This is a genomic window from Pseudomonas sp. AF03-9, from assembly GCF_020515815.1.
In the GTDB taxonomy this organism is placed as follows: domain Bacteria; phylum Pseudomonadota; class Gammaproteobacteria; order Pseudomonadales; family Pseudomonadaceae; genus Aquipseudomonas.
Map to the genome: position 1 here is coordinate 1 of NZ_JAHPJF010000019.1, position 57,382 is coordinate 57,382.

47 protein-coding genes and 2 pseudogenes (1 of these 49 cut by a window edge) are annotated in these 57,382 nt (G+C 60.8%); 31 read left to right on the forward strand and 18 right to left on the reverse strand.

Features of this window, described 5'->3' with window-relative positions:
* The 3 genes from LIY36_RS22180 to LIY36_RS22190 form a co-directional block, all read right to left on the reverse strand.
* Positions 1-1,371, reverse strand: a 1,371-nt coding sequence (locus LIY36_RS22180; protein ID WP_442962226.1) for a DUF6531 domain-containing protein, incomplete at its 3' end; no start/stop codon positions are given.
* Positions 1,372-1,469: 98 nt separating this feature from the next.
* Positions 1,470-4,553 (reverse strand): efflux RND transporter permease subunit, encoded by a 3,084-nt coding sequence (locus LIY36_RS22185; protein ID WP_226457168.1) that lies wholly within the window; start codon positions 4,551-4,553, stop codon positions 1,470-1,472.
* Between the two features lie 2 nt (positions 4,554-4,555).
* The gene (locus LIY36_RS22190; RefSeq protein WP_226457169.1) at positions 4,556-5,662 is read right to left on the reverse strand and encodes an efflux RND transporter periplasmic adaptor subunit; all 1,107 of its coding nucleotides are present in this window, start codon (positions 5,660-5,662) and stop codon (positions 4,556-4,558) included.
* A gap of 194 nt (positions 5,663-5,856) precedes the next feature.
* Between LIY36_RS22190 and LIY36_RS22195 the strand changes: the two genes are divergently transcribed.
* Together LIY36_RS22195 and LIY36_RS22200 are read left to right on the forward strand one after the other, a co-directional pair.
* Entirely contained in the window at positions 5,857-6,723 is an 867-nt protein-coding gene (locus tag LIY36_RS22195; protein WP_226457170.1) for a pirin family protein, read from the forward strand.
* 168 nt (positions 6,724-6,891) lie between these two features.
* Positions 6,892-8,337: a mechanosensitive ion channel family protein gene (locus LIY36_RS22200; protein WP_226457171.1), complete on the forward strand. Its 1,446-nt coding sequence runs from the start codon at positions 6,892-6,894 to the stop codon at positions 8,335-8,337.
* Positions 8,338-8,355: 18 nt separating this feature from the next.
* Here the strand turns inward: LIY36_RS22200 and LIY36_RS22205 are convergent, their stop codons facing one another.
* Positions 8,356-10,506 carry a TonB-dependent siderophore receptor gene (locus LIY36_RS22205; RefSeq protein WP_226457172.1) on the reverse strand — a complete coding sequence of 717 codons (2,151 nt, stop codon included), beginning with the start codon at positions 10,504-10,506 and terminating at the stop codon, positions 8,356-8,358.
* 193 nt (positions 10,507-10,699) lie between these two features.
* On the opposite strand from LIY36_RS22205, the gene LIY36_RS22210 reads away from it, so the two are divergent.
* Positions 10,700-11,479 carry an acetoin reductase gene (locus LIY36_RS22210; RefSeq protein WP_192299759.1) on the forward strand — a complete coding sequence of 260 codons (780 nt, stop codon included), beginning with the start codon at positions 10,700-10,702 and terminating at the stop codon, positions 11,477-11,479.
* Positions 11,480-11,546: 67 nt separating this feature from the next.
* On the opposite strand, the gene LIY36_RS22215 is transcribed toward LIY36_RS22210, so the two are convergent.
* Positions 11,547-13,397, reverse strand: coding sequence for a sigma-54-dependent Fis family transcriptional regulator (locus LIY36_RS22215; RefSeq protein WP_226457173.1), 1,851 nt, complete (start codon positions 13,395-13,397; stop codon positions 11,547-11,549).
* 299 nt (positions 13,398-13,696) lie between these two features.
* Between LIY36_RS22215 and LIY36_RS22220 the strand changes: the two genes are divergently transcribed.
* From LIY36_RS22220 to LIY36_RS22230, 3 genes are read left to right on the forward strand one after another with little or no spacing between them, the layout of a single operon-like run.
* The gene (locus LIY36_RS22220; protein ID WP_226457174.1) at positions 13,697-14,674 is read left to right on the forward strand and encodes a thiamine pyrophosphate-dependent dehydrogenase E1 component subunit alpha; all 978 of its coding nucleotides are present in this window, start codon (positions 13,697-13,699) and stop codon (positions 14,672-14,674) included.
* A gap of 26 nt (positions 14,675-14,700) precedes the next feature.
* The gene (locus LIY36_RS22225) at positions 14,701-15,720 is read left to right on the forward strand and encodes an alpha-ketoacid dehydrogenase subunit beta (protein WP_226457175.1); all 1,020 of its coding nucleotides are present in this window, start codon (positions 14,701-14,703) and stop codon (positions 15,718-15,720) included.
* Positions 15,717-16,820, forward strand: a complete 1,104-nt coding sequence (locus LIY36_RS22230) for an acetoin dehydrogenase dihydrolipoyllysine-residue acetyltransferase subunit (protein ID WP_226457176.1) — start codon at positions 15,717-15,719, stop codon at positions 16,818-16,820. Before LIY36_RS22225 ends, LIY36_RS22230 begins: the two co-directional genes overlap by 4 nt.
* A gap of 432 nt (positions 16,821-17,252) precedes the next feature.
* Here LIY36_RS22230 and LIY36_RS22235 read toward each other — a convergent pair whose 3' ends face one another.
* Positions 17,253-18,509, reverse strand: coding sequence for a hypothetical protein (locus LIY36_RS22235; RefSeq protein ID WP_226457177.1), 1,257 nt, complete (start codon positions 18,507-18,509; stop codon positions 17,253-17,255).
* A 365-nt stretch (positions 18,510-18,874) separates the two neighbouring features.
* Between LIY36_RS22235 and LIY36_RS22240 the strand changes: the two genes are divergently transcribed.
* Positions 18,875-19,285, forward strand: coding sequence for an SRPBCC family protein (locus LIY36_RS22240; RefSeq protein ID WP_226457178.1), 411 nt, complete (start codon positions 18,875-18,877; stop codon positions 19,283-19,285).
* Between the two features lie 136 nt (positions 19,286-19,421).
* On the opposite strand, the gene LIY36_RS22245 is transcribed toward LIY36_RS22240, so the two are convergent.
* Positions 19,422-20,813: a sensor histidine kinase gene (locus LIY36_RS22245; RefSeq protein ID WP_226457179.1), complete on the reverse strand. Its 1,392-nt coding sequence runs from the start codon at positions 20,811-20,813 to the stop codon at positions 19,422-19,424.
* Positions 20,791-21,474: a response regulator transcription factor gene (locus tag LIY36_RS22250; protein ID WP_010564812.1), complete on the reverse strand. Its 684-nt coding sequence runs from the start codon at positions 21,472-21,474 to the stop codon at positions 20,791-20,793. Before LIY36_RS22250 ends, LIY36_RS22245 begins: the two co-directional genes overlap by 23 nt.
* Before the next feature lie 412 nt (positions 21,475-21,886).
* Between LIY36_RS22250 and LIY36_RS22255 the strand changes: the two genes are divergently transcribed.
* The gene (locus LIY36_RS22255) at positions 21,887-22,771 is read left to right on the forward strand and encodes a hypothetical protein (RefSeq protein WP_226457180.1); all 885 of its coding nucleotides are present in this window, start codon (positions 21,887-21,889) and stop codon (positions 22,769-22,771) included.
* A gap of 99 nt (positions 22,772-22,870) precedes the next feature.
* On the opposite strand, the gene LIY36_RS22260 is transcribed toward LIY36_RS22255, so the two are convergent.
* Entirely contained in the window at positions 22,871-24,094 is a 1,224-nt protein-coding gene (locus LIY36_RS22260) for a multidrug effflux MFS transporter (RefSeq protein ID WP_226457181.1), read from the reverse strand.
* A 92-nt stretch (positions 24,095-24,186) separates the two neighbouring features.
* Here LIY36_RS22260 and pdxR point away from each other — a divergent pair, with 92 nt between their 5' ends.
* From pdxR to LIY36_RS22275, 3 genes and pseudogenes are all read left to right on the forward strand, one after another.
* The gene (pdxR, locus tag LIY36_RS22265; RefSeq protein ID WP_226457182.1) at positions 24,187-25,638 is read left to right on the forward strand and encodes a MocR-like pyridoxine biosynthesis transcription factor PdxR; all 1,452 of its coding nucleotides are present in this window, start codon (positions 24,187-24,189) and stop codon (positions 25,636-25,638) included.
* 282 nt (positions 25,639-25,920) lie between these two features.
* Positions 25,921-26,820, forward strand: a complete 900-nt coding sequence (locus LIY36_RS22270; protein ID WP_226457183.1) for a hypothetical protein — start codon at positions 25,921-25,923, stop codon at positions 26,818-26,820.
* A gap of 84 nt (positions 26,821-26,904) precedes the next feature.
* Positions 26,905-27,003, forward strand: a pseudogene (locus LIY36_RS22275) (MurR/RpiR family transcriptional regulator); the annotation flags it as partial.
* A 345-nt stretch (positions 27,004-27,348) separates the two neighbouring features.
* Here the strand turns inward: LIY36_RS22275 and LIY36_RS22280 are convergent.
* Positions 27,349-28,245 (reverse strand): hypothetical protein, encoded by an 897-nt coding sequence (locus LIY36_RS22280; protein WP_226457184.1) that lies wholly within the window; start codon positions 28,243-28,245, stop codon positions 27,349-27,351.
* Positions 28,246-28,741: 496 nt separating this feature from the next.
* Positions 28,742-29,041: pseudogene (locus LIY36_RS22285) on the reverse strand (hypothetical protein); the annotation flags it as partial.
* Between the two features lie 91 nt (positions 29,042-29,132).
* Here LIY36_RS22285 and LIY36_RS22290 point away from each other — a divergent pair.
* On the forward strand, positions 29,133-30,047 hold the full coding sequence (locus tag LIY36_RS22290; protein ID WP_226457185.1) for a hypothetical protein: 915 nt from the start codon (positions 29,133-29,135) through the stop codon (positions 30,045-30,047).
* 65 nt (positions 30,048-30,112) lie between these two features.
* Here the strand turns inward: LIY36_RS22290 and LIY36_RS22295 are convergent, their stop codons facing one another.
* The gene (locus LIY36_RS22295; RefSeq protein ID WP_192299745.1) at positions 30,113-31,009 is read right to left on the reverse strand and encodes a MurR/RpiR family transcriptional regulator; all 897 of its coding nucleotides are present in this window, start codon (positions 31,007-31,009) and stop codon (positions 30,113-30,115) included.
* Positions 31,010-31,293: 284 nt separating this feature from the next.
* Here LIY36_RS22295 and LIY36_RS22300 point away from each other — a divergent pair, with 284 nt between their 5' ends.
* The 12 genes from LIY36_RS22300 to LIY36_RS22355 all read left to right on the forward strand — a co-directional run bounded on the left by LIY36_RS22300 (position 31,294) and on the right by LIY36_RS22355 (position 45,763).
* Positions 31,294-33,231: a bifunctional 5-dehydro-2-deoxygluconokinase/5-dehydro-2-deoxyphosphogluconate aldolase gene (locus tag LIY36_RS22300; protein WP_226457186.1), complete on the forward strand. Its 1,938-nt coding sequence runs from the start codon at positions 31,294-31,296 to the stop codon at positions 33,229-33,231.
* Between the two features lie 169 nt (positions 33,232-33,400).
* Positions 33,401-34,294, forward strand: coding sequence for a myo-inosose-2 dehydratase (iolE, locus tag LIY36_RS22305; protein ID WP_226457187.1), 894 nt, complete (start codon positions 33,401-33,403; stop codon positions 34,292-34,294).
* A complete protein-coding gene (gene iolB / locus LIY36_RS22310; RefSeq protein ID WP_192299742.1) occupies positions 34,291-35,079 on the forward strand; it encodes a 5-deoxy-glucuronate isomerase in 789 nt (262 codons plus the stop codon). The genes iolE and iolB overlap by 4 nt, the downstream gene beginning before the upstream one ends.
* Positions 35,080-35,089: 10 nt before the next feature.
* Positions 35,090-37,021 carry a 3D-(3,5/4)-trihydroxycyclohexane-1,2-dione acylhydrolase (decyclizing) gene (gene iolD, locus LIY36_RS22315; protein WP_226457188.1) on the forward strand — a complete coding sequence of 644 codons (1,932 nt, stop codon included), beginning with the start codon at positions 35,090-35,092 and terminating at the stop codon, positions 37,019-37,021.
* A gap of 19 nt (positions 37,022-37,040) precedes the next feature.
* A complete protein-coding gene (locus tag LIY36_RS22320; protein ID WP_192299740.1) occupies positions 37,041-38,051 on the forward strand; it encodes a Gfo/Idh/MocA family protein in 1,011 nt (336 codons plus the stop codon).
* A 158-nt stretch (positions 38,052-38,209) separates the two neighbouring features.
* On the forward strand, positions 38,210-39,238 hold the full coding sequence (locus LIY36_RS22325; RefSeq protein ID WP_226457189.1) for a Gfo/Idh/MocA family protein: 1,029 nt from the start codon (positions 38,210-38,212) through the stop codon (positions 39,236-39,238).
* 128 nt (positions 39,239-39,366) lie between these two features.
* Positions 39,367-39,543: a hypothetical protein gene (locus tag LIY36_RS22330; protein ID WP_226457190.1), complete on the forward strand. Its 177-nt coding sequence runs from the start codon at positions 39,367-39,369 to the stop codon at positions 39,541-39,543.
* Positions 39,544-39,591: 48 nt separating this feature from the next.
* Complete coding sequence (locus LIY36_RS22335) at positions 39,592-40,521, forward strand: sugar ABC transporter substrate-binding protein (RefSeq protein ID WP_226457191.1); 930 nt, start codon at positions 39,592-39,594, stop codon at positions 40,519-40,521.
* 56 nt (positions 40,522-40,577) lie between these two features.
* Entirely contained in the window at positions 40,578-42,131 is a 1,554-nt protein-coding gene (locus LIY36_RS22340) for a sugar ABC transporter ATP-binding protein (protein ID WP_226457192.1), read from the forward strand.
* 27 nt (positions 42,132-42,158) lie between these two features.
* On the forward strand, positions 42,159-43,181 hold the full coding sequence (locus LIY36_RS22345; protein WP_192299736.1) for an ABC transporter permease: 1,023 nt from the start codon (positions 42,159-42,161) through the stop codon (positions 43,179-43,181).
* 412 nt (positions 43,182-43,593) lie between these two features.
* Positions 43,594-43,998, forward strand: coding sequence for a TraR/DksA family transcriptional regulator (locus tag LIY36_RS22350; protein WP_010564800.1), 405 nt, complete (start codon positions 43,594-43,596; stop codon positions 43,996-43,998).
* A 544-nt stretch (positions 43,999-44,542) separates the two neighbouring features.
* Complete coding sequence (locus tag LIY36_RS22355; protein ID WP_442962227.1) at positions 44,543-45,763, forward strand: methyl-accepting chemotaxis protein; 1,221 nt, start codon at positions 44,543-44,545, stop codon at positions 45,761-45,763.
* A gap of 28 nt (positions 45,764-45,791) precedes the next feature.
* On the opposite strand, the gene LIY36_RS22360 is transcribed toward LIY36_RS22355, so the two are convergent.
* Both LIY36_RS22360 and LIY36_RS22365 read right to left on the reverse strand, forming a co-directional pair.
* Positions 45,792-46,022, reverse strand: coding sequence for a hypothetical protein (locus LIY36_RS22360; RefSeq protein ID WP_226457194.1), 231 nt, complete (start codon positions 46,020-46,022; stop codon positions 45,792-45,794).
* A 111-nt stretch (positions 46,023-46,133) separates the two neighbouring features.
* Positions 46,134-46,403 (reverse strand): hypothetical protein, encoded by a 270-nt coding sequence (locus tag LIY36_RS22365; protein ID WP_226457195.1) that lies wholly within the window; start codon positions 46,401-46,403, stop codon positions 46,134-46,136.
* Between the two features lie 416 nt (positions 46,404-46,819).
* Here LIY36_RS22365 and LIY36_RS22370 point away from each other — a divergent pair, with 416 nt between their 5' ends.
* Together LIY36_RS22370 and LIY36_RS22375 are read left to right on the forward strand one after the other, a co-directional pair.
* Positions 46,820-47,269, forward strand: a complete 450-nt coding sequence (locus tag LIY36_RS22370; protein ID WP_064452050.1) for a hypothetical protein — start codon at positions 46,820-46,822, stop codon at positions 47,267-47,269.
* Positions 47,270-47,400: 131 nt separating this feature from the next.
* On the forward strand, positions 47,401-48,417 hold the full coding sequence (locus LIY36_RS22375) for an ABC transporter substrate-binding protein (protein ID WP_226457196.1): 1,017 nt from the start codon (positions 47,401-47,403) through the stop codon (positions 48,415-48,417).
* 47 nt (positions 48,418-48,464) lie between these two features.
* Here the strand turns inward: LIY36_RS22375 and LIY36_RS22380 are convergent, their stop codons facing one another.
* Positions 48,465-50,591, reverse strand: a complete 2,127-nt coding sequence (locus LIY36_RS22380) for a TonB-dependent receptor (RefSeq protein WP_226457197.1) — start codon at positions 50,589-50,591, stop codon at positions 48,465-48,467.
* 95 nt (positions 50,592-50,686) lie between these two features.
* Positions 50,687-51,076: a DUF2946 domain-containing protein gene (locus tag LIY36_RS22385; protein WP_226457198.1), complete on the reverse strand. Its 390-nt coding sequence runs from the start codon at positions 51,074-51,076 to the stop codon at positions 50,687-50,689.
* A gap of 93 nt (positions 51,077-51,169) precedes the next feature.
* Between LIY36_RS22385 and LIY36_RS22390 the strand changes: the two genes are divergently transcribed.
* The 3 genes from LIY36_RS22390 (at position 51,170) to LIY36_RS22400 (ending at position 54,663) form a co-directional block, all read left to right on the forward strand.
* Positions 51,170-51,607: a DUF3995 domain-containing protein gene (locus tag LIY36_RS22390; protein ID WP_192299729.1), complete on the forward strand. Its 438-nt coding sequence runs from the start codon at positions 51,170-51,172 to the stop codon at positions 51,605-51,607.
* A gap of 147 nt (positions 51,608-51,754) precedes the next feature.
* Positions 51,755-54,253, forward strand: a complete 2,499-nt coding sequence (locus LIY36_RS22395; RefSeq protein WP_226457199.1) for a TonB-dependent siderophore receptor — start codon at positions 51,755-51,757, stop codon at positions 54,251-54,253.
* Positions 54,254-54,333: 80 nt separating this feature from the next.
* Positions 54,334-54,663 (forward strand): hypothetical protein, encoded by a 330-nt coding sequence (locus LIY36_RS22400; protein WP_192299727.1) that lies wholly within the window; start codon positions 54,334-54,336, stop codon positions 54,661-54,663.
* A 5-nt stretch (positions 54,664-54,668) separates the two neighbouring features.
* Here LIY36_RS22400 and LIY36_RS22405 read toward each other — a convergent pair whose 3' ends face one another.
* The gene (locus LIY36_RS22405; protein WP_226457200.1) at positions 54,669-55,568 is read right to left on the reverse strand and encodes a LysR family transcriptional regulator; all 900 of its coding nucleotides are present in this window, start codon (positions 55,566-55,568) and stop codon (positions 54,669-54,671) included.
* 107 nt (positions 55,569-55,675) lie between these two features.
* Between LIY36_RS22405 and LIY36_RS22410 the strand changes: the two genes are divergently transcribed.
* Together LIY36_RS22410 and LIY36_RS22415 are read left to right on the forward strand one after the other, a co-directional pair.
* On the forward strand, positions 55,676-56,725 hold the full coding sequence (locus LIY36_RS22410) for an AbrB family transcriptional regulator (RefSeq protein WP_226457201.1): 1,050 nt from the start codon (positions 55,676-55,678) through the stop codon (positions 56,723-56,725).
* Positions 56,726-56,818: 93 nt separating this feature from the next.
* The gene (locus tag LIY36_RS22415; protein WP_226457202.1) at positions 56,819-57,079 is read left to right on the forward strand and encodes a hypothetical protein; all 261 of its coding nucleotides are present in this window, start codon (positions 56,819-56,821) and stop codon (positions 57,077-57,079) included.
* A gap of 277 nt (positions 57,080-57,356) precedes the next feature.
* Here LIY36_RS22415 and LIY36_RS22420 read toward each other — a convergent pair whose 3' ends face one another.
* On the reverse strand, positions 57,357-57,382 hold the final stretch of the coding sequence (locus LIY36_RS22420; protein ID WP_192299723.1) for a GGDEF domain-containing protein. 919 nt of this gene lie beyond the right edge of the window; the window shows 26 of its 945 coding nt (coding positions 920-945); its start codon lies beyond the right edge, outside the window; the stop codon is at positions 57,357-57,359.

Below are 57,382 nucleotides of genomic sequence, written 5' to 3' on the forward strand. Positions count from 1 at the left end.
AAGCCGCGTCCACTCGAACGACAACACCCCGTCCAGCACACCGTCGGTGAGGGTCAGCAACTCTTCGCCGGTGACCATCGACACCGGGCAGCCGTGGGTCGTGGTTTTATCCGCAGCCGCAGCGGCATCGCCGTTGGGGTTCTTGCCCGCGGCGGGCACATCATCGACAGGTTCTTGCCGCACCAACGTCGTGTGCTGCCTGGACTTGCTCCGCACCGCCGTCACCGGGTTGGAAACCAGCTCGGTCCCGGCCTTCAACTGCGCACTCGGCACCCCCGAAATCGGCGTCGCGGGACTGCCCAGCAACACCGGTTTGGCTGCTTCGACATGCGCCTCCAGCTTCGATCCTGCCAACTGCTTGGCCAAAAACTCCAGCCACTGGCGCGCCCGGCCAGACTTGACGTGCCCGAGTACCTGAACACCCAGGCGCACCACAACGCCCATCACACCGGCGACCCGGATCAGCAGCAGGGCGATGAGCACCTCGCTGGTGATTTCGCCCATCAGTTCGCTCATCTCTTGCGGCGGCAGCAGGCGCATCCAACTGACCATCGCCGACAGGTAGATGAACAGCAGCGGTTCATCGCTGAGCACCAGCAAACCCTTGGCAATGCGGTCTTGGCCCAGTGCCAGCAGGTCGTCGAGTTCGGTTTGGGAGAGGTAGTGCAGCAGTTTTTCGCTGTTGGGCTTGAGGTCGGCCAATAGCTCATACAGCTGTGGGATGTTGTCCCACAGGTTGTAAAGCGCCTTGCCCATGCCAGTCAGAAACGCCGTTTCTTCCAGCCGGCGGCGTGCAAGCGGGCTGGCATCCGTGTAGTCCTTCCACTGGGCTTCGAATGTGTTGGTCCACGCTTCGCGCAGGCGCGCTTCCAGGTCGAGGATCACGTCCTGGTAGGACGCATACAGCACCTTGAGGTGATCCTTGGAAATATTGGGGTAGAAACTGAGCCGATACTGCTGGTTACGCTCACACTCGGTGATTTCGAGGATACCGCTGGGGCCGATGGTCTTGTGAATCGGCTCGCCCAGTGGGCCGCCATTGGGGTCAACGCGTTGCAGCATCACCGGCGTGTTGCCGATGGGCACGAACCGTGTGCTCTGGAACAGGTGCACCAGGGTCAACGTGCCGTTGGCCGGGCATGTGGCGAGGGTGCTGCTGGGAATGATGGAGCGGTTGACTGGCGCAACCAGCGCCACTTCATCACCGACCTTGAACACCTGCTCGACCTCCAGCGCCGAAAAGCTCCAGAAGCTTTCAGCCCAGTCGTCAAAGGTGTTCAGGCATTTGCGAAAATCGTGTAGGACGGCCTCGACATCGACCGTCTTCGCATCCATTGGGGTCAGGGCCAGCCTGCCAATGGCCGGGTTCACGAAACGGCCCTTACAACATGAAACTCCATCTGCAATCCCTCGCACTGTGAAATCAGGCGAGGGACTCTGCAGAGGATTTCAGGGCAGGGGAGTAGAGCTTATCCGGCGCTAGCGTGGGACGTTTCGACAACTGGCGTCTTCTGTCGCCCCAGCACCAGGCTGCACAGCGCTGGCAGGAACAACAGCGTCAACAGGGTACCCACCAGCACCCCGCCGATCAGCACGTAGGCCAGGGACGACCAGAACACCGACAACGTCAGTGGGATAAACGCCAATGCCGCCGCCAGCGCGGTGAGGATCACTGGCCGTGCACGGCGTACCGTGGCTTCGACAATCGCCTCGCGGATCGCCATGCCATGTTGCTGGTTCTGGCGAATCTGGTCGGTGAAGATCAACGTGTTACGCATCAAAATCCCGCCAATCCCGATCAGCCCCAGAATCGCGTTGAACCCGAACGGCTGGTTGAACAGCAACAAGGTCGGCACCGCGCCAATCAAGCCCAGCGGTGCGGTGGCGAAGACCATGAACATCACGCCGAACGAGCGCACCTGGAACATGATCACGGTGAGGGTCAGCAGGATCATGATCGGGAACAGTGCGGCCAGGGCGACGTTGGCCTTGGCGCTTTCTTCCACCGGGCCACCGATGTCGATGTGGTAACCGGCAGGCAGTTGGGCGATCAACGGTTGCAGGTCTTTGTAAACGGCCATTTCCACGTCGGGCGGTTGTACGCCGTCGATGATGTCGGCGCGAACTTCGACAGTGGTGGTGCGGTTGCGGCGCTTGAGGATCGGCTCTTCCATCACCGCCTGGAAATGCCCGACCTGGGCCAGCGGCACGGCGGTGCCGGCGCTGTTGGTGAGCGTCATGTTGCTGAGGTTGCCAAGGTTTTCGCGCTGGCTGCCTTGGGCGCGGGCAACCACGGACACGGTGCGGTTGCCTTCGCGCACTTCGGTGATCGGGTTGCCGCTGAGCAGGGCGTTGAGCTGGGACTTGACCTCGTTGGGGGTGAAACCCAGCAGGCGCAGACGGTCTTGATCGAGCACCAGGCGGTAGCCACTGCTGCGCTCGCCCCAATCGAGGAAGGCGTCTTTAGTCAGCTTGTTGGCCGCGACGACTTTGCGCACGTCTTCGGACACGCTGCGCAGTACCTCCACGTTGGGACCGGAAACACGAAATACCACCGGGAACGGCACCGGCGGGCCAAACAGCAATTGCGTCACGCGAACGCGGGCGGAAGGGAATTCGCCTGCCGCAATTCGCTCGCGCATGCGTAGCTTCAAAGCATCGCGCGCGTGGGAATCCGCCGTCTGTACGATCAACTTGGCAAATGCCGCGTCAGGCAATTCCGGGTTCAGTGACAGAAAGAACCTTGGCGCACCGCCGCCCACGTAAGTGTCGACCAGGCGGGTTTGCGGTTCTTGCAACAGGGCTTTTTCCAGCTGCGCGGCCACCGCTTCAGTGCTTTTAAATGCGCTGCCGGGGGGCATGTACACCTCCAGGATCAGTTCGGAGCGGTCGGAGTTGGGGAAGAACTGCTTTTTCACCGCGCCCATGCCCAGCCCGCACAACACAAAGGCCGTCACCACCAGACCAGTGACCAGCCAGCGATGTCGTACGCAGCGTTCGACCAAATCGCGCAGCCGCTGGTAATAACGTCCGGCATAAATGGCGTCATGCCCGCCGGGTACCGGCGTGATGTTCGGCAGCAGTTTCACGCCCAGATAGGGGGTGAACACCACCGCCACCAGCCAGGATGAAATCAATGCAAAACCGACGATCCAGAAGATGTTGCCGGCGTATTCCCCGGCGCCGGAGCGGGCAAAACCCACGGGCAGAAAGCCGATGATCGTCACCAATGTACCGGTCAACATCGGCGCGGCGGTGGAGCTCCAGGCAAAGGTTGCGGCGTGGACCCGGTCGAATCCCTCTTCGAGTTTCACCACCATCATTTCGATGGCGATGATCGCGTCGTCCACCAGCAGGCCCAGGGAAATGATCAGCGCGCCAAGGGTGATGCGATCAAATTCGCGGCCGGTGAGCAGCATGATCACAAACACCACCGACAGGGTCAGCGGCACCGCGGCGGCCACCACCAGACCCACGCGAAAGCCCAGCGCCAGCAGGCTGATCAGCATCACCACCGCCAGGGCGACGAAGAATTTCAGCATGAATTCGTTGACCGCCAGGCTGATGTTTTTTGCCTGGTCGGAGACTTTCGCGAAGTTGACGCCCAAGGGCAGGTCTGCCTGGATTCTGGCTTCCTGGGCCTTGAGGCTCTTGTCCAGTTCCAGGCCGTTCCAGTGTTTTTCCATGATCACGCCGAGCATCAGCGCTGGGTCACCCTGGTGGCGGATGCGGTAGCTGGGCGGGTCTTCGTAGCCGCGGCTGACGGTGGCCACATCGGCGATGCGCAGCACGCGGCCGTTGACTTCCAGCGGCACGTTTTCGATCAGCGCCAGGCTGTCGAAGGCGCCGTCGATACGGATGTAGGCCCGCGCACCGGCGGTCTCGACAAACCCCGACGGCGCCACGGCGTTTTGCGCGGCCAGTGCGGTAAAAATCTGATCCGGCTTGATGCCCAGGGTTGCCAGGCGCTCGTAGGAAAACTCGACAAATACCCGCTGCGCTTGTTCGCCGAGAATATTGACCTTCTTCACCCCCGGCAGATTGAGCAAACCCTGGCGCAGTTCTTCAGCCATTTGCACCTGTTGCCGGTGGGGCAGGTGTTCGGCTTCCAGTGCGTACAAGGCGAAGTACACGTCGGAATATTCGTCGTTGAACAACGGGCCGATCACGCCCTTGGGCAGCTTCGCGGCTTCGTCGCTGAGCTTTTTGCGGGTTTGGTAGAAGAGGTCCTGGATCTCGCCCGGGCGGGTGGACTCTTTGAAGGTCATGCGCATTGACACAAAGCCCGGCTGGGCGATGGTCTCGACGCGGTCGTAGTAGTCGAGTTCCTGCAGGCGTTTTTCCAGGCGGTCGGCAACTTGTTCCTGCATTTCCGCGGCAGTGGCGCCGGGCCAGGCGGCGGTGATGGTCATGACTTTGACGGTAAACGACGGGTCTTCGGCGCGACCCAGTTTGCCGAACGAGAAGATCCCCGCGGCCAGAATCGCCAGGATCAGGAACAGCGTGACGGCCCGGTGTTTGACCGCCAGTTCGGAGAGGTTGATGCCGCGCATGCTCAGTGGTCCCTTTTGTGGTTGAGGGCCAGTGCCTGGGCGGGTAGCAGGCGCACCGCATCACCGCTGTGCAGCAGGTGGGCGCCGAGGGCGACGATGAGTTGGCCAGGGGCCACGCCGCTGTCGAGCAGGGCGTCTTCCTGGCCGAGACTGACAACGTTGACCGGGGCGAAGCTGACGCTGTCGTCCGCGCCGATCAGCCACACGCCGGTGCCTTGCCCGGCGTCGTGCAAGGCGCCGATGGGCACGCGGGTTTGCACGGCCTGGTCGTTGCCTTGCAGGCGCAGGGTGATCGTCGAGCCGAGGGCGAAACGATCGACGGTGCCATGCAGCACGTAGCGGGCGCGGTAGGTGCGGGTGGCCGGGTCGGCACTCGCGGACAGCTCGCGCAGGGTGGCGGTGACCGCCTGGTCCGGCGCGCCGAAGGGGAACGCCAGGGCGCGCTGGGAGGCTTGGTCACGCCTGTTTTCCGGCAGGTTGACGATGGCTTCACGGGCGCCGTCATGGGCCAGGCGTGCGACGATCTGACCTTCGGCGACCACTTGGCCGCGGTCGACCCGCACATCGGTGAGGATGCCGTCGCCATCGGCCTTGAGCACGGAGTAGGTGCGGCGGTTCTCGATCTGGCTGGCGTCGGATTGGGCCGACGCCAACTCGGCTTCGGCGACGCGCAGGTTGGTCGCCGCTTGGTCGAAGATCTGCCGCGACACCGCGCCAGTGGTGGCCAGGCGCTGGTAGCGGTTGGCATCGTCACGGCGTTGGCGCAGTTGGGCCTGGGCGGCGTTGACGCGGTTCCTGGCCGAGCGCAGGGCCAGATCGAAGTCGCCGATGTCCAGCACCAGCAGGGTGTCGCCACGGGACACGTGTTGGCCGGGATCGACTTTGCGCTCGATGACCTTGCCGCTGACCCGGAAGCCCAGGTCGCTTTCCGTCCGCGCCGCGACCACGCCGGTGTAGGCGCTTTGCTGAGTGCTGGCGGCTTCGACTTTGGCCGCGAGCACCGGACGGGGCTGGGGAACTTGGGCGGCAGTGTCGGCCTGGCTGTTGCAGCCGCTGAGCACGATCAGCAGGGCCAGGGCGGTGAGAGGGCGCAGGGGAGGAGAGTTCATGGCGGGCTCCGGGGGATTGTCGCTGTAAATTACGGACGTAATATTTCGACAAATATTATGCTCGAAATATTAATTGGTCCAGTCCTCTGTGGGAGTGGGGTTATCGTTCCGCCAGTAGGACAGTAAAGGTTGTTTTTGCCGTCTAGCGCTCAATTGCTACCGGATTTAAGGTGTATCCACTTTGGAGGAACACCATGAAAAAACTCATCGGCATCTACACCAGTCCACGCGGCCATTGGGTCGGCGACGGTTTTCCGGTGCGCACGCTGTTTTCCTACGACAACCTGGGCAAACACATCAGCCCATTCCTGTTACTGGACCACGCTGGCCCGGCGGATTTCACCCCGACCACTGAGCGTCGCGGCGTAGGCCAACACCCCCATCGCGGCTTCGAAACCGTGACCATCGTCTACGACGGCGAAGTCGAACACCGCGACTCCACCGGCGCCGGCGGCATCATCGGCCCGGGCGATGTGCAATGGATGACGGCCGCCAAAGGCATCATCCACGAAGAATTCCACTCCGAAGCCTTCGCCCGTAAAGGCGGCGCGCTGGAGATGGTGCAACTGTGGGTCAACCTGCCCGCCAAGGACAAAATGGCCGACGCGGGTTACCAGACCATCGTCGACACGGATATTCCGCTGCTGCCATTGGCGGATGACGCCGGGCAGCTGCGCTTGATCGCCGGGGAATTCGCCGGGGCCAAAGGCCCGGCGCGGACCTTTACGCCGATTGATGTGTGGGACTTGCGCCTCAATGCAGGTAAACCAGTGACCCTGGACCTGCACGTCGGGCGTAACAGCGCGCTGGTGATCCTGCGCGGTACGGTGCTGGTCAACGGCGAAAACGTCGCACGCCAGGGGCAGTTGGTATTGTTTGAGCGCGATGGCCGCCAAATCAGCCTGGAGGCCAATGACGATGCCAAGGTGTTGTTGCTCAGTGGAGAACCGATTGACGAACCGATCGTGGGGCATGGTCCGTTTGTGATGAATACTGAGCAGGAAATTCATCAGGCGTTTGAGGATTTCCACTCGGGTCGGTTTGGGCGGATGCACGATTAACCGCCCACCGCCAAACCCCTGTGGGAGCTGGCTTGCCTGCGATAGCATCACCTCGGTCCAGCAGATAAACCGAGGTGCTCGCATCGCAGGCAAGCCAGCTCCCACATTTCGTTTTCCAGCGTTGCCATTTCATGCGATCTTCTCGCCATTCGCCCTGGAGTCGCCTGGATGCCCTCATTTATCTCCGATCACCCCATGCTCTGTGCCCTGGGGCTGATCTTTATCGACATCGCCGTCTGGCGTCTTATCTCCGCCGACCTCGCCAACTGGAAGCTCGCCGCGCGGCTGGTGATTTTTGCGGTGTTCAGCGCCGTGCTGTTCAACGATGGCATGAACCCCATGCTGGTTGCGCCCTACGCCGACAACACCGCACTGCACATGGCCGCGACGGCCTTGCAGATCGGCTGGTGGCTGTTCGCGGCGCGTACGCTCACGGTGCTGCTTGGTGCGTTGATGATGCAGCGGGTCGGTCACACCGGGCGGTTGTTGCAGGATCTGCTCGGCGCGGTGATTTTCCTGATTGCGATCATCGCCGCTCTGGCCTACGTGCTCGACCTGCCGGTCAAGGGCGTGCTGGCCACTTCCGGTGCGGTGGCGATCATTGTCGGCCTGGCGCTGCAAAGTACTTTGAGCGACGTGTTTTCCGGGATCGTGCTCAATACCACCAAGCCCTACCAGCTGGATGACTGGATCTCCATCGACGGCACCGAGGGCCGTGTCACCGACATCGATTGGCGTGCCACGCGCCTGCAAACCTCCCAGGGCAGCCTGGCGGTGATCCCCAATTCCCTGGCGGCCAAGGCCAAGATCATCAACTTTTCGCGCCCGGCGGATATGTTCGGCCTGGCGGTCAGCCTGCAAGTCAGCCCCCATGCACGCCCGCAAACGGTGATCGAGGCCCTGGAGCGGGCGATGCAAGGCTGCCGACCGTTGCTGGCGAATCCGGCGCCCAGCGTGGCGTTCAAAACCAGCGGCAGCGCGGGCGTGGAGTATGAAATCAGCGGCTTTGTGCCGGCCATGAGCCTCAAGCGCGAGGTACGCAACCAGCTTTACGACCTGGCTTTCCGTCACCTGCAATCGGCGGGTGTGAGCCTGTTGTCCGCCACCGAAAGCAGCACGCCAGCCACTGCATCGGCGGCGCGGGCGCTGTTGGAGCGTTCGTCGATTTTCTCGACCCTGCGCCAGGAAGAAAAAGACACCTTCAGTCAGAACATGACCCTGCACACCTATCGCACCGGCGAGATGATTCTGGCGGCAGGGGAGGTCAGTGATCATCTGTTCATCATCGAGTCCGGCGTGGTCTCGGTGATGTTGACCAAGGGAGGCCACAAGTTCGAAGCCGGGCGCATGGGGCCGGGCGAGGCGATTGGTGAGGCGGGAATCCTGTCGGATCAGGCGGCGCTGGCGGACTTTTCGGCTAAGACCTTCTGCACCCTGTACCGCATCGAGAAGGAATACCTCAAGCCGTGCCTGGAGGCGCGGCATGACATCAGCGAGGCGATGAAAGCGCTGTTGGATTTCCGCCTGCACGCGGCGCAGGCCCTGACCCAGGAAACGCCCGTGGTGCCGGTGAAGAAGGGCTTCTTGCAGTGGCTGAAAAAGCGCGGGCTCTAGGCCCGCGCTCGCGTTCGATCAGAAGTTCACCGTGGCACTCAGGCGCGCGGTCAGTGGCGCGCCCTGGAACAGGTAGTCATCGCCCAGGTACTCGCCCGCATCACGCCAGTAGCGCTTGTCGAACAGGTTGTCGACGCTCAGGCGCAGCACCGTCTCATAGCCGTCTACCTTGGTGGTGTAGCGGCTGCCCACATTGACCACTGCGTAATCGCCGACTTCCACCGTGCCGTCGCGGTTGGCGGCCTTCTTCGCGCTGTACTGCACGCCGCCGAGCACCGCCAGGCCGTTGACCCACGGCAGCGCGTAGTCGGCGTACAGGCTGGCGCGCAGCTTGGGCACGTTGATCGCCTGGTGGCCCTCGTATTGCGCGGTGCCGCTGCCGGTGACCCGTGCACGGATCGCCGCCACGCTACTGGAAATCTGCAGGCGTTCGGTGGCCCAGCCATTGGCCGACAGCTCCAGCCCGGTGTTTTTCTGCTCGCCTTGTTGCACGTAGTTGAACGCGCCCGTGCCGTCCGGCTTGGCGTACTGGTAGGCCTGGCGGGTCTGGAACACGGCGGCGGCGAAGCTGATGCGGCGCCAGTCGTATTTCACCCCGGCTTCGAGCTGGCGTGAGGTGGTGGGGGCCAGGGTTTCGCCGTCGTTGATGGTGGTCCATGGCGCTTCACCGCCCAGGGACAGGCCCTTGCTGTAGCTGGTGTACAACGACAGGTTTTCCACCGGCTTGTAGATCAACGATGCCTGGGGCAGGAATTCGTATGTCTGGGTGTGGCGTTGCTGGTTGCCGAACTCATCAAACGCCTTTTCATCCAGGCGCACTTCGCGGCCTCCGAGGATGGTTTGCCATTGCTCGTTCAGACGAATGCGGTCGGTGACGAACAGGCCGTACTGGCGGCTGTCGAGGCGCCGGTGCTTGTCGTTCAGCGGTACGTCGGTGGGGGTGAAGGTCGGGGCATCCACATTGATGTTGGAGCTGCCGATGTATTCGTTCACTGACTTGCGCTTGTCGATCACCCGGCGAAAGGCGCTGGTGCCGAAGGTCAGTTCATGGCCCAGGCTGCCGGTGTCGAACAGCCCGGTCATGGCCGCCTGCACTTCGTCGTCACGGCGGGTGTCGTCGGGGCTGCGGTAGTCGTAGACGTCGTAGTCGCCGGTGGGGCCGAAGGTTGCGGTGCCGCAATCGGTCACGTAGAAGCAGCCGTAGGCAAACGAGCTGTAATCGTCAATCACCACCTTGCTGCGCGCCGCGCTGACGTTGCCTTTCCACTGATCACTGAAGCGGTACTCGAACTTGCCGTTGAGGTTCAGCGAATCGATCCCCACCGGCTTCGAGCCGCTCTGGTGCCCCAGCAGTTTTTTCGGCGAGGCGTCGTTCGGCACTTCAGTGCCGCCGAGCAACTGGTAGCCCGGCACCGAGCGCTGTTGCTTGTTCTGGTATTCGGCGTCCAGTTGCAGCACGGCGTCGGGGCTGATGTTCCAGTCGAAGGCCAGGGACAGGAAATCGCGCTGGCCATTGGCGTGTTCCACATAGGAATGCAGGTCTTCATGGGCGACGTTGGCACGCAGGCCGAATTGCTTGTCGCTGCCAAACCAGCCGCCGACGTCGGTGGCGATGTAGCCGCTGCCGCGATCATCGGTGGACACCGTCACCGAACGCACATCTTCCGGGCGCTTGGTCACGTAGTTGATCACGCCGCTGGGCTCGGAAATGCCGCTCTGCAAACCGGCCAGGCCCTTGAGCACCTCGACCTGCTGCTTGTTTTCCAGGGCAACGTTCTGCTCGCCGGTGATGGTGCGCCCGTTGATCTTGTAGCTGCTCGCCGCGTTCAGCGAGAAGCCGCGCACCACAAAGTTTTCGTAGTAGCCGATGGGGGCGTAGCTGTCGCCCACCGACGCGTCGTTGCGCAACACCTCACTGAGCAGGCGTGCTTGCTGGTCCTTGATCAACTGCGCGTTGATCACCGCGATCGACGCCGGCGTATCGAGCAGAGCGGCTTCGCTGAAGCCGCTGACCGACGCGGTTTCGCTGCGATAGCCGGTTTCATCCTGGCCCAGAACGTTCACCGCCGGCAGCTCCAGCTCGGCCGCGAGGCTGCTGCCGATGCCGCCACTGAGCAGCAGGCCGAGGGCGAAACGTGAAGTGACGACGGGACGAAAACGCAAAACCATGGGGGCAGGGCCTTAAAGCGCGGGGCGGGGGGCGCATAAGCTAGGCATAAGTGCACACTTTTACAAGGCTTCGAGAATGATTCGCGGCTTGAGACAACCCGTCTCAGCCCTCACGCCGATCCAGCTGGACCTCGACAGCGGGCGTGCACAGCTGCGATAGACAAGGCTTCTCTCACTGTTGCAGGAGATTGTCATGGGTATCGCTGGAAAAGTTGCGCTGGTCACCGGCGCCGGGCAGGGCATCGGCCGGGCCATTGCTCTGCGCCTGGCACAGGACGGGGCCGACATCGCCCTGGTGGACATCAACGGCGCCAAGCTCGAAGCCGTTGCCGCTGAAGTCGTGGGCCTGGGCCGCAAGGCGTCGGTATTCGTCGCCGACGTGTCCAAGCTTGAGCAAGTGGTGGCCGCGGTGGAGCACGCGCACCAGACCCTGGGAGGCTTTGACATCATCGTCAACAACGCTGGGGTGGCGCAGATTGATTCGCTGCTGGAGGTCAGCCCGGAGCAGGTCGAGCGCACCTTGGGCATCAACGTGCAGGGCGTGCTGTGGGGCATCCAGGCCGCCGGCAAGAAATTCAAGGCACTCAAGCAAAAGGGCAAGATCATCAATGCCTGTTCCATCGCAGGCCATGAAGGGTTCGCGCTGCTGGGCGTGTACTCGGCGACCAAGTTCGCGGTGCGTGCGCTGACTCAGGCGGCGGCCAAGGAACTGGCGAGCGCGGGGATTACCGTGAATGCGTATTGCCCCGGCGTAGTGGGCACGGACATGTGGGTGGAGATCGACAAGCGCATGGCGCAGATCACTGGCGCCGAAGTCGGGGCGACGTACAAGAAGTATGTGGATGGCATTGCATTGGGCCGGGCGCAAACGCCAGAGGATGTCGCGGGGTTGGTCTCCTACCTGGCTGGGCCGGACGCGGATTACATGACCGGCCAGGCGCCATTGATCGACGGCGGCCTGGTCTACCGCTAAGCCTCTAGGTGGGCTCGGTCTAATGTGGGAGCAGGCAAGCCAGCTCCCACATTTTGATCCCATTGTGTCAGGTGGTTTTGTTGGGCATGTCGATACCCAGCTGGTTGACTCGGCGATACAGGGTTGCCCTGGAGATCCCCAGCGCCTGCGCCGTCGGCAGCGGCTTCCAGCGATGGCGGATCAACGCATCGAGCACCAACTGGCGCTGCGGGCTGACGCTTTCTTCAACCCCCACCGCCACCTGTTCCCCACGCACTTCCACTGGCAGGTCCGTCACTTGCAGCGTGTCGCCGTCACACACCGCGCAGGCATACGCCAACACGTGCCGCAGTTGCCGCACATTGCCCGGCCAGGCGTAGCCCAGCAGTAACTCCAGCGCGGTGCTGGCGATACCCACAGGCTGCGCTTGCTGCTCCAGCAACCGATTGATCAACGCCAGCTTGTCGGTACGCTCACGCAAGGGCGGCAGGCAGAAACGCGCGCAGCCGAGGCGGAAGTACAGGTCTTCACGAAAGCGCCCCTCACTCACCAACCCCGCCAGGTCGCGGTGGCTGGCGCAGATCACCTGGATGTCCACCGCGCGGGTTTTCGCCGCGCCCAGTGGGGCCACTTCGCCTTCGGCCATCACCCGCAGCAGGCGCGTTTGCAGCGCCAGGGGCATGTCGCCGATTTCATCGAGGAACAAGGTGCCGCCGTCGGCCTGCACCAACAGCCCCGGCATGCCCTTGCTGGATGCGCCGGTGAAGGCCCCGGCGACGTAGCCAAACAGCTCGCTTTCAATCAGGTTCTCGGGAATCGCCGCGCAGTTCACCGCCACGAACGGCCCGTGACGCCGGGCGCTGCGTTCATGCAACTGGCGGGCGAACACCTCTTTGCCGGCGCCGGTTTCGCCTTGCACCAGCACCGGCAGGTTGCGGTCCTTGACCCGTACGGCCAGGCGCAGGTGTTCTTCCACGCGCGCATCGACCTGCGGGGCAATCGCTGCCCGTGTCGGTTTGCGCCGCGGCGCGTTGATGCGAACGTGCAGCGCGCCCGGTTCCCCCAGCAGCTGCAGTTGTTGGGTTGATTGCTCGCTGACGGCGCGCAATGCATCCAGGTCAAACACCTCGCCGATATGTTCCGGCACCTGGCCAAAGCGTCGCCGCAACGCCTGGCGCGCCTTGCTGTTCAAGGCGTGCAGGCGCCCGTCGCGGTCCCAGGCCAGCAACAGATCGGGCTGGCTGTCCACATACCCCGGCGTGCTGTGGGCTTGTAGCACCCAATGCTCGCGGGCGCTGTGCATGAAGAAGGCGTTTTCGATGGCCTCGGCACTTTGCGCCACCAACTGCCGCACCAGGTGCTGGCTGCGCCGGTCATCCGGGGATTTCAGCGCCGAGGCGTCCATGACCCCGAGCAGGTTGCCCTGGGGGTCGAAGATCGGCGCGGCGGAGCAAGTCAGGCCGATGAAGGCCGCGCGGAAGTGATCGCGCTTGTGCACCGTCACCGCCGCCTTGCTGGTCAGCACCGTGGCCACGCCGCAGGTGCCTTCTTCGGCTTCCGACCAGCAGGTGCCCAGATACAGGCCGGCCTTGCGGCAGTCGGTGCGGATCGAAGTGTCCACGCGGTGGTCGATGGTCTGGCCCTGGGCGTCGGTGAGCATCACGCAATAATCGGCCTGGCGCACACGGTGGTGCAGTTGGCCGACGGCTTCAGCGGCGATGCGCATGAACAGTTCGGCGCGCTCGCGGCATTCCTTGAGCAAGGGTTCACTGAGGATGCGTGGCCCCTGCAAGGAACCGGGGTCGAGGTGATGTTGTTCCATGGAGCGCCGCCACGAATCGAAGATCAGCGACGGCACCGGCGCCTCGGGCAGGCGGTCGGCATTGCGGACCACGCGACTGACGCAGTCGACGTGTTCCCTGGAGTTCGCGGCGAGCATAAGGCCTCCGGTTCTCGATCTTTGTTGTTATGCCCGCCATTAAGCGCGCATGCGTCGGGTCGGACAAGCGCGGCCTGACCAACAGCCCGGGATGAGACGCGGCGTCTCAGCAAGCCTGAGACGCGAGCTGCGCGGTGCAATCTGCCGTCTCATTCTGCGGTGGCTTGCCGCACCGCCACAACTGCTCTGGATCAAGGCTTTGCCAGGTTTTTTCGCGCCTTGGCACAGGCTGTGCTGAAGGCCCTGTAGCTGAATACCCTCAGCCTTTTGTGTGTCGAGACAACCTGGAGAACAACAAGATGTCCACTCACCTGTCCACCGATCAATTGCTGCATGCCTACACCGTGATGCGCACCATCCGTGATTTCGAAGAGCGCTTGCACGTGGAATTCGCCACCGGCGAGATCCCCGGTTTCGTGCACCTGTACGCCGGCCAGGAGGCCAGTGCCGCCGGGGTCATGGCCCACCTCAACGATGAAGATTGCATCGCCTCCAACCACCGTGGTCACGGTCACTGCATCGCCAAGGGCGTGGACGTGTTCGGCATGATGGCCGAGATCTACGGCAAGAAAACCGGCGTGTGCGGCGGCAAGGGCGGCTCCATGCACATTGCCGACCAGGAGAAGGGCATGCTCGGCGCCAACGGCATCGTCGGCGCGGGTGCGCCGCTGGCGGCCGGTGCCGCGCTGGCGTCCAAGCTCAAGGGTAGCCAGGGCGTGGCGGTGGCCTTTTTTGGCGACGGCGGCTCCAACGAGGGCGCGGTGTTCGAAGCGATGAACCTGGCCGCGATCATGAAGTTGCCATGCCTGTTCGTTGCCGAAAACAACGGTTATGCCGAGGCCACCGGTTCCGGTTGGTCGGTGGCGTGCAAGGACATCGCCGAGCGTGCCGTGGGCTTTGGCATGCCGGGGGTGATTGTCGATGGCAATGATTTTTTCGCCGTGCACGCCGCCCTCGGCGTTGCCGTCGAACGTGCGCGTAACGGCGAGGGGCCAACGTTGGTGGAAGTGAAACTAAGCCGCTTCTACGGCCACTTCGAAGGCGATGCGCAAACCTATCGCGGCCCCGATGAAGTGAAGAACCTGCGCGACACCGCCGACTGCCTGGCGCTGTTCCGCCAACGCTGCACCGCCGAGGGCTGGCTGGAAGCAGCGCAATTGGAGCGCATCGACGGCGAAGTCGCGCAACTGATCGAAGACGCCGTGCGTCGCGCCAAGTCCGACCCCAAGCCCCAGGCCGCCGACCTGCTCAGTGATGTCTACGTCGCCTACCGCTAATAACAATAATCCGTGGAGAGAATCTTATGGCTCGCAAAATCAGCTACCAGCAGGCAATCAACGAAGCCCTGGCCCAGGAAATGCGCCGTGACAAGAGCGTGTTCATCATCGGCCAGGACGTTTCCGGTGGCACCGGATCGCCCGGCGAACAAGACGCCTGGGGCGGTGTGCTCGGGGTGACCAAGGGCCTGTACCCGGAATTTCCCGAGCGCGTGCTGGACGCGCCGCTGTCCGAGGTCGGCTACGTTGGCATGGCGGTCGGCGCCGCCACCCGAGGCATGCGCCCGGTGTGCGAATTGATGTTCGTTGACTTTATCGGTTGCTGCCTCGACCAACTGCTCAACCAGGCGGCCAAATTCCGCTACATGTTCGGCGGCAAGACCACCACGCCGCTGGTGATCCGCGCCATGTACGGCGCCGGCCTGCGCGCGGCGGCCCAGCATTCGCAGATGCTCACCTCGATGTGGACGCACATCCCTGGCCTGAAGGTGGTGTGCCCGGCCACGCCGTATGACGCCAAGGGCATGTTGATCCAGGCAATCCGCGACAACGACCCGGTGATCTTCCTTGAGCACAAGATGCTCTACAGCCTGCAAGGTGAAGTCCCGGAAGAGCTCTACACCGTGCCCTTCGGCGAAGCCAACTTTGTACGCGAAGGCAAGGATGTCACCCTGGTGACCTACGGGCGCATGCTGCATGTCGCCCTGGAAGCCGCGACCAACCTGGCGCGCCAGGGCATCGACTGCGAAGTGCTGGACCTGCGCACCACCAGCCCGTTGGACGAAGACAGCATCCTCGAAAGCGTGGAAAAAACCGGGCGACTGGTGGTGATCGATGAGTCCAACCCACGCTGTTCCATCGCTACCGATATCAGCGCGTTGGTGGCGCAGCGCGCGTTTTCTTGCCTGCGTGCGCCGATTGAAATGGTCACCGCGCCACACACGCCGGTGCCGTTCTCCGATGCGCTGGAAGACCTGTACATCCCCAACGCCGCGAAGATCGAAGCCGCCGTGCTGAAGATCGCCGACAAGAGGAATGCCGCATGATCCATACCTTGACCATGCCCAAGTGGGGGCTGTCGATGACCGAGGGGCGTATCGACGTCTGGCTCAAGCAACCCGGCGACCGGGTAGAGAAGGGCGAGGAAGTGCTCGATGTGGAGACCGACAAGATTTCCAGCAGCGTCGAGGCGCCGTTCAGTGGCGTGTTGCGCCGGGTCCTGGCGCTGAGCGACGAGACCTTGCCGGTGGGCGCGTTGCTGGGGATTGTGGTGGACGGTGACGCCAGCGAAGCGGAGATCGACGCGGTGATCGACAGCTTCAATGCCGGGTTTGTGTCCAATGCGGCCGAGGCCGAAGCGTCGGGGCCGAGTGCGCAGAAGGTCGAGATCGGCGGGCGCCTGCTGCGTTATCTAGACCTGGGCGAGGGCGGCACGCCGCTGGTGCTGGTGCACGGTTTTGGCGGCGACTTGAACAACTGGTTGTTCAACCAACCGGCACTGGCCGCCGAGCGCCGGGTGATCGCCCTGGACTTACCGGGGCACGGAGAGTCGGGCAAGCAGTTGCACACAGGGGACGCCGAGGAGTTGAGCCAGGCCGTGCTCGACCTGCTCGATCATCTGCGGTTGGACCGCGTGCACCTGGCCGGGCATTCCATGGGCGGGTTGGTGTCACTGACGGTTGCCGACCGCGCGCCCGCACGCATTGCCTCGCTGGCGCTGATCGCCAGCGCTGGGTTAGGCACGGACATCAATGGTGAGTATCTGCAAGGCTTTGCCGAGGCGAACAATCGCAACGCGCTCAAGCCGCAACTGACTCAACTGTTCAGCGATCCCGCACTGGTGACGCGGCAGATGCTGGAGGACATGCTCAAGTTCAAGCGCCTGGAGGGTGTGGATCAGGCGTTGCGCCAACTCAACGGCGCGCTGTTTGACGGCGGGCGGCAGAAGGTGGACCTGCGCCATGTGGTCGGTCGCCAACCGAGCCTGGTGATCTGGGGCAGTGATGATGCAATCATCCCGGTGCGCCATGCACAGGGGCTGGAGGCGCAGGTGGAAGTGCTGCCGGGGCAGGGGCATATGGTGCAGTTGGAGGCGGCTGAACAGGTGAACCAGCTTATGGCGACCTTCCTCAAATCCCAAGCCTGACAACACTCTAAATGTGGGAGCAGGCAAGCCAGCTCCCACAGTTTTTGACCGTGTTTTAACCTTGGCGCCTTAGGGGTTCACTGGGATGGTGCGCTGAGATGCCACATTGTGGAGGGCGCATCAGGACACTTGGTCAGCCTTATGGCATACAGGACGATGGCAGCGTGAGATGAACCTCGATTCGTCTTGCTTCTTGGACGTAGGCGGCTGCAATCATACAGGGATTGGTTGCGGCTATGCACCAGTCCAGATAGGGGGTGGGGTCTATGTATCTGAACGCACTTTGCAAAGGACTGTTATCTCTCTCGAACGCCGATTCGCAGAAATATCCCGGGTGAAGCGGCACACCCTGCACCGATAACGCTACTCCTCCAAAGCAGATTGATGCTGCAAGGCACAGCTCACGCAAATTGCGTCTGCGAATAAATCTCTTCATGGCAACGTAGCTCCTACCGAATCGAAATTGAGCGCGGCATCGGTCGCGTATCCCACTACATAGGTGCCCGAAGGTGAAATGCTATTCAAATAGCTGGTCAGCCCAGGCGTCACCGGCGGTATAGCAACGGTTCCTCCCGAGGGAGTCCAAAAGCACCCGGTCTCGTATTGGCTGGCGTTCACGCAGTTCAAGGCTACGGTGTTGTTGTTGGCAAAACCCGCGGCACTGATCAGATTGTTACCTTGCAGCGGTTGGATGGACTGGACGGTGAAGGAGTTCGTAGGGTCTGGCCAGTAAAGAGGCTTCTCGAATCCAGTCGGGTCCTTGCCATACGCCAATACATGCCCAAGATCATTGATTGCCACGGCGTTGTTCAGTGCATTCAACGGCATCGTCAGGAGCGAAGGGGGGCTGCTTGGCGTGTTCCAGAATGCGGTTTGCCCTGTGTTCGAGGCCGTTCCCGGAAACACGCAGGTACCGACGAATTGGCCCTGATTATTCATGTCTACGGCAAAGCAGTAAGTGGCTCCTGCCGGTAATGCCGGTACAAGAAGGCTGTATCCTCCACCGCTCCACTTAGCAACCTTGATAACGGGCGGCCCGTCTGGTCCTGGGCAATTCAACAGAATAAGCGGGCGACCATCGAATAAGGTGTCGGTCAAATCAACTCCCGCGCAATTGTCGCCCCAGCCTGACACCCGTTCTGGTGTTGCGCTGCCAGCGGTGTAGGTCACCACCGTTGGGGCTCCGTTTGCGCTCAGGCTCCGCGCCACAACCACGCCGTTCTGATTTTGTGCGGTGGGCATCGTTTGTTTGTCAGCCGGGCGCAACAGCGGGAACAGCAAGGTTCCTGGCAGCGGGTTCATAGCTATTGGGGGCGCGGCTGGCGTAGCCGCGTTCCAAAAAACGGCGTAGAAGATACCGGCGTTGCTCGCGCAGGTGCCCACTATCGAACCATTGTTAGCGATAGCGGATACTTGGCAGGGTTTTCCTGTGGCCAATGGTGCCAGTTGTTGCTGGGGGCCTCCCAGTGTTGTCGAGTACCATGGTCCGGTGTTGGCACTGGGCGTGGTCGAACTGCAGCCACCCACGATCTGCCCACTGTCGTTGACTCCAACCGTCTCGCATTGCACTCCGGCGGCATGACCTGAACTGACGTAAGTCGCTGCATTGGCGATCACTCCGTGTCCGCACATCACTACGCCAACACTCAACACCATCGGTAGAATCCGTTGTCTGAACGAGCGTTGCATAATCCGTCCTTCCCTGGCTGAAAGAATCATCTACTGAGGGGAAACCCCGCAGTCCCTTCGACGCCAGTAAACGCCCGGATCGAAGGCGGCACAACTGTCACTTCTGACAGGTACAGGACGAGTTGCCACAAGGCTCGGTGAGTGCCTGGCGGAACCTCTCCACCCACCGCCACAGGTTCGCTTCGAAAACCCGCGAGCCAGCCCTGCAATCCTGCGGGCGACGAATGTGGGTGAAGTCGCCGATCGTGTGGCGTACATTGCTTCACGGTTTTTTTTGCGACAACCGGTGCCGCGTTGCGGGGCGACGGCGGTGGGGGCGTCAGCATGGCGATCTGAATTGTTTTCCATTTTCTGGAGTATTTATCGTGGCAACAGCGTCTTCTGTGATTGAAATCCCTGTATCGGCCGATCAGGTCTGGCAATTGGTCGGCGGCTTCAACAGCCTGCCGGACTGGTTGCCGTTGATCGTCAAGAGTGAGCCGAGTGAAGGCGGGCGTCTGCGTCACCTGACGACCGCCGACGGTGGCGTGATCGTGGAGCGTATGCAGACGTTTGATAACGTCGGGCGTACCTACAGCTACACCATCGAACAATCGCCGTTCCCGGTCAGTGCTTACCTGGCGACGTTGCAGGTTGAAGCCTTGACTGACGCGTCGGCCAAAGTCACCTGGTCGGGTGTGTTCACGCCGGTGGACGGTGTGACGGATGCCGAGGTGGAAGAGCTGTTTGCCGGTGTCTACAAGGGTGGGGTTGAGGCGCTGCGGGCGAACTTCTGACCTGATCTAGCTGGCGCTGCAAGTCCAATGTGGGAGCGGGCTTGCCCGCGATTGCGGTGGTTCAGTGAATATATCTTTGACTGACACACCGCTATCGCGGGCAAGCCCGCTCCCACAGGGTTTTGTGGTGCCCGGGTTACTCGGGCATGAGCTGCTGCCGGCACTCCAGCACCAACCGCGCACCGCCGCTTTCACTGCTGCCCACTTCCAACTTGAACCCGTGCAAGTTGATGATCGCCGCGACAATCGACAAGCCCAAGCCAAACCCGCCTTGCTGGTCATTTTCATCCACGCGATAGAAGCGCTGGAACACCGCGTTGCGTTCGGCAATCGGGATGCCGGGCCCGGAGTCGTGCACTTCGATGCGGGTGCTGCCGGCGTCGTTCAGCGCACGCAAGATCACTTCGCCGCCTGGCGGGGAGAACTTGATCGAGTTGCTCAGCAGGTTGGCCAGGGCCTCGAACAACAGGGCACGGTCGCCGGTGATCCACGGCAGCGACTCCGGCGTATCGAGCACCAGTTGCAGCTCGCCTTCTTCGGCCAGCGGCAGGTAGAAGTCATGCAGTTCGCGCAGCAGCGGCAGCGGGTCCATCACCAGGAAGCCCGAGCGGCGCTGGTGGTCTTCCAGCTCCGAGATGCGCAGCAAGCCGCGAAAGCGCGCCATCAGGGTGTCGGTTTCGGTGATCGCATCGTCCAGTTTTACCGCGTAGTTGGAGTCCTGTTCGGCCTCTTGGCGGATGCGATAAAGCTGCGCACGCAGGCGGGTCAGCGGGGTGCGCAGGTCGTGGGCGATGTTGTCGCACACGCCCTTGACCTCGTTCATCAGCTTTTCGATGCGGTCGAGCATGGCATTGACGATGGCGGCAAGCATGTCCAGTTCGTCACGCCGATTCGACAGCGGCAGGCGGTGGGTCAGGTCGCCGGCGACGATGGCCTCGGCGCTGGCCTGAATGCCGCGAATGCGCCGCAACGGGCGGCGGCGCAGCAGGTGCCAGCCGGCGGCACCGGGGATGATGGTCAACGACAGCGCCCATAGCAGCGCATGCCAGATGATCCGGGTCACGCCAAACAGCGAACCATTGGCGCGCACCAGCACCAGCCAGCGGCCGTCGTCGGTGTGGGTGGCGACGGCGTCGCAGCTGTCCTTGGGCAACTTGGGGTCGTTGGAGTCGACGCAGTTGGCCAGGGTGTGGATCTTGCCGTCCAGCGGCAGGTCGGGCGGCACGGCGCGGATCGGGCCACTGAGCGGGTTGAATTGCTCGTCGAACAGGCCGTAGGCGTCCACGCCCTTCATGTCGAAGGTCATGCTGGTGGTCAGCGCTTCCACCAGTTCCTCACCGTCGAAGCGCTGGAACAGGTGCTGGCGTTGCATCAGCGAGTGGCGCGACAAGTCGCTGAGGTAACCGGACACTTCGTAATACAGCACCCCCATGAGGATGCAACTCCAGGCCACGAACAGCGAGCTGTACAGCGCCAGCAAGCGGCTGCTGGACGAGCGCCAGCCCTTAGAGGGGTTCAGCAATGACATAACCGGAACCTCGTACCGTGCGGATCAGCGGCGTGAGGCCCGGTGGATCGATTTTCTTGCGCAGACGGCCGATGTGCACGTCGATCAGGTTGGTGCCGGGGTCGAAGTGATAGCCCCAGACTTCCTCGAAAATCATCATCCGCGAGAGGATCTGCCCGGTATTGCGCATCAGGAATTCGAGCAACTTGTATTCGGTGGGCAGCAGGCTCAACGGCTGGTCGGCGCGGCTGGCTTCGCGGCTGATCAGGTTCAGCTCCAGGTCGGCCACGCGCAGTGCGGTTTCGAATTCCTTGACCGTGCTCTTGCGTCGCAGCAGCACCTCGACGCGGGCGGCCATTTCATCGGAGGCGAAAGGTTTGGTCAGGTAGTCATCACCGCCGGCGCGCAAGCCGCGCACACGCTCGTCGACGTCGGAGAGGGCGCTGATCATCAGGATCGGCGTCGACACCCCGATGGTGCGCAGGGTGGTGACGATGGCCAGGCCATCGAGCTCCGGGAGCATACGGTCGAGGGTGATCAGGTCGTAATCGCCGCTCACGGCGCGGACCAGGCCTTCGCGGCCGTTATCTACCCAATCTACGTCCAGTCCATGGCTACTCAGCTCGGCAACGATCTCGCGGGCTGTTACGGCGTCATCCTCGATGGTCAAAATGCGGGTCATAGGATTACCTGGTGAGCGATTCACACTAGAAGTGCGGACATTTTGCCAAGAAATGCCTGAACGCTTCCTAAATTAAACTTCATGTTGGCGCAACCAACAGGTTTTTTACTGGCTGGCGCTGGTCAATGTGGGAGCGGGCTTGCTCGCGAAAGCGGTCTGCCAGCCAACACACTTGTTTCCGAAAGACCGCATTCGCGAGCAAGCCCGCTCCCACACAGACCGAGTTCGGCTGGAGGTTGCATAACGCCTGCCCGGAGGAGGCTGTTCTTGCAAGTTGCATGGTCCTAGGAAGTTCAAGTTATTTAACTTGTTGAATATATTAGGTATTTAATTTTCAGGCGGCTGGCATGGTGCCTGCACTGTCCCTCCCGAGACATGTAACACCATTTTTCCTGCCGGGAGCAAAACAACAATGATCACATCCTCATCCACGTTGCAAGAATCGAGCACGCGCTCCGGGGTTTCCTGGGGCGCGATCTTTGCCGGGGCCGCTGCTGCGGCGGCCTTGTCCCTGATCCTGGTACTGCTGGGCTTCGGCCTGGGCTTTTCGGCGGTATCGCCGTGGGCCGACAGCGGTATCAGTGCCAAGGGACTGGGCATTTCCACGATTATCTGGCTGGCCTTTACCCAGATCGTCGCGTCGGGCCTGGGCGGTTACATCGCCGGCCGGTTGCGTGTGAAGTGGGCCAATATGCATGGCGATGAGGTGTACTTTCGCGATACCGCCCATGGCTTCCTGTCCTGGGCCGTCGCCACTCTGGTGGCGGCAACCTTGATCGTCGGCTCCGTCAGCAGTGTCGTCGGCGGTGGCGTGAAAGCCGGTGCCAGCGTGGCCTCGGGCATGACCCAGGCGGTCGGTACGGCGGTGAAGGGCGACGACTTCGGCTATTACGTCGACAGCCTGTTCCGCGACAACCGCCCGGTTGCCGTCAGCGATGACGCGGCCCACGGCGTGGTAGCGCGCATCTTCGCCCGCACCCTGAGCAACGACGGCCAGCTCGCCGCCGAAGACCGTGCCTACCTGGCCCAGTTGATCAGCCAGCGCACCAACCTCAGCCAGGCGGACGCCGAGGCGCGTATCGACAAGGTCTATGGCGATGCCCGTAAAGCCGTCGAGGATGCCAAGCTCAAAGCCAAGCAGGCCGCTGATACTGCCGCCAAAGTCGCTGCCTACACGTCGCTGTGGACCTTCATTGCCCTGCTGATCGGCGCGTTCTTTGCCAGCTTCGCTGCCACCTACGGCGGTCGCCGTCGCGATGCCGTGGTGTACGTCGAAACCGAACACTTTGTCCGTTAATTCAAGGAGAACATCATGCGCTCATTACTGCTGTGGTTCCTCGGGGTGCCTATCCCGGTCATCATCCTGATTGCGATTTTCATGCACTAATCCTGAGCCTTACTCGCTCAAAATGTGGGAGCGGGCTTGCCCGCTCCCACATTGGGTTTTGCGCAGGGTCAGCCAACTGACCACCAGTAGTGCACTCGCCAAAGCGGTCATGATCACCAAGGGCTTGGATGTACCATCGGACAACATCCCCGTCGCCCAACTGCTCACCGCCGTCAACAACATCTGGGTAAAAAAGAACAATCCCGACGCCGTCCCGGCAATCGCGCCGTAAGGCTGCAACACCGCCAGCTGACAGGCTGGAATCACCATCCCCACCGACACCATTATCACCACCATCGGCGACACGATCGCTAGCCATTCGCCCGGCAACACGGTGGTCGCCGCCGCGAGCATCATGCTGCCCAGCACATTCAACGCGATGGCGCCTGCGATCAACCGGTCTGGTTCGAACCGTAGCACCAGCCGGCGAAACAGGTTCGCGCCGAGCATGTAGCCGCTGATGGTCGCCGCAAACACCAGGGCATAGGCCGTGGCAGACAGGCCGTAGCCCCGCTGCAACAACGCCGATGACTCTGCAATGAACGGGAAATATGTGCTGTACACGCAGCCGATGGCCAGGGAATAGCGCAGGAAATATCGGTCGCGCAGGAGTTGGCTGTAAATGCGCAACAGATTGCTCGGCGGCGCGGCGGCGACGGCTGGCGGACGGGTCTCGGGCAGGCGGCGATACACCACCAGGCACAGCACGGCGCCAATCACGGCCAGCAGCACAAACAAGCCGCGCCAATCGATGAAGGGCAGCATCAGGCTGCCCAGCACCGGTGCGGCCATCGGCGAGACGGCCATGGCCATGGAGATCAACCCCAGTAAGCGCGCCTGCTCGTGGCGGTCGAAGTAGTCACGCACGATCACGCGGCCGATCACCGTGGGGCAGCAACCGCCGAGGGCCTGGAACAGCCGGGCGATGATCAGCACCGTGAGGCTGTCGGCCAGGGCACAGGCCACGGTCGCGACGACATACAGCAGCAGCCCCGCCAGCAGCACCGGGCGGCGGCCGAAGTGGTCGGTGAGCGGGCCGGCCACCAGCAGGGAAATCGCCGAACCGAGGGTGTACAGGGTCAAGGTCAGTTGCAGTTGGCTGTCGCTGCTGTGGAAGTAGTCGGCCATGGCCGGCAGGGCAGGCAGGTGCATGTCCAGGGTGATGCGCGGCAGGGCGATCAGTACCGTCAGCAGCACCAGCCAGAAGCTGGTGGAAAGGGCGCGTTGGGTCATGGGAGGTTTCTTCGCAAGGGGGAGGACTAAAACTCTAGCGGCATTGTGGTTTAATCCTGAGAGCCACTTACGGCTGAACTGACTGGACCACTATGAGCCGCGGAAAAGCTGCACCTGCCCTGGACCTGCCGCGCCCCGACAGCCTGGACACCGGGAAACAGCAGGGCGCCTACGACGCCCTGCGCGCGGCGATCCTCAATCGGCAGTTGCCGGCCGGCAGCCGCTTGCCGTCCACCCGCAGCCTGGCGCAGCGTTGGCTGGTGTCCCGTGGCACATTGGAAGCGGCATTTGATCGGCTGCACAGCGAAGGCTATGTGCAGCGGCTGGCCGGCTCTGGCACGCGGGTGTGTGCGGTGATCCCGGAGCAATTTATTGCAGCCCCCGTGACGAGTGCCGCGCCGCGCCGCGAGGCGGTGCCCGATCAACCGGACGCCGGCGTGCAAAGCCATGTGCCCTTCGTTGCCCGGCGCCCGGATGCCAGCCTGTTTGACTTGAAGGCCTGGGCCCGCTGCATTTCCCGTGGCGTGCTGACGGCGGGCCCGGGCGTGCTCGAAGCGGCCCATCCCGCTGGCCTGCCTGAGTTGCGCGCACAGATCGCCGCCTACCTGCGCAGCTATCGCGGCATGCAGTGCGAGGCGGATGAAGTGGTTGTCACCAGCGGTATTCGCCATGCCCTCGACCTGATTGCCCGCACCGTGCTCAAACCGGGTGACACCGCGTGTGTGGAAGACCCCGGTTATCCGCCGGCGCGACGCTTGTTCGGTCTGTCGGGCGCGTATGTCCACGGCATTCCCGTTACCAACGACGGTCTCGACACCGACCAACTCCCTGATACGGCACGCCTGGCCTACGTCACGCCTGCCCATCAGGCGCCGCTGGGCATGACCCTGTCAGTCTCGCGGCGCCTGGCCCTGCTGGACTGGGCCGCCCGCGCCGATGCCTGGGTGGTCGAAGATGACTACGACAGCGAATACAACTACAACGCCGCGCCGCTGGCGGCACTCAAGTCCCTGGACAGTGGCGACCGGGTGATCTACTGCGGCAGCTTCAACAAGAACCTGTTCCCTGGGTTGCGGGTCGGCTTCATGGTGGTGCCCAAGCGACTGCGCCGCTCGCTGCTGCGCACGTTGCAACTCACCGGGCATTCGGTGGGGGCCACGGATCAGTTGGGGTTGGTGGAGTTTCTGCGCAGCGGCGCCTTTGTGCGGCATTTGCGTGCTTCACGCCAGGCGTATCAGGCGCGGCGCGATGCGCTGCTCGCGTGCCTGGTGGAGCATTGTACGGTCAGCGGCCAGCAGGCAGGGTTGCACTTTGTGTTGTGGTTGCCCACGGGTGTGCCGGAGGGCGTGTTTTGCACACGTGCTGCCGAGGCGGGTTTAACACTGCAACCGCTGGGCAAGTTCTGTCATGAAGCGGCATTGCCACCAGCGGTGATCATCGGCTACACCGCGTTGACGCTGGCGCAGATCCGTTTTCACGGCGATGCGTTAGCTCAACTGTTAAGAGGGGGTCAAGATTCACTTGGACCAGCTTGCGCGCCGTGATTGGCGGGATGTTAACGACATTCAAATTGTCATACCTATCAGGCCCTGGCCCTACGCCATGGCGCATCGCTGAGCTTGATCCCAGTACCGATGATCTACTGGGTTCGCGCACGGATTCTCGATCAGCTGCGCAATTTGTCATTCCAGCAGCGTACACCTGATGTGCCGCTGTAATACCTGTCAGGTTTCACAGTAGACACGTTTTACGGGGGGCTACTAGCATGGGCCGTAGGGTGATGTCCCCTACACAAAGGTAACTTACTGGCGGTAACGGAGGCGCAGATGACTCATTCAGCGAGTGTGACGAATAATCAAACCATCGGAACGGCAGAGGCGGATATACACAATATTGAAATTTTGCCTCCCACCTATAAGTTTAAAGATGATGGTACTAATACACGGATGTGGAGGCGTGATGGAAGAATTTATATAAGTGTTCGGCAAAGCCTTTCGCATATTGGTATGACGGGTCATTTTTTGACGTTTAGGTTTCGCGACTTAAATCCCGGGGAAACTAATGTAACGTTTGATTTTTCAAACCCGTCTGAGATTTTTTCCACCTACACAGTCAATAACCATCAATCCAGTAAACCCCACACGTTCGCCTCCGGAACGATGACGGTTTCGCTTGCCAGTAGCGGTGATCATTTGACGGCGACGTTTTCCGGCAAGGCCTACTCAGGATTGGGCAATGAGGTAACGATCACAGCTGGCGACTTGGACCTGAAAGGTTTTGAAGCAGTGCCGTCGAGTAGAATGACTCCGTCTGGATCAGTCGTCAGAGAAGGGTACATAGCGGGTTTTATCGATGGAGGCCCGGATAGTGTCTCTGATTTTATAGCCACTGATGTGGAGCGGATTTACGTGCCCCAGTGGGGTTCTCAGCCGGCCTACTGGCTAGTTCGCGGGTTTTGGGTTGCCGGGCAACCCGCTGTCACGCGCGTCATCGTTATCACACTCGTTGAGGGTCAGGACGATCCCGAATACGATTTATCCAGTGATGACAAAGCGAGTGTCAGTTATACCATTCACAGCCAGTCCCTTATTGGTTCGGCGTACACGGGTGTTTTGAAATTCAGTGCTCTCCCTGGAACGGGGGAAGCTCGAGGTTCCTTCGATTGCCGCATGCGTGGGAATGCCGCCACTGATTATCAAGTGATTGCAGAATTCTTAGTCCGGTAGTCATTTGGTTTTTATGGCAGCGGTGCTTAAGGATGCCGGGAGGTCGTCTCCCGTTGAATTAATCATCAAACCCAACTTGTTCATGCGACGTTGTGTTTGTGCCAGGCGTTGTTTATGGCGGTGGCGTACCGCTTGGAATTGAAGGTGGATGAGATTCACGAGCAGGTGGGATTCGAGAATTGATCGTCCTCAATCAATAAACGTCTGGCTTTGAATTTTCGTAGGAAAGCCAGGCTCATAAATCCGGTATACCTGGGTCGCATTGAAACCTGACCCCAACCTGGCCCATCCTTAAACATCGCGCTTAACGTAGTAATGACCAACCATCTGAGCAGGGTCCGAAAAGTCAAACGGCCGCGTCCCCCCCCTGAGCCATATCCGCAATTGCTAGCGCACAACAATCCGACGCAGCCCCATTGAAAAACGGCCATGATCATCAACTATTATAGGACCGAGGAGCCCACCCCATTGCAGACTTACTGCCATGAAGGATAACTCGGGGTGATCGGTAAAAGTATCAAACTGGCCTTATGAAATTTTAAACGTGAATTTTACCGAAAAATCCGGATAGCCAGCCCCGCTTAATGTGCAGTCAACCGTGCCTTCCGCTGTGCCGGTTTCGGGGCGCGTGACAAAATTGAGCATTCCACTGGAACTTTGGTCATAGTATGAATTGCTCCAGTTAAGGTAAGAAACATATACCTTGTCATTGGGAGATAAATCAAACGAACTGCCAGTTTGATCAGCGTCGAGTTTAATAGCGATAGAATTCACTGCGTGGGGAAAGGAGGCATTTTTCCATTGCCCGGTTATGGTCCACCGCGCCTTGTTTTCAGGCAAAGAAGTTTCCGGCCAGTACTTCAGTTCAACGTCAGTGGCCGTAAAGCTGGGATGAGGGAAGGGGCCACCTCCCACGCTGCCGTGCATAGTGCCTGTACCAAGAAGAGCGGCGCCTTGATAACCGAACGCTGAATCAGGCGTGATAAAACCCTTTAGACTTATCTGGCCAAAGGTAAAAACAGCGTGTTCCTCATTCCAATAAGCCACACCCTGAAAATTACCGTTTAAAGTGTCGATTGGATCAAGTGCAACGCTCAACGTGCCCTCTTCGAACCTAAATGTTTTATACACCCCACCCCGAGTAGCAGCGTAACGCGCCCTGACGTCGGTGGAGTTTGAAAGGTCATAAGTGGCCTGTCCGCCGGGCAGCATATCGGGAACCTCAATGTAAATACTATGGGACTCCAAGTGACCGCTTGAAAAGCGCTCAATAACAAATATGTTTATATTTTCATTGTCACGATACATGCTCACTTCCGCACCCGATTTAAACTTGAAATAAGGCGGAATACTATTGGGGCTGTGAACGTCCGCGGTGACTAGACCTATTGTCTGTCCTCCCTTTTGGTTCGTTGACTGCGTCATCTCATACGTCCTCTATCAGGTTAAACAATGATGTGTCGTCCACACGTCAGATCAACAATACCCCACAAAGAAAATCAAAAGACACTGTCAACATTGACAGGTATAAACCTATCGGTTATCTCGAGCGCCAGTTATAAGCCACCCTGCATACAAGTTCGCGTATCATTCAGCCCGGTTTTTTGGGTAGAACCGTATGATCACGCCGAGCGCCGCCGCCGACATCAACCCTTTCAGGCGCTGAACCCTTTGTTTCACTCGCGGCTGCCTGTGTCATATCAACACTTCGCTTATGAGAGACTTAAATCCGCAACTTCTGCTCGACTATAGGGACTGCGGAAACCTCTGAATACTGCTAACTATGAAAGGTATGAGAAGAAGATTTTTTACTACCCATTGAACTAACAAACCGTTGTACGTTGGATTTCGTGCACTTGGGAATGGCCGTTTGAATCACTGGTGATAACTCCAAGGCTGCGTGGCCCCCTCCGCACCCAAAGGCAGCGATGCAGCCCATGAACGCGCCCATCAGCAGGGTAATGAAGGTCCACAGCGAGGCATAGGCAGCCACCTTCGCAGCAGTATCCTCGGCCTGCTTGGCTTTGAGCTTGGCATCCTCAACGGCTTTACGGGCATCGCCATACACCTTGTCGATGCGCGCCTCGGCGTCCGCCTGGCCGGCCTGCACGCTGCCGCCAACGACACTGCTGACAGAACCGACGATCAGCGTTGCGGCCACCAACGTGGCAACGGCCCAGGCCAGGAAGCCATGGGCGGTATCGCGGAAATACACCTCATCATACCTGTCAGAGTTGACAGTAGGCACGCACGGACCTTGTTGATAGGTTGGAGATGAAACTCCAATGCTCCGGAACAGTGAGATTAATCCCATGAACCAGTCCAGCGTTGCTCAATCACTTGAAACTTCGGGCTTTGTCAAAGCTCAGGTTGAAAATCTTCAAGTCCCTCCGGGCAGTCACCATTTCGATTCGACCACCGGGCAAAATTTTTTATGGCAATCGGGTAATTCGTTCACCGTGCTAAGCCGTCAAGTGTTTCCAGCAGGGCTGTTTAGTGCCCACACGTTCTTCTTTGAATTCTCAGGCTTGATCCCCGGAGGAGGGAGTCGGGTATATGATTTTTCAGACTCGACGTCGGTGAAAGGTGATTACTCGGCCACTTATCTGGGTGAGCTGAAGATCTATACGTTCTATGAAGGCACCGTCACGGTAGACCTGGACAACAATAATCGTCTGAGGGGCAGTTTCACTGGCGTAAAAGGGCGGTGGAATAATGAGGTGATCGCGAGTGAGAACGGCACCTTGGATCTCGCCGGTTTGACAAGGTCGGTCGTGAGTCTTCCCTTCGGCGATCCATCCGTTCTAGGTGTGGGCCAGATGCATGGCAACTTTTCAGGCGGGCCCTTTCCGAGCCTGAGTTTCAGGTCCGATGAGGTGCAAATATCCCGGCTGGAGGGAGACCCAGATATTCCCCTTCCTCCCTACAGTTGGACAAAGGCCAGGCAATTTGATCAGGACCTACCGGTTTATAACACCCTTGTCGGCGTGTTCCTCTCCACGGATGCACTAGGCGATACATTTGATCTTGCGCAACCCGGCGGGGCGCGGATCGAGATTCATCGTATTGCAGACCGACTCTTCGCCCGAAGTATATCTGGGGTCCTGAGCTTTACCTCGCGCCCAGAAAACGATAGGTCAGCGGGTAGTTTCGACGCATCATTCGAGCTGTCTGACGGCACTCGCTTTTCCATGAAGACGCAATTCGATATCTATGATCCCAAATGACGTTCTTGCGCTGACTGCGGGGAGGTGCAATATCTTCTTGCAGTCAGGCTGCAGTATCGCCAGGGTCAATCGTCGAACCCAACCTGCTCATGAATCTCATCCACCTTCAACTCCAAGCGATACGCCACCGCAATAAACAACGCCTGGCACAAACACAACGTCGCGCTCAATGAGCGGAAGGCAAATGACGACCCCTCATTCACCAGCAGCACCGCGTTCGCCCGCTTGGCCAGAGGCGACAGGTTGCTGTCGGTGATGATCAACGTCTTGGCCTGATGGTGCTGGGCGATACGCAGGCAGTGCTGGGTCTCTTTGCCGTAGGGCGTGAAGCTGATGGCGATCACCAGGTCATTGGCGCGCACGCTGCGCATTTGCTCGCGGTAGCTGCCGCCCAGGCCCGAGATCAGGTGGATGCGCTTGTTGGTGTGCTGCAGGTTGTAGACTAGGTAATCGGCCACCGCGAACGAGCGGCGCACGCCGACCACGTAGATGTTGTCGGCATTCACCACCAGGTCCACGGCTTTTTCGAAGGCCGCGTCGTCCAGTTCCAGGCCCAGGCGCTCGATGCCGGACAAGGTCGCGTTGACGCACTCGCGCGCCAGGTCGCCGCCGCTGGCCTTCTGGGATTTGTTGGCGATCATGCTGCGGATGCGCTGCTGGTAGTTCTGCACCGGCGTGGTCTTGTGGGTGTAGGCCTCGCGGAACAACGCCTGCATCTCACTGAACCCGCTGAAGCCAAAACGCTGGGAAAACCGCACGATGGCTGAAGGGTGCACTTCGCATTCGCGGGCGATGTCGCTGATGCGGTCCACCATGATGCGGTCGCTCTGTTGGCTCATATAGCTGGCGATGCGCTTGAGCTGGCGCGGCAGGCTTTCGTATTCGTCGGTGATCAGCTGCAACAGGCGCTCGGCATTGATCGGAGGGCTGGCGAGAGCGTCTTGTGAAGGGGTCTCGGGCATGGGCAATCCTTCTGTCTTGTTCGTCTGTTGCGCTGATGGGTGGCGCAAGTCTACAGGGTAGGCGCAAAAAAATACCCCGGCATCACGGCCTGCGTGGCCTGCTGAAACGATGCACGGTGGCTGGCGTGCCCCTATGCTGACGTATTGGAAAAAATATTCCACTAAAAATAATTCTAGAATAAATATTGATTGATGCCAGCGGACGTTCTAGTCTGCACCCACCAAGAGCGTTTGCCGTCGCCACGGCGGCACAACGCAGGCTGATAAAAATAACAGGAGCCAGCATGGGCCAGACTCGTTTTGCCAGTGGGCGTCAATTGGATCTGATTTGCCTCGGGCGCCTGGGCGTCGACCTCTATGCGCAGCAAGTGGGTGCGCGGCTTGAGGACGTGTCCAGCTTTGCCAAATACCTCGGCGGTTCCTCCGCCAATATTGCGTTCGGCACCGCACGGCTTGGGCTCAAGTCAGCGATGTTGAGCCGGGTCGGGGATGACCATATGGGTCGCTTCCTCGTGGAGTCCCTGGCCCGTGAAGGTTGCGATGTCAGCGGCATCAAGGTCGACCCGGAACGTCTCACCGCGCTGGTGTTGCTCGGGCTCAAGGATCGCGAGACCTTCCCCCTGGTGTTCTACCGCGAAAACTGCGCCGACATGGCCCTGCGCGCCGAAGACATCAACGAAGCCTTTATCGCCTCCAGCAAAGCCTTGCTGATCACCGGCACGCATTTCTCCACCGACAGTGTGTACAAGGCCAGCATCCAGGCCCTGGATTACGCGGCCAAGCACAACGTCAAGCGTGTGCTCGACATCGACTACCGCCCGGTGCTGTGGGGCCTGGCGGGCAAGGCCGATGGCGAGACGCGGTTTGTTGCCGACCAGAATGTCAGCGCCCATGTGCAGAAAATCCTGCCGCGGTTCGACCTGATCGTCGGCACTGAAGAAGAATTCCTGATCGCCGGCGGCAGTGAAGATTTGCTCACTGCGCTGCGCCGAGTGCGTGAACTGACCCCGGCGACCCTGGTGGTCAAGCTTGGCCCGCAGGGCTGCACGGTGATCCACGGGGCGATCCCTGCGCACCTGGAAGACGGTGCGATCTACCCCGGCGTGCGCGTTGAAGTGCTCAATGTCCTCGGCGCCGGCGATGCGTTTATGTCGGGCTTTCTCAGCGGCTGGATCAATGACGCCAGCGACGAACGTTGCAGCCAGTTGGCCAACGCCTGCGGCGGCCTTGTGGTGTCGCGCCACGCCTGCGCCCCGGCCATGCCGACTCCGGCCGAACTCGAATACCTGTTCAACAGCCCGGTGCCGATTACCCGTCCCGACCAGGACGAAACCCTGCAACGCCTGCACCGCGTCACGGTGCCGCGCAAGGCCTGGAAGCAGTTGTTCATCTTTGCTTTCGATCACCGCTGGCAATTGGTCGACCTGGCGCAACGCGGCGGCCAGGACACCACGCGCATCAGTGCGATCAAGCAACTGTTTATCCAGGCCATCGAACGCGTGGAGCGCAAGCTCGCCGAGCAGGGCGTCGACGCCGATGTGGGCCTGTTGGCAGACCAACGTTTCGGCCAGGATGCGCTCAACGCCGCCAGCGGTCGCGGCTGGTGGATCGCGCGTCCGGTGGAAGTGCAGAACTCGCGGCCCCTGGCGCTGGAACACGGCCGTTCGCTCGGCAGCAACCTGATCGCCTGGCCCCAGGAACAAATCATCAAGTGCCTGGTGCAATACCACCCGGACGACGAACCGCTGCTGCGCCTGGAGCAGGAAGCGCAACTCAAGGCGGTGTATGACGCGTCCGTGGTCAGCGGCCATGAGCTGTTGCTGGAAGTCATCCCGCCCAAGGATCACCCGTCCACTTACCCGGACGTGCTGTATCGCAGCCTCAAGCGCTTGTACAACCTGGGCATCTACCCGGCGTGGTGGAAGATCGAGGCGCAATCGGCCGAGGACTGGAAACAGCTCGACGAACTGATCCAGGAACGCGACCCGTATTGCCGTGGGGTGGTGTTGCTGGGGCTGAATGCGTCGGCCGAATGCCTCGCCGATGGCTTCCGGCAGGCCAGCCAGAGCAGCACCTGCCGTGGTTTCGCCGTGGGCCGCACGATCTTCCAGGAGCCGAGCCGCGCGTGGCTGGCCGGGGATATTGATGATGAGACATTGATTCAGCGCGTCCAGGCGACCTTTGAGCAACTGATCAATGCCTGGCGCAGTGCCCGAACCTGAACCCAGTTCCAAATGTGGAATGCAATCAAATGTGGGAGCGGGCTTGCTCGCCAAAGCGGTGTATCAGTCACAGCATCTTTATCTGACACACCGCATTCGCGAGCAAGCCCGCTCCCACATAAAGCAAATCTCACCCGGCTTAAGTTAGATAAAAACAAAAGGTGCAGCCATGCCCGCAATCCGAATTGGCATCAACCCGATTTCCTGGAGCAACGACGACCTGCCGGCCCTCGGCGGTGAAACGCCCCTGAGCACCGCGCTGAGCGAAGGCAAGGAAATCGGCTACGAAGGTTTTGAACTCAACGGCAAATTCCCCAAGGACGCCAAGGGCGTCGGCGATGTGCTGCGCCCGTATGACCTGGCGCTGGTCTCCGGCTGGTACTCCAGCCGCCTGGCGCGGCGCTCTGTGGCAGAAGAAATCGAGGCCATCGCCGGGCACGTCGAGTTGCTCAAACAAAACGGCGCCACGGTGCTGGTGTACGGCGAAGTCGCCGATTCGATCCAGGGGTCACGTATCCGCTTGATCGAACGCCCGCGGTTCCACAGCGAACAAGCCTGGCAGGACTACGCCGACAAGCTCACTGAGCTGGCGCGTTTTACCCTGTCCCAGGGCGTGCGCCTGGCGTACCACCACCATATGGGGGCTTACGTTGAATCCCCGGAAGACATCGACCAGCTGATGCAACGCACCGGCCCGGAAGTCGGCCTGCTGTTCGATTCGGGCCATTGCTACATGGGGGGCGGCGAGCCGCTGGAAGTCCTGAAAAAACACATCGACCGTGTCTGCCACGTGCACTTCAAGGACGTGCGCAAGCCGGTGGTGCAACTGGCGCGCAACCAGATGTGGAGCTTCCCGGATTGCATCGTCAACGGCACCTTTACCGTGCCCGGCGATGGCGACATTGAGTTTGGCGAGCTGCTCGACGTGCTGCTGGCCGCCCGCTACGCAGGTTGGCTGGTGGTCGAAGCCGAGCAGGACCCGGCCGTCGCGCCCAGCTATATCTACGCGAAAAAGGGCTACGACACCCTGCGTGCGCTGCTCACCGAGAGGACAAAAGCATGAGCCTGTTGGTCAAGAGCCACAAACGCGGGCAAACCATGGTCGCCCTCGAAGACGGACGCCTGGAGTACGTGGGTTTCAAAGCCTACCGCTTGAGCCTGGGCGAAACCCTGCCGGTCAGTGCCGGGGACAAGGAGCTGTGCCTGGTGCTGCTCAGCGGCCGGGTGAATATCCAGGGCGAGGGCTTCAACTGGCAGAACCTCGGTGATCGCCAGTCGGTGTTTGAAGACAAATCGCCGTTCGCCGCCTACTTGCCACCCGGCACCGTGGCCCAGGTCACCGCGTTGAGCGATGTGCAGATTGCCGTGTGCGCCGCCCCCGGTGCCGAAGGTTACGAACCGCGCCTGATCCGCCCCGAACAGTGCAAGCGCAGTGTGCGTGGCAAGGGCGCCAACACCCGCTACGTGTGCGACATCCTGCCGGACAGCGAGCCGGCCCATTCGCTGCTGGTGGTGGAGGTGCGTACGCCGTCCGGGCATTCGTCGAGCTACCCGCCGCACAAGCACGACACCGACGACTTGCCGCACCAGAGCTTTCTGGAAGAGACCTATTACCACCAGATCAACCCGCCCCAGGGCTTTGTGTTCCAGCGCGTGTACACCGACGACCGCAGCATCGACCAGGCCATGGCCGTGGAAAACAGCGACTTGGTGGTGGTGCCCAAGGGGTATCACCCGGTCAGCGTGCCGTACGGCTACGAGTCCTATTACCTGAACGTGATGGCCGGCCCCAAGCGCGCCTGGCATTTCCACAACGACCCGCAGCACAGCTGGCTACTGGACCTTTAAGGGGCGCGACATGACCACAACCCGACTGACCATGGCCCAGGCCCTGGTGAAGTTCCTGGACAACCAATACATCGAAGTCGATGGCGTAGAGAGCAAGTTTGTCGCCGGTGTGTTCACCATTTTCGGCCACGGCAACGTGCTGGGCCTCGGCCAGGCGCTGGAGCAGGACAGCGGCGACCTGGTGGTGCACCAGGGCCGCAACGAGCAGGGCATGGCCCATGCCGCCATCGGTTTTGCCAAGCAGCACCTGCGGCGCAAGATCTACGCGTGCACCGCGTCGGTCGGCCCCGGCGCGGCGAATATGCTGACCGCCGCTGCCACTGCCACGGCCAACCGCATCCCGCTGCTGCTGTTGCCCGGCGATGTCTACGCCAGCCGCCAGCCTGACCCGGTGTTGCAACAGATCGAACAGTTCCATGACCTGAGCATCAGCACCAACGACGCGTTCCGTTCCGTGAGCAAATACTGGGACCGCATCAACCGCCCTGAGCAATTGATGACGGCGGCGATCCACGCCATGCGCGTGCTCACCGACCCCGCCGAAACCGGCGCGGTGACCCTGGCGCTGCCCCAGGATGTGCAGGCCGAAGCCTGGGACTATCCCGACTATTTCCTGCAAAAACGCGTGCACCGTATCGACCGTCGCCCGGCCACTGCGGCAATGATCGGCGATGCACTGGCCGCGTTCCGTGGCAAGCGCAAGCCGCTGATTATCTGCGGTGGCGGGGTCAAGTACTCCGGCGCGAATGCTGCGTTGCAGGCGTTCGCCGAGCGCTTCGGGATTCCCTTTGCCGAAACCCAGGCGGGCAAGAGTGCGGTGGTTTCCAGCCACCCGCTGAACGTCGGCGGCATTGGCGAAACCGGCTGCCTGGCGGCCAACCTGCTGGCACCGCAGGCCGACCTGATCATCGGCATCGGCACGCGTTATACCGACTTCACCACCTCGTCCAAATCGCTGTTCAAGCATGCCGATGTCAAGTTCCTCAACCTCAACATCAGCCCGTGCGATGTGTTGAAACTCGACGCGGTGCAAGTGCTGGGCGATGCGCAACTGGCCCTTGAAGCCTTGGCGGATGCGTTGGGCGATTACCGCAGCGGCTGGGGCGAACAGGTGCGCGAGGCCAAGGCGCAGCTCGACGCCGAAGTCGAGCGCGTGCATCAGGTGGAGTACAGCGGCGACGGCTTCGTGCCCGAAGTCGACGACCACCTCGACCGCGCCGTGCTGCGTGAATTCATCGAGCTGACCGGCTCGTGCCTGACCCAGAGCCGCGTGCTCGGTGTACTCAACCAGACCCTGGCCGACGACGCGATCATCGTCGCCGCTGCCGGCAGCCTGCCCGGCGACTTGCAACGCGCCTGGCGCAGCAAGGGCGTCAACACCTACCACGTCGAATATGGCTATTCGTGCATGGGCTACGAGATCAACGCCGCGCTGGGGGTGAAACTCGCCGAGCCAAGCAAGGAGGTGTATGCGTTGGTCGGCGACGGCTCCTACATGATGCTGCACTCGGAGCTGGCCACCTCGATCCAGGAGCGGCGCAAGATCAACGTGGTGCTGCTGGACAACATGGCCTTTGGTTGCATCAACAACTTGCAGATCGGCAATGGCATGGACAGCTTCGGCACCGAGTTCCGCTACCGCAACCCCGAGAGCGGCAAGCTCGACGGCGGCCTGGTGCCGGTGGACTTTGCCATGAGCGCGGCGGCCTATGGCTGCAAGACCTACAAGGTCAGCACCGTGGCGCAACTTGAAGCGGCGCTGGCCGATGCGCGTACGCAAACGGTGTCGACGCTGATCGACATCAAGGTGCTGCCAAAAACCATGGTGCACGGCTACCTGTCGTGGTGGCGGGTCGGCGTGGCGCAGGTATCGACCAGCGAACGCACGAATGCCGCGGCAAAGAAACTCAATGAACAGCTGGCGAAGGCCCGGCAGTACTAATAACAAGAGGAGTTTTTACATGTCGTTGAAGCTTGGAGTCATCGGTACTGGGGCCATTGGCCGGGACCATATCCGTCGTTGCAGCCAGACCCTGCTCAACAGCCAGGTGGTGGCGGTGACCGACATCAATCTCGAGCAGGCCGCCAAGGTGGTGGCCGATTTGAAGCTGGACGCCGAGGTGTACCCCGACGGCCACGCGCTGATCAACTCGCCGCAGGTCGAGGCGGTGCTTGTCACGTCCTGGGGCCCGAGCCACGAGGAATTCGTGCTCGCCGCCATCGCCGCTGGCAAGCCGGTGTTCTGCGAAAAACCCCTGGCAGTCACCGCTGCCGGCTGCCGCAAGATCGTCGACGCCGAAGTCGCCTACGGCAAGCGCCTGGTGCAAGTCGGGTTCATGCGTCCGTATGACGAAGGCTATCGCGCACTCAAGGCGGTGATCGACAGCGGCCAGATCGGCGAGCCACTGATGCTGCACTGCGCGCACCGCAACCCGACAGTGGGCGAGAACTACAAGACCGACATGGCGATCACCGACACCCTGATCCACGAGTTGGATGTGTTGCGCTGGTTGCTCAACGACGACTACGTGTCGGTGCAAGTGGTGTTCCCGCGCAAGTCGAGCAAGGCCCTCGCGCACCTGCGCGACCCGCAGATCGTGCTGCTGGAAACCGCCAAGGGCACGCGCATCGACGTGGAGGTGTTTGTGAACTGCCAATACGGCTACGACATCCAGTGCGAAGTGGTGGGGGAGACCGGCATTGCCAAGCTGCCGGAGCCGTCCCAGGTGCAGCTGCGCAGTGAAGCGAAGTTGTCCAATGCGATCCTGATGGACTGGAAGGATCGGTTTATCGGCGCTTATGACGTGGAGTTGCAGGCGTTTATCGACAGCGTGCGTGCCGGGCAGGTGGGAGGGCCGTCGGCGTGGGATGGCTTTGCGGCGGCTGTGGCGGCGGATGCGTGTATCGAAGCGCAGAGCAGTGAGCAGATTGTGAAAGTCAGCTTGCCTGATCGCCCGCACTTCTACGGCTAACCCCAACCCCAAAGGTGGAATGCAGTCAAAAATGTGGGAGCGGGCTTGCTCGCGAATGCGGTGTCTCAGATACAAAATTTTGGCTGACACACCGCATTCGCGAGCAAGCCCGCTCCCACATTTAAATTGGGCTTTCACTTTGAAAAAGGAGTGTCTGTATGCGAATCGGACTAGTCGGCTACGGCCACGGAGGGCGCTTTTTTCATGCGCCGCTGATTGCAACCTTGCCCGGCGCCACGTTTGTCGGCGTCGTCACACGCTCCCCCGAGCGCCGCCAGCAGTTGGCGAGTGATCATCCCGGCCTCAAGGCGTTTGACTCCATCGGCCAGATTGTCGAAGCCGGCGTCGACACCCTGGTCATCTCCACCACCCTCAAGGGCCGCCCGGCGCTGGTGCTGGAAGCCATCGAGCACGGGCTGACGGTGGTCAGCGACAAACCCTTCGCCGCCAACACCGAACAGGCCCAGGCGCTGATCACCGCCGCCGAGCGCCATGGGGTGAAGCTCAGCGTTTATCAGAACCGACGCTGGGACTCGGACTACCTGACCCTGCGCAAACTGATCGACGCCGGTGCCCTGGGCACCATTACCCGCTTTGAATCCCGCGTGGAACGCTACGCCCCCCACGCCGTCGGCAATGCCAGCGGCGGCGGTTGGTTGCGTGACCTTGGCAGCCATCTGGTGGACCAGGCGCTGCAACTGTTCGGCCCGGTGGACCGGGTGTTTGCGCAATTGCAGTTCAGCCACGAACACCCGACCGTCGATCACGGCTTCTTTGTGTCCCTGACCCATGCCAACGGGGTGATTTCCCATTTGTGGGGCAGTGCCCTGCAAAACAGCCAGGCCCCGCGTTTTCGCGTGAGTGGCACCCTCGGTTGCTACACCGTCGAAGGGCTGGACGGCCAGGAGGAGGCGCTGTTGGCCGGCAAATCGCCGAAGACCGAAGGCGAGCACTGGGGCGCCGAAGAACATCGGCGCTGGGGCTGGTTCGAACAAGGCGAGGAGCGCGAGCGGGTGCCAGCGGAGAAGGGCTGCTGGACGCAGTTCTATCGCCAGTTGCAACGTGCCGTGGACAGCCAGGAAGCACTGCCGGTGGACGTCTATGACGCGCTGGAAACCACCCGTATATTGGACGCCGCACGCCTTAGCGCGGGGCGTCAGCAGGTGGTTTCAACAAAAATAGAATAAAATTCTAAAACAGGTTGATATGGAAATTATTTTCCAATAAAGTCTTTTCCAGGTTGCATAAAGTACGTCTTGGGCTCGACCCCGACGACTCAACAAAAACAAGATCAAAAACAACCAGGTACCGTCAGATGAAAATCTTCAACGCTGTACTGCGAGTTTTACGCCCAGCCTCCATGCCACGCGGTCTGCCCCGCGCCCGGCCGTTCTACTTCTCTTTCCTCAATGTGTTGTGCGTCGAAAACCAAGGCGCGCTGGTGTGCTGCATTCCAGGTGCACCCGTCGTCCGGCTGCCTGCCGAGCTCTGATAAACGCAACGTCCAAAAAACCAACAAGAAAGTGGAGACAGACCGTTCATGAAGACCCCGATCCGTTTTACCGCGCTAGCCCTGTCGCTGTTGCTGGCCAGTGGTGCTGCTTCGGCTGCCGATCTCAAGATAGGTGTGAGTATGTCCGCCTTCGACGACACCTTTCTTACCTACCTGCGCGAAGACATGGACAAACAAGCCAAGTCCTACCCAAAGGGTGACGGCGTGCAACTGCAGTTTGAAGATGCCCGCGCCGATGTGGTGAAGCAACTTAGTCAGGTCGAGAACTTTATCAGCCAAAAAGTCGATGCAATCATCGTTAACCCGGTTGATACAGCCTCGACTGCGAACATTATCAAGGCTGCCACTGCGGCGAAAATCCCGCTGGTATTCGTCAACCGTCGCCCTGACAGCGCAACATTGGCCCCCGGCGTAGCGGCGGTAACCTCCGACGACGTCGAGGCGGGCAAGCTGCAAATGCAGTACATCGCGGAGAAGCTCGACGGCAAAGGCAATATTGTGATCCTGCTGGGTGACTTGGCGAATAACTCCACTTCCAACCGTACCAAAGGAGTGAAGGAAGTCCTGGCCAAATACCCTGGCATCAAGATCGAACAGGAGCAGACCGGGATATGGCTGCGTGACAAGGGCATGACCCTGGTCAACGATTGGCTGACCCAAGGGCGCGACTTCCAGGCGGTGCTCTCGAACAACGACGAGATGGCGATTGGTGCTTCCATGGCCCTGAAGTCGGCAGGTAAGAAAGGCGTGCTGATCGCCGGTGTCGATGGCACGCCGGATGGTTTGAATGCGATCACTAAGGGTGACATGACTGTGTCGGCTTTCCAGGATGCCAAGGGCCAAGCGGACAAGTCGGTTGAGACAGCGCGCAAGATGGCTAAGAACGAGCCTATCGAGCAGAACGTGGTGATCCCGTTCCAGCTGATCACCCCCGAAAACGTCAAAGACTTCAAATAACAACAATAAGCCAGCAGGGCAGCTGTGCGGTTGCCCTGCCGATGGAGTACCTCCCTATGCTTGCTCAAGCCACTCTCTCGCAGCCTCCCGGTATCCAGCCAGTAGAACTGGAAGAACCCTACCTGTTGGAAATCAGCAATATCAGCAAAGGCTTTCCCGGCGTCGTGGCCCTGGCCGATGTGCAACTGCGAGTGCGCCCGGGTACGGTGCTGGCGCTGATGGGCGAGAACGGTGCGGGCAAGTCGACGCTGATGAAAATCATCGCCGGCATCTACCAGCCCGACGCCGGGGAAATCCGCCTGCGCGGCAAGCCGATTGTGTTTGAAACCCCACTGGCGGCACAAAAGGCCGGGATCGCGATGATCCACCAGGAGCTCAACCTGATGCCGCACATGAGCATCGCCGAGAACATCTGGATCGGCCGCGAGCAGCTCAACGGCCTGCACATGGTCAACCACCGCGAAATGCACCGCTGCACCGCCGAGTTGCTGGCACGCCTGCGCATCAACCTGGACCCGGAAGAACACGTCGGTAACCTGAGTATCGCCGAGCGGCAGATGGTCGAGATTGCCAAGGCGGTGTCCTACGACTCCGACATCCTGATCATGGATGAACCGACTTCGGCCATTACCGACAAGGAAGTGGCCCACCTGTTTTCGATCATTGCCGACCTCAAGGCCCAGGGCAAAGGCATCGTCTACATCACGCACAAAATGAACGAAGTGTTTGCCATCGCCGACGAAGTGGCCGTGTTTCGCGACGGCCATTACATCGGCCTGCAACGCGCCGACAGCATGAACAGCGACAGCCTGATCTCGATGATGGTCGGCCGTGAGCTGAGCCAGTTGTTCCCGGTGCGCGAGACGCCCATCGGTGAGCTGCTGATGTCGGTGCGCGAGCTGAGTCTGGATGGCGTGTTCAAGGACGTTTCGTTCGACCTGCATGCCGGGGAAATCCTCGGCATCGCCGGGCTGATGGGCTCGGGCCGCACCAATGTGGCCGAAACCATTTTTGGCATCACCCCCAGCAGCAGCGGCCAGATCACCCTCGACGGCAAGGCGGTGCGCATTACCGACCCGCACATGGCGATCGAGAAGGGCTTTGCGCTGTTGACCGAGGACCGCAAGCTCAGCGGCCTGTTCCCGTGCCTGTCGGTGCTGGAGAACATGGAGATGGCCGTGCTGCCGCACTATAGCGGCAACGGTTTTATCCAGCAGAAAGCCCTGCGTGCGCTGTGCGAAGACATGTGCAAGAAGCTGCGGGTGAAAACCCCGTCCCTTGAACAGTGCATCGACACCTTGTCCGGTGGCAACCAGCAAAAAGCCTTGCTCGCGCGCTGGTTGATGACCAATCCACGCTTGCTGATCCTCGATGAGCCGACCCGTGGCATCGATGTGGGCGCCAAGGCCGAGATCTACCGTTTGATTTCCTTCCTCGCCAGCGAAGGCATGGCGGTGATCATGATCTCCTCGGAGCTGCCCGAAGTGCTGGGCATGAGCGACCGGGTGATGGTGATGCACGAGGGCGAACTGATGGGCACCCTGGATCGGTCCGAGGCGACCCAGGAAAAAGTCATGCAGCTGGCTTCCGGTATGACCGTAGTCCACTGACGTACAGAATAAAAAAGGTGATGGGTTATGAACGCAATAACGGATAACAAACCGGCCACTGTGCCGACCAAGACACGCCGGCGCATGCCGACCGAGCTGAGCATCTTCCTGGTGCTGATCGGTATCGGCCTGGTGTTTGAACTGTTCGGCTGGATCGTGCGTGACCAGAGCTTCCTGATGAACTCCCAGCGCCTGGTGCTGATGATCCTGCAAGTGTCGATCATTGGCCTGCTGGCGATTGGTGTGACCCAGGTGATCATTACCACGGGTATCGATCTGTCATCCGGTTCGGTGTTGGCGCTGTCGGCGATGATCGCCGCCAGTTTGGCGCAAACTTCAGACTTTTCGCGGGCAGTGTTTCCAAGTCTCACGGATTTGCCGGTGTGGATCCCGGTGGCAATGGGGCTGGGCGTAGGGCTGCTGGCGGGGGCGATCAACGGCAGCATCATCGCCGTGACCGGTATCCCGCCGTTCATTGCCACCCTGGGCATGATGGTGTCGGCCCGTGGGCTGGCGCGCTACTACACCGAAGGCCAGCCGGTGAGCATGCTCTCGGACTCGTACACGGCCATCGGCCATGGTGCGATGCCGGTGATCATCTTCCTGGTGGTTGCGGTGATCTTCCATATTGCCCTGCGTTACACCAAGTACGGCAAGTACACCTACGCCATCGGCGGCAACATGCAGGCGGCACGGACCTCGGGGATCAACGTCAAGCGGCATCTGGTCATCGTCTACAGCATCGCCGGCCTGCTGGCGGGCCTGGCCGGTGTGGTTGCCTCGGCACGTGCGGCCACGGGGCAGGCCGGGATGGGCATGTCCTATGAACTGGACGCGATTGCCGCCGCCGTGATCGGCGGCACCAGCCTGGCGGGCGGGGTAGGGCGCATTACCGGCACGGTGATCGGCGCGCTGATCCTGGGCGTGATGGCCAGCGGGTTTACTTTTGTCGGTGTGGATGCGTACATCCAGGACATCATCAAGGGGCTGATCATCGTGGTGGCCGTGGTGATCGACCAATACCGCAACAAGCGCAAGCTCAAACGCTGACCTGGATGCGGGGTTAAATGGGGGAGCGGGCTTGCTCGCGAAAGCGGTGTCTCAGTACAGAATGTACCGGCTGACACGCCGCTTTCGCGAGCAAGCCCGCTCCCACATGGGGTCTATCGCTGATCCGTTCCAACCGTTTGTCTTCTATATAGCTCCACAACACTGAATTTCTTGCTATAAACGCACTCCGATAACCAATCGCCAAGCCCGTCCTGGTGCTTTTAGGGGTTATCTCGGAAAAATTGCCTGTCTTTTCAGTTGCTGCGCCCTCAAGTCGGCCTTAGACTGCCGCCCCTCGTAAATTGAGTGCCGGGTGGCGCTTGAAATGGACGGCGCCCTTCCGAGACCTGCAGAGGTCGGCCGGAACGCTCCCTTATTCGCCTTAATGCACGTATTTTTTATAGAGAAATCAATGACAAAGGAAAAGTTGCTGGCCATGCCGGCGGATGACTACATGAATGCCGAACAGCACGCTTTTTTTGAGCAATTGCTGCAAGACATGAAAGTGGAACACCACGAGCGCATTGAACAGAACCGTATCGCCATTGAAAGCCTGGACACCCCGGCGGATCCGGCCGACGCCGCTTCGGTCGAAGAAGAGCGTACCTGGCTGGTGAACGCCATCGACCGCGACCAGCGCATGCTGCCGCAACTCGAACGCGCGTTGGAACGCATCAAGGAAGACTCCTTTGGCTGGTGTGACGACAGCGGCGAGCCTATCGGCCTCAAGCGCCTGCTGATCAGCCCGACCACCAAGTACTGCATCGAAGCGCAAGAGCGCCACGAGCAGATTGACAAGCACCAGCGCCAAGCCTGATGCGCTGAAGCTGGGGGGCGCGCCTGCGTCCCTCCAGGCGATACCCGTTACGCCCCGTCTATTGATCTGCTGCAACGCACCCCACTAAAGGCCCATGGATAATGGCCTGATAGTGGCGTCTAATGCAGTGACAATAATGACAAGCAGTGGGGTGACGAAGATGGCTGGAGACGGATCTCTGATGGGCGCAGCAGTACCACCGCAGACGGTGGTGCGCGGGCTGCCCGGTTGGCTGACGCCGCTCTTGCAGAGCACCGCCCTGGTGCTGGTCCTGCTGGGCCTGGCGTTTGCCGGCCTGTCGATATACCTCTGCCTGCCGCTGGCCTTGCTGGTGATCTGGCTGCCTCGCCTCAAATCCCGCACGCCTGCGGTCGCACCTTCCACGGACAGCGACGCCATCGGTGAGCTCACGCGTGACCTGTCCCACACCACCAGCCATAACGCGCTGTCTGCCGCCGGCGTGGCCTATGCGGTCAAGCAACTGGCTGCGCGCCTGCAATCGCAGTTAAGTGCGGCCAAGCAGATCGTCAGCAGCGCCGAAGTGATGATCGGCACGGAGCAGGTCACCTCACAGCTCAGCCGTCAGGCGCTCGGTGCAGCCAGCCAGGCCCATCAACGCAGCACCGAAGGGCGTGAGGTGTTGGCGCAGTCGATCACGCGCATGCATCAGCTCAGCGACCGGGCCAACGCCAGTCGCGAGTTGATCGAAGCGTTGAGCCAGCGCAGCGAGGAAATCCAGCGAGTGACGTTGGTGATTCAGTCCATCGCCAGCCAGACCAACCTGTTGGCCTTGAACGCGGCCATTGAAGCCGCGCGTGCCGGCGAGCACGGGCGCGGGTTTGCCGTGGTTGCCGATGAAGTGCGCGGGCTGGCCGGGCGGACCGCCACCGCGACCGATGAGGTCGGGGTGATGGTCGCCGATATTCAACAACGCACCGCCCAGGTGGTGGAGCAGATTCGCCAACTGTCGACCGACCTCAATACGGGTGTGGAGCAGGTCGAGCATGCCGGTGAACAGCTGTCGAGCATCGCCAGCCTGGCGGCGGATGTGGAAGGGCAGGTCAATGAGATCGCCCAGGGCACCGACACCAACCGTGCCCAGTTGGACAGCCTGTTCCATGCCGTGGAACAAATGCGCAGCGACCTGACCGTGAGTGACCAGCAAACCCGTCAGCTGGCCGACGCCGCCGTACAGATGGAAGGCCAGGCCGAAATCATCAGTGAGCGCTTGGCCGAGGTCGGGCTGGATGACTATCACCAGCGCGTCTACGACCTGGCCCGTGAAGGCGCCAGCCGCATTGCCGCGCAGTTCGAGGCCGATGTGGAGCAAAACCGCATCAGCCTGGATGACCTGTTCGACCGTAGTTACACGCTGATCCCGAATACCCATCCGAGTAAGTACCACACGCGGTTTGACGGTTATACCGATCAGGTGTTGCCGGGGATTCAGGAGGCGTTGTTGCCGCGTCACGAGGGGTTGGTCTTCGCTATTGCCTGCACTCCCCAGGGCTATGTGCCGACGCACAACAAGGCGTTTTCCCAGGCCTTGACCGGGGATGCCCAGGTGGATGCGGTGCAGAACCGCACCAAGCGCAAGTTTGACGACCGCACCGGGATTCGCTGTGGCAGCCACCAGCAAGCGGTGCTGCTACAGACGTATACCCGCGATACCGGCGAATTGATGCATGACTTGTCAGTGCCGATCATGGTCAAGGGCCGGCACTGGGGTGGGTTGCGGCTGGGCTACAGGCCGGAAGGCGTGTAGGCGCGGGGAGGGGGCCGTCGAGCGGGGTTCAGGAGGTCAATGCCCCTGAATCGACGGCAGTCTTGAGGGCCAGGGCGGATTCTTTGCCCGCGACGGCGGCAGCTTCTGCAGTCTTGAACCAGCGGTCCTTTTCCACCTGATGCGTGGTGACCGTTTTCAGCGGTGGCTTGGCGCGCATCACGATGACCGCCTGGAATTCTCCGTCTATTTCCCTCGCATCGCCATGGATGAAAAACTCGCCAATATCAAATTCCGTCACGTATAGCCTTCCCTTCAAGGTAACTGCACAGATGAGACCTGACCCGCAGAGGGGCAAACTTCAATCGACGGGCCAGTATGGCAGTTGTTGGTGGGTGGCGGCGCGGTAAAGTCATCCAGGTGACGAAACGAGGCCGCCCCGTTGCAGTGTGGCTTCCAGTTCCTTGGCCAGTTGGCAGGCCTTGATATGGTCGCTGCGAAACCCCAGCACACGGCCGCTGGTGATTTCGCGGATATGAAAGAAGTTACGCCCCGCCGGCACAACTTGGTAAAGAACTGAATTCGAGTACCCGTATAGGCCTTGCACGCAGTAGTATTGGCGCTCGTCATGCAGTGTCGAGCGAGTGTGGCAAGACGTAGCATCGTGTTGACGTCGTTGCATGGTCAGCTCCTGTCGATCGATTGTGTTGATGCAACTGCAGCGTTTCGGGTGGTTTTGACCCGTGTTGCTGTTTTAGTATTGTCGTCGGCGAACGATGTCTGGTTCCCCACCTGGGTATTTTGTTTAAGGTGGGCTGTCGGAAACCGCGTTTTTTATTTGGGTTATTCTCTGAAGCGGTGCGGTCTCTATTCTCGAGCCGTCAAACCTGTGATCTGCTGTGATACATGGTGTCCTCGCCCGAGGTTCATTGGGTACGTCTGTACCAGCCGTATGGCTCAGCAGCGGGATCTTCTTCAGTTTTTCAATGAATGTGTTGTGTGATCGTGCCGTAACGGCCGGATTTTTGTGCTGCCCGCTGTGGCGGTCAGCACTTCTTTTGATGTGGGGGCGTTTCCTTGGCAGTCAGTAATCTGGATATGCACGCGTTATTCGTGCTGGGTGATTTACGCGCAAAGTTGGTCAAGCAGTTTCAATCCCGTTTTGTTTACATCACTGAACAAACGCCGGAAGGTATTTACATCGCCGAAATCGATACCGAAACCGCATTGGTTGTCGATGACAAACCGCGCCTGGAACTCAAGGTCGGCGACCATTTTCGTGCGGCCGTGCTGCCCAGCCGTGAAGGCGGCAAGTTTGAATTGAAGTTCCGCGACATTAAGTTGACGGTATATGGCCTGGGCGATTACGCCTTTGTTTCGTCGGCTGAAGGCCAGGGTATCGTGTTCAAGGAAGGCCATAGCGTCATGCTGGTGTTTGCCGCCAATGAACAATTGCAGGAAGGCCTGACCAAAACCCTCAAGGCCGTGACCGGCAAGGCCGCCAAGTGGCGCAAGGGTGAGCTGGTGACCTTCAAGGCCAGCGAGTAGTTTGTAAACGCAATGTGTAATCCGTTTCTCCCGGAACCTCTACTACAGTTGAGTTGACTTAACTATTCAGAGGCTTCGCGCGTTGGCAGCAAAGCCGTCCGCTATGGCTGTTAAACATGAGGTGCGAAGGCATGAAAGGATTGAGATCGCTGTTGGCCGTGTCGCTGGCGACACTGGGCCTGTCAGTTGCAGCATTGCCGGTGTCGGCGGCCCAGGCGCCGATTCATTTCGCCGACCTGAACTGGGAGAGCGGCAGCCTGATCACCGAAGTACTTCGGGTTATCGTCGAGAAGGGCTATGACTTGCCTACCGACACCTTGCCCGGCACCACCATTACCCTGGAAACCGCACTGGCCAAGAACGACATCCAGGTGATTGGCGAAGAGTGGGCCGGTCGCAGCCCGGTGTGGGTCAAGGCCGAGGCCGAAGGCAAGGTGGTGGGCCTGGGCGATACGGTCAAGGGCGCCACCGAAGGCTGGTGGGTGCCGGAATACGTGGTCAAGGGCGACGCCGCCAAAGGCCTCAAGCCCGTGGCACCGGACCTCAAGCGCGTGCAGGACCTGGCGCGCTACAAGGACGTGTTCAAGGACCCGGAGTCTCCCGGCAAGGGGCGCTTCCTAAACAGCCCGATCGGCTGGACGTCCGAGGTGGTCAACGCACAGAAGCTCAAGGCCTACGGGCTCAGCGACAGCTACGTGAACTTCCGCAGTGGCTCAGGCGCGGCGCTGGACGCCGAGATTGCTTCGTCGATCCGCCGGGGCAAGCCGGTGCTGTTCTACTACTGGTCGCCGACGCCGTTGATGGGGCGCTACAAGTTGATCCAGTTGGAAGAACCGCCATTTGATGCCGAGGCATGGAAGACGCTGACGGATGCGGACAATCCCGAGCCGAAACCGACACGGTCGTTGGCGTCCAAGCTGAGTATTGGCGTGTCGACGCCGTTCCAGAAAGAGCATCCGCAGATTGCCGCGTTTTTCAGCAAGGTCGAGTTTCCCATCGGGCCACTCAATCAGGCGCTGGCAAAAATGAGCGAAAACCACACGCCTCCACGGGACGTGGCCCAGGCGTTCCTCAAGGAGCACCCTGAGGTGTGGAAGGCGTGGTTGACCGAAGAGGTGGCGCAGAAGGTCGAGGCAAGCCTGAAGTAAGTGTGGGAGGGGGCTGGCCCCCTCCCGTATTGGCCTGTGTTCCGGGCTCAGAACTGAGTGTTTACAGCCAGTTCGAAGGTCCTTGGCGACCCCAGGTAATACGCCGGTGACACATGGGCAAACTCGGCATACACCTCATTCGTCAGGTTGCGCACCCGCGCCGTCACCGAGGTGTGCTGATCCACCTTGTAGCGCAGGAACGTGCCGAACAACGTGTAGGCTGGCACTGTCTGGGTGTTGGCGTTATCCGCATAAACCTCGGCGACATACCGCGCGTCCACACCCCCTTGCCAGTCCTCGGCAATATCGTAGGTCAGCCACAGGTTGCCCACGCGCTTGGGGACGTTGGTCGGCGTATTGCCCTTGCGTGACACCACAGCACCGCTGGCGAGCTTCTCGTTGAACTCGTCGTATTCGGCGTCCACCCAGGCGAAATTGCCTTCGGCGAGCAGCCGTGGAGTGATGCGCATTGAACTGGCCAACTCAATGCCTTTGGACGACTGCGCACCCACCGGGATGCTGTTGGTCGGGTCCAGCGGGTCGGTGACGGCGAAGTCCTTGCGTTCGATCCTGTAGGCGGCAACGGTGGCCGCGCCACGTCCATCCATATAGTCGAACTTGCTGCCCACTTCCCATTGCTTGCCGGTCGACACATCGAACACCTGGGTCGTGGTGCTTGGCTGCTCGGCGGCGGTGCTGTATTGCACGTACACATTCGCTGACGGGATGAACTGGTAGGTCAGGCCGACGCGCCCGGTGAGCGGCTCCCAGCTGCGCTTGAAATGCCGTGGACTGGTGGCAGTCAGCGTGCCGTGGTTGGTCACGTCCAGGTTGATGGCGTCATAACGCAGGCCGGTGAGCAGCGACAATTTGTCGGTGAGGCCCAGGCGGTTTTCCACGAACAGCGCCTTGGTGGTGACCTCATTGGTCTTGTCTTTGTTGAAGCCGGGCCTGGTGCCGGGGATGGCATAAAAATGCCCGGGATCGAAGTTGTTCGGGTCGACCGCACTGTTGCCCGCCGCGCGCAGCGGGCTGTTGGTGGTGCTGTTGAGCTTGTACTCGAAACCGCCAGACCAGGTGGTGGAAAGGCCGAAGACGCTGGCGTCGTGGCGCAACTCGAACTGGTTGCCCTGCTGCTCGCCCTGATGGCGCACCTGATAGGCGGTCGAGCGGTTTACCGCGCTGTTATCGGCGTTGTACTGATAGGTCTCCAGGTTGCGGTAATCGCGCTGGCTGTCGAGGTGATAAAGGGTGTTTTTCAGCGTGGTGCTGTCGTTGAGCCGGTAGTCGATGATCGAGCGCAGCCACACCGTGCGTTGCTCGTAACGTCCGTCGGCGACGTTGTAGTTGTTGAAGCGGTTGTGCTTGTCGATCTTCAACTCGCCGGCCTTGGGGTTGAGCACCGGAGTGCCCCAGTAGGGACTGTCCTCATGTTCGTCCTGGTATTCCACCGCCAGGGTGTGGGACAGGTCCGGCGTGAGGTCACTGAGCAGGGAAAACGCCATGCTCCAGGCGTCCCGTTTATCACGGTCGATGTAGCTGTGGTTGGTGTTGCGGCTTACATCCAGGCGCGCGTAGTGCTGCACCTCACTGCCTGGCTCGGTTAGGGCGTGGTTGAGGCCCAGGGCCATGCCAGCGGTGTCGTAGCTGCCGTAGCTGAGCTGGCCTTGCGCGGCCTGTTCTTCCCGGCCGGCGAGCTTGGTCACGTAATTGAGCGAGCCGCCCACGGAGCCGGCGCCGTTGATCAGCGAGGAGGGGCCGCCGACCAGTTCCACGCGGTCATAGATCCAGGCATCCACCGGGCGTGCCAGGCCGGTGGCGACGTTGATGCCGTTGAACATCTGGGTGATCTGGCTGCTGGTAAATCCACGATAAGAGACAAACCCGCCAAACCCCGGCGGTGCACTGGCATTGACGCCGGGCAGGGTGTTGGCCGCATCGCGGAACGTCTTGGCACCGTGGCGTTCGATGTCGTTGCGCTTGGCGATGGCCACCGATGCTGGAGTTTCCCGGACGCTCAGCCCGAGCCGCGAGGCCATGCCGCTGGATTGATCCAGGGTCAGGCCGGGGTCGGCGCTTGGTTCGCCAGTGATGGTGGTCGGTGCCAGCTCGACGGCCCAGGCGCAGAAGGGCAGGCAGCCGAACAGGCCCGCCAACAGGGGTAAATGTTTCATGGTTGAATCCTGAAAAACTTGGCTTGAAAACAATGCACGACTGTCCGTCACCCCTTGGGGATGCGGTGGTCAGTGCTGATCAGATAGCGAAGGTGTCAGGCAACAGCGGGCGGCGCGCGGGGATGCGCCGTGGGCCAGGTAAAGCGGGCAGGGATGTCAGCGGCGAGTACCACGGCCGGTGGTGGCGCGTGGGGTTGTGGCAACACCGCCACATTCAGGCTGGAATTGAGCGCCGGGCCCATGCCTCCACTGGAACACAGCGGGCAACCGAACGCCTTGGACAGCGTCGGCAGGCTCTCATCCGTGGAGTTGGCAGGCGTGGGCGCCTGGGTGCGCGGGTCTACCGTGCAGAACTGGCCGCCGATGCCGTTGAGTTGCATCCCGACCATCTGCCCGTGACCGATACTGCAGGCGAACACATTGAACAGGACGCAGCAATAGAGCATCCAGGCAATGAGCGAGCGGTCGGTGCGGGCGAATTTCATGGGGCGGCACTTTACCATCAGCCACCGACGAAATACCTGCAAAAAAACGCAGGGCGACTATCCTTGTTCGCACATTTTCAGGGAGAGCCAGCCATGAGCTTTGTCATTGCACGATGGATCGTCGGTATTTTCACGGGTATCAGTATGGTGCACCTGTACTGGGCGGCGGGTGGCAAACTCGGGTTCCAGGCCGCCATTCCCGAGCTGCCCGGCGAATTCGCCAGCGGGCCGCGACCGGCTTTCATACCGTCGGCACTGATGACATTCCTCGTAGCGATGGGCCTGGTGGCGATTGCCTTGCTCGTGTGCCTGCGCGCCGGTTTGTACTTTTCCGCGGTGTCCCATGGCGCGTTGCAATGGGGCATCAGTGCGATAGCGCTGGTCATGTTTGCCCGGGCGATTGGGGACTCGGAGCTGGTGGGTTTTTTCAAAAAGGTCGGCGGGTCGCGGTTTGCCAGGTTGGATACCTATGTTTATTCGCCGTTGTGTCTGGTGTTGGGGCTGGGGTTGTTGGTCGTTGCGTGGGGGTGATCGCGCTGTGTGGGGGTGAAAGGCCACGCAAAAAGTCGATCCAAGCGCTTGCGGCAGCACCCGGCGAATAAAAACGCCTCTCATTCTTGCCCGATTTGCCGAGCTGCCCGTCATGGTTAATAGAACCTCTATTACCCAGGACCTCCCATGTCGCTTGCTCGTCCCTTGCACCCACTGGCCCTGTCAGTGGCGATGGCTTTTGCCGCTATGCCGCTGCTGAATACCCCGTCCGCCTTTGCCGCAGACAGCCGCAGCAGCGTGCGCAGCTTCTCGATTCCCGCCAGTGATTTGAGCCAGGCGCTCAACAACTTGGCCGAGCAGGCAGGCCTGGTGCTGGCGTTCGATGCGGGCTTGACCCGTGGTAAACGCAGCGCTGCGTTGAGCGGGCAGTACGACACTGAGGTGGCGCTGACCCGATTGCTCGCTGGCAGTGGCTTGCAGGCGCTGAAGATCGCCAATGACCGCTATCGCCTGGAGGCCCTCCCCGATAACAGCGGGGCGGTGGAGTTGCAGGCCACCACGATCAGCGGCGGCTATCAGGCCCAGAGCCCCGTGGGGCCGGTGGCGGGTTATGTGGCCACCCGCAGCCTGTCCGGCACCAAGACCGACACCGCCGTGATCGAAACCCCGCAGTCGATCTCCATCGTCACCAAAGACCAGATGCGCGCGCAAAACGCCGAGAGCCTCAACCAGATCCTGCGCTACAGCGCCGCGGTGGTCCCGGAGAGCCGTGGCGCTACGGCTTCGCGGCTGGACCAGTTGACGATCCGGGGTTTCTCGCCGGCCACCTACCTCGACGGCTTGCGCATGCCCTCCAGCCGTGACGCTTCGCCGCAAAAGGACGCCTTCGACCTGGAGCGCGTGGAAGTGCTGCGCGGCCCGGCGTCGGTGCTGTACGGGCAGGGCACACCCAGCGGGGTGATCAACATGGTCAGCAAGCGCCCGCTCGACACGCCGTTTCATGAGGTCGGTGTGGAATATGGCACCTTCAACAAGAAGCGCACCACCTTCGATCTGAGCGGCCCGATTGATGATCAGGGCGTGTATTCCTACCGTGTGGCCGGGCTTTTCGACGACGCCGACGGGCAGGTGGAACACACCGAAACGCGTCGCCAGTCGCTGTCGACGGCCTTTACCTGGCGCCCGGACGACGCCACCTCGCTGACCCTGCTGGGGCACTTCCAGAAGGACCCCAAGGGCGCGTCCTACGGCTCGGTGCCCGCCTGGGGCTCGGTGTTGCGCAGCCCCACCGGGCGCAAGATCGATGTGGATTTCTATGACGGCGAAAAAGACTTCGAGAAAAGCGATCGCGAGTACTACTCCATCGGCTACGCCTTCGAACATCACTTCAACGATGTGTGGACCGTGCGCCAGAACGCCCGTTACCTGCGCAGCGAGGGCCGCTACCGTAGTCTCTACAGCAACAACCTGCTGAGCGATTACCGCACCATGCAGCGCGCCACCATCGCCAGTGACGTCAACCTGGACGCCTACACCCTCGACAACCAGGCCCAGGCCAGATTCGACACTGGCCCGCTGCAACACACCTTGTTGATGGGCGTCGATTACCAGAACACCAGCACCGACACCCTGCAAGGCTCGTCCCGTGTCGGTGCCGGGCCGACCCAGGATATTTTCGACCCGGTGTATGGCCGTCCGGTCGCGACCCCGGCCTACACCACCGACGGTACCTCCCGCAGCGAGCAGACCGGCGTTTATCTGCAAGAGCAAATGAAGTGGGACAACTGGGTGCTGCTGCTGGGCGGCCGCTATGACTGGGCCAGTACCGACAGCACTACCAAAACCCTGAGAAGCGGCGCCAAGAGCCAGTCGTCCCTGGACAGCAAGGCGTTCACCGGCCGCATTGGCCTGGTCTACCTGTTCGACAACGGCCTGGCACCCTATGCCAGTTATTCGGAGTCCTTCAGCCCGCAGTCGGGTACCGGCTACGGCGGTTCGGTGTTCAAACCGACCGAGGGCAAGCAGTATGAAGTCGGGATCAAATACCAGCCGCCGGGCAGCAACAGCTTTATCACCGCCGCGATCTTCGACCTGCGCCAGACCAATGTACTGACCACCGACCCGGACCCCACGCACCTGTGTGGCAGTGGCCGCTGCCAGAGCCAGGACGGCGAAGTGCAATCCCGTGGCTTTGAGCTGGAAGGCAAGGCCAGCCTCAACGATAACCTGGACATCAGCGCGGCATATGCCTACCTGGATAACCGCATCAGCCAATCCAACAACACCGTGCAATACACGCCCGTCACCGACATCGGTGTAGGCCCGGCCCTACCGGCCAAAGGCACCAGCACCTACGGTGTGCCACGCCATACCGCGTCGGCGTGGGCGGATTACACCTTCCGCGACGGCCACCTCAAGGGCTTCGGCGTCGGGGCAGGGGCGCGTTATGTCGGCTCGTCCTGGGGCGACACGGCCAACACCCTGAAAGTCCCGGGCTACACCTTGTTCGACGCGGCGGTGCACTACGACATCCCGAACCTCGCCAACCTCAAGGACAACCTGCGCCTGGCGCTCAACGCCACCAACCTGGCGAATAAGGAGTACGTCGCCTCGTGCTATTCCTACTCGTGGTGCTGGTATGGCTCACAGCGCACGGTACAGGCGAGTGCGACTTATCAGTGGTGATAAGGCAATTTAATGGCCCCTCTGTAACCAAATCCTCGCCAGAATCGCTTTTATTTTCAGGTGGTTAGGTGGGGATGCAAATGCGCACTGTTGGAATCATGCTTGTCGCCTGCTCGTTGGCCGGCGGCGCGGCTGCCGTGCAGGCCCGGGAGCTGCGTGAAGGTGACAAGTACATGTGCAGTTGGGGCGCGGGCACGGCCGCCAGGGCCCAGGAGTTGAAGCTCTCGGGTGTGTCGTTGTATGCGGCGCGGCAGAAAATCCAGACCCTCAAATTCAACAAGTCGTGGATGCGCATGATGGCCATGGGCATCACCGAGCAGACCTACGACAGTCGCTCCCGGCTCAAGCCAGAAGCGATTCGCCAAAGTTTCTATCAGGATTGCGTGCGCTACAAAGTGGCGCGCAAATGACCGGCTCAGTGCGACAGCGGTGAGCTGACGTCTTCCTGGAAATACACCTTCGCCGTTTCAATAAACCGTCGATTGGCCTGGGACAGGTATTCGCTGCCTCTCCAGCACAGGTTGAAGTGCATGAACTGCGCGGGTTCGAACGACACCCCGGCCACGCCCGGTTCCTGTTGTTGCACCGAGCGCAGCAGGGTGGAAACCCCCATGCCATTGCGGGTGGCGGCAATGACCAGCGGCACGAAGTTGCTTTCCAGGGCGATGTTGAAGCGCACGCGGGCAGCGTCGCAAAAGGCGTCGAGCAAGTGCCGTTGCAGGAAGGTATTGTCGAACACCAGCAACTGCTCGCCACGCAAACCCTCGGCCGTGACCGACGCCGCGCTCGCCAATGGATGCTGCTCATGCATGCACAGCACCATCTCATCGCTGCCCAGCAAGACCGACTCCCAGTCCGGGTCGACGCGACGTGACTCCAGCAACGCTACATCAATATCCCGCGTTGCCAGGCGTGCGCTGATGTCATCGGCGCTGCCTTCCACCACATGCATGGCGATGCCGGGGTAGTGCGCGCGAAATTGCATCAGCAACTCCGGGATATGCCGGATGCCGTACATCGGCGGGATGCCGACGCGGATTTCACCGCTGTGCAATTGCGTCAGGTCCTGCAACTCGCGGCGGGCCCCGGCCAAGCCTTGCAGGCAGGCTTCAGCGCGGGTGAGGAACAGTTGGCCTTCCGCCGTGACACTGATCTGCCGTGTGGCGCGGTTGAACAGCGCCACCCCCAGCTCATCTTCCAGGCGGCTGACTGCCATGCTCAGCGCCGGTTGCGCCACATGCAACGCCTGCGCGGCCTTGGTAAAACTGCCTTGGCGGGCGATCTCGACGCAGTATTCCAGGGCTTTCAGATTCATCGGCTCTCGCATAAAAATGTGTGATGTTGATGTTCACAAATGGATATTTTTTGTGATGAGCGCGAGTCTATAACCTGTCGGCACACTTCTCCATGCCGGATCTCAACATGACCTTCAACCTTCGCCAGTATTGGCTTGTCACCCTGATCGCGGGCACCTTGGGCGGCAGTTTTGCGCAGTGGCTCGGCTGGCCGCTGCCCTGGGTGATAGGTGCTTTGCTGGCTGTGCTGATCGGCCGCTGCGGCGGCGCGAGGATGGCGCAAATTCCCCATGGGCGCCAAGCGGGCCAGTTGATTGTCGCGGTGGCGATTGGCTGTTATTTCACGCTGCCGGTGATGCAGCAGGTGGCGGCGCACCTGGGGCTGATTGTCACGGCGGTGCTGTTGACGCTGGTGCTGGCATTGGGCTCGGTGTGGCTGCTGAACCGCTCTGGCGTCGCCTTCGGCACGGCGTTCTTCGCGCTGATGCCGGCCAACTCTACGGAGATGGTTCACCTCGGTCGTCAGCGCCAGGCGGACACCAGCTTTATCGCCGCCGCCCATAGTCTAAGGCTGCTGCTGATCCTGCTGGCCGTGCCTGCGCTGGCCAGCCTTGGCCTGGCTCATCCTGTGATGGCTGCGCCATTGCCGGTGATCTGGCCCTGGTTGATCTTTCTGCTGGCTATGAGCCTGTTGGCCGCTATCGGCTTCAAGCGCTGCAACCTGCCCAACCCTTGGACATTCGGTCCGTTCCTGATCTGTGCGGTGGGGGTAGGGTGTAACAATTTGTCGATGAGCATGCCCGGTTGGCTCAGTGGTGTCGGCCAGTTGCTGATCGGGTGTGCGCTGGGCGCCGCCTTCGAGCGGGATTTTTTCCGCCGCGCACCGGGGTTTCTCGTCAAGGTGCTAGCGTTGTTGATTGGCTCGCTGGTTGCGACCGCAGCCGCCGCGTGGGCGTTGGGCACGTGGCTGCAGATGCCATGGTTGTCGCTGGCCCTGGGCATGATGCCCGGCAGCGCACCGGAGATGAGCCTGACCGCTGAGGCGCTGGGGCTGGCGGTTACATTGGTGACGGCGATGCAGGTGATCCGAATGCTGCTGATCCAGGCCGCGTGCCTGCCGGTGTATCGGCTGTTGAAGGGGCATGCAAGCGCCAACGAAAAGCCTGTGTCTGTGTAAGACCGGCGCTTTACAAAACCACGACAATTGCTGTGTTTCTATTTGCATACAATTGCACGCTTCGTCGCAGATAGAACAGGTCGTCACGGGGCCATGTACCAGCCAGAGCCTTCATCGCCAGACAGCTTGCGCCACTATGCGGTCGGCGTGCTGTGTGTCGCGGTGCTGTTGGGCGGCTACTTTATGCATATCAACGCCAGCGCCGATCGCCATCGGGCCGAGGCGGCCGAGCGTCTGCTGCTTTGTCGGCAAATGGAGCGAGTCGCCAGCGCGACGATGACCGACGCTATGAAACTGGGCGACAGTTGCAGGCAATTGGGTGCACAAGCGCCAGAGAGTGTCACCGCGCCTTAGTTAATAACCATTTTTTATAAGGGGGAATATAGGTCGCAAGTATCACGCTTACTTGCACCAAAAAGTGGCATTTGTATGTCGGCCGCCTTAAAAAATGTGTGGTTATTGAATGACTTACGACTGTTTTAATCCGACGAAAGGATTAAAACAGTCTTGTTACAGCTTTTTACAATCGCTACTATAGTCGGGCGTTCACCTCCCACGGTTTATGCATTTTTAAATCCCAAGTTTCCATCAGCTACTTGGGATTTTTTTTGCCCGCGATTTGACCTCGGCGTCAAACTTCAATATCGGCGAACTCTG

Excerpts from the sequence above, each read along its gene's own strand:
- LIY36_RS22365 (WP_226457195.1), bottom strand. The coding sequence starts at position 46,403 with ATGCAACGACGTCAACACGATGCTACGTCTTGCCACACTCGCTCGACA.
- LIY36_RS22400 (WP_192299727.1), top strand. The coding sequence starts at position 54,334 with ATGCGCACTGTTGGAATCATGCTTGTCGCCTGCTCGTTGGCCGGCGGC.
- LIY36_RS22230 (WP_226457176.1), top strand. The coding sequence starts at position 15,717 with ATGATCCATACCTTGACCATGCCCAAGTGGGGGCTGTCGATGACCGAG.
- LIY36_RS22225 (WP_226457175.1), top strand. The coding sequence starts at position 14,701 with ATGGCTCGCAAAATCAGCTACCAGCAGGCAATCAACGAAGCCCTGGCC.
- LIY36_RS22345 (WP_192299736.1), top strand. The coding sequence starts at position 42,159 with ATGAACGCAATAACGGATAACAAACCGGCCACTGTGCCGACCAAGACA.
- LIY36_RS22270 (WP_226457183.1), top strand. The coding sequence starts at position 25,921 with ATGACTCATTCAGCGAGTGTGACGAATAATCAAACCATCGGAACGGCA.
- LIY36_RS22255 (WP_226457180.1), top strand. The coding sequence starts at position 21,887 with ATGATCACATCCTCATCCACGTTGCAAGAATCGAGCACGCGCTCCGGG.
- LIY36_RS22415 (WP_226457202.1), top strand. The coding sequence starts at position 56,819 with ATGTACCAGCCAGAGCCTTCATCGCCAGACAGCTTGCGCCACTATGCG.
- iolD (WP_226457188.1), top strand. The coding sequence starts at position 35,090 with ATGACCACAACCCGACTGACCATGGCCCAGGCCCTGGTGAAGTTCCTG.
- LIY36_RS22200 (WP_226457171.1), top strand. The coding sequence starts at position 6,892 with ATGCCCTCATTTATCTCCGATCACCCCATGCTCTGTGCCCTGGGGCTG.
- LIY36_RS22335 (WP_226457191.1), top strand. The coding sequence starts at position 39,592 with ATGAAGACCCCGATCCGTTTTACCGCGCTAGCCCTGTCGCTGTTGCTG.
- LIY36_RS22325 (WP_226457189.1), top strand. The coding sequence starts at position 38,210 with ATGCGAATCGGACTAGTCGGCTACGGCCACGGAGGGCGCTTTTTTCAT.
- LIY36_RS22380 (WP_226457197.1), bottom strand. The coding sequence starts at position 50,591 with ATGAAACATTTACCCCTGTTGGCGGGCCTGTTCGGCTGCCTGCCCTTC.
- LIY36_RS22390 (WP_192299729.1), top strand. The coding sequence starts at position 51,170 with ATGAGCTTTGTCATTGCACGATGGATCGTCGGTATTTTCACGGGTATC.
- LIY36_RS22220 (WP_226457174.1), top strand. The coding sequence starts at position 13,697 with ATGTCCACTCACCTGTCCACCGATCAATTGCTGCATGCCTACACCGTG.
- LIY36_RS22190 (WP_226457169.1), bottom strand. The coding sequence starts at position 5,662 with ATGAACTCTCCTCCCCTGCGCCCTCTCACCGCCCTGGCCCTGCTGATC.
- LIY36_RS22235 (WP_226457177.1), bottom strand. The coding sequence starts at position 18,509 with ATGCAACGCTCGTTCAGACAACGGATTCTACCGATGGTGTTGAGTGTT.
- LIY36_RS22215 (WP_226457173.1), bottom strand. The coding sequence starts at position 13,397 with ATGCTCGCCGCGAACTCCAGGGAACACGTCGACTGCGTCAGTCGCGTG.
- LIY36_RS22260 (WP_226457181.1), bottom strand. The coding sequence starts at position 24,094 with ATGACCCAACGCGCCCTTTCCACCAGCTTCTGGCTGGTGCTGCTGACG.
- LIY36_RS22320 (WP_192299740.1), top strand. The coding sequence starts at position 37,041 with ATGTCGTTGAAGCTTGGAGTCATCGGTACTGGGGCCATTGGCCGGGAC.
- LIY36_RS22410 (WP_226457201.1), top strand. The coding sequence starts at position 55,676 with ATGACCTTCAACCTTCGCCAGTATTGGCTTGTCACCCTGATCGCGGGC.
- LIY36_RS22195 (WP_226457170.1), top strand. The coding sequence starts at position 5,857 with ATGAAAAAACTCATCGGCATCTACACCAGTCCACGCGGCCATTGGGTC.
- LIY36_RS22355 (WP_442962227.1), top strand. The coding sequence starts at position 44,543 with ATGATCGGCACGGAGCAGGTCACCTCACAGCTCAGCCGTCAGGCGCTC.
- LIY36_RS22385 (WP_226457198.1), bottom strand. The coding sequence starts at position 51,076 with ATGAAATTCGCCCGCACCGACCGCTCGCTCATTGCCTGGATGCTCTAT.
- LIY36_RS22295 (WP_192299745.1), bottom strand. The coding sequence starts at position 31,009 with ATGCCCGAGACCCCTTCACAAGACGCTCTCGCCAGCCCTCCGATCAAT.
- LIY36_RS22340 (WP_226457192.1), top strand. The coding sequence starts at position 40,578 with ATGCTTGCTCAAGCCACTCTCTCGCAGCCTCCCGGTATCCAGCCAGTA.
- pdxR (WP_226457182.1), top strand. The coding sequence starts at position 24,187 with ATGAGCCGCGGAAAAGCTGCACCTGCCCTGGACCTGCCGCGCCCCGAC.
- LIY36_RS22300 (WP_226457186.1), top strand. The coding sequence starts at position 31,294 with ATGGGCCAGACTCGTTTTGCCAGTGGGCGTCAATTGGATCTGATTTGC.
- iolB (WP_192299742.1), top strand. The coding sequence starts at position 34,291 with ATGAGCCTGTTGGTCAAGAGCCACAAACGCGGGCAAACCATGGTCGCC.
- LIY36_RS22245 (WP_226457179.1), bottom strand. The coding sequence starts at position 20,813 with ATGTCATTGCTGAACCCCTCTAAGGGCTGGCGCTCGTCCAGCAGCCGC.
- LIY36_RS22370 (WP_064452050.1), top strand. The coding sequence starts at position 46,820 with ATGCACGCGTTATTCGTGCTGGGTGATTTACGCGCAAAGTTGGTCAAG.
- LIY36_RS22280 (WP_226457184.1), bottom strand. The coding sequence starts at position 28,245 with ATGACGCAGTCAACGAACCAAAAGGGAGGACAGACAATAGGTCTAGTC.
- LIY36_RS22350 (WP_010564800.1), top strand. The coding sequence starts at position 43,594 with ATGACAAAGGAAAAGTTGCTGGCCATGCCGGCGGATGACTACATGAAT.
- LIY36_RS22330 (WP_226457190.1), top strand. The coding sequence starts at position 39,367 with ATGAAAATCTTCAACGCTGTACTGCGAGTTTTACGCCCAGCCTCCATG.
- iolE (WP_226457187.1), top strand. The coding sequence starts at position 33,401 with ATGCCCGCAATCCGAATTGGCATCAACCCGATTTCCTGGAGCAACGAC.
- LIY36_RS22375 (WP_226457196.1), top strand. The coding sequence starts at position 47,401 with ATGAAAGGATTGAGATCGCTGTTGGCCGTGTCGCTGGCGACACTGGGC.
- LIY36_RS22405 (WP_226457200.1), bottom strand. The coding sequence starts at position 55,568 with ATGAATCTGAAAGCCCTGGAATACTGCGTCGAGATCGCCCGCCAAGGC.
- LIY36_RS22290 (WP_226457185.1), top strand. The coding sequence starts at position 29,133 with ATGAACCAGTCCAGCGTTGCTCAATCACTTGAAACTTCGGGCTTTGTC.
- LIY36_RS22185 (WP_226457168.1), bottom strand. The coding sequence starts at position 4,553 with ATGCGCGGCATCAACCTCTCCGAACTGGCGGTCAAACACCGGGCCGTC.
- LIY36_RS22395 (WP_226457199.1), top strand. The coding sequence starts at position 51,755 with ATGTCGCTTGCTCGTCCCTTGCACCCACTGGCCCTGTCAGTGGCGATG.
- LIY36_RS22250 (WP_010564812.1), bottom strand. The coding sequence starts at position 21,474 with ATGACCCGCATTTTGACCATCGAGGATGACGCCGTAACAGCCCGCGAG.
- LIY36_RS22210 (WP_192299759.1), top strand. The coding sequence starts at position 10,700 with ATGGGTATCGCTGGAAAAGTTGCGCTGGTCACCGGCGCCGGGCAGGGC.
- LIY36_RS22205 (WP_226457172.1), bottom strand. The coding sequence starts at position 10,506 with ATGGTTTTGCGTTTTCGTCCCGTCGTCACTTCACGTTTCGCCCTCGGC.